Raw genomic sequence first — 57075 nt, forward strand, 5'->3', positions numbered from 1 at the left:
GCGCCCTCCGCGCCCTCCGCGCGTCGGGCCGCGCCCCCCCCCCCCCCCCCCCACCCCCACCCCCCCCCCCCCCGCCCCCGGGGGGGGGGGGGGGGGGGCCGCCCCCCCCCCCCCCCCACCGCATCTCTGGGATCAGGCGCCCACGCTCTGGCCGAAGGTGGTCTCTTCCATGTCGGTCTCCTTTCTCCTCGTCGTCGGGTACCGGCTTACGCCGGTTCCCTTACCGGCCCAGCCGCACCGTGGTGGGCATTGTCGGGCCGAGTCCCAGGCCGATGCGTTGCACGCGGACCAGCTCGTCCGGGCCGCGTTGGTACACATCGGAGTCGTGGTAGAGCCGGGTGCCGTCCCGCCTGTCGACGACGCTGGCGACCAGCAGCAGACCGCCCTCGACCAGTCCGCGCCCCAGGTTGGCGAGGGCGTGGGTGATGGCCTCGTCGGTGAAGTACGAGTCGGCGTCCACGTCCGGGCGTAGCCGCCGGTACAGCAGCCCGGCCACCCGGATCAGGTGCGCCGGCCGCGGGTCGGACGCGAAGACGTCGTGGCTGTCGAACCGCAGGTCGACCCTGGCGATCCCGGCGGGGGGCGGTGTCGGGTCGAGCCACCGGAAGCCCGCCTGGGCGCGCTGGTTCGGACCCCAGCCCGCGAAGCGGTTCCGAGCGGCCTCCCGCCTCGCCGCCGACTCCGGTGCGGCCGGATCCAGCTGCACGCCGTCAGCCCACAGCCACACGGTGGCACCGTTCGCGTCCACCACCGCGACCGTCTCCGGGTCGAGCCACACCTCGTAGAAGTCCATGTTGAGGTCCCGGCCGTGCACCTCGACGTCCCGGTCACCGACGGCCGCCGCGACCGCTGCCGCCAGCTCGACCGTGATCAGGCCGTCCGCGACCGCCTCGTCCACGATCCGCAGCCGGCCGGACGCGCAGGCCGACCGCCACGCCCCGAGGTCGACACCCCGGTACCGGGACAGCGCGGCGGTTGCCGGGTCCAGCAGCCGGAACCAGTCCGAGACAAGGGCATCGAGCTGGTGGTAGCGCCCCCGGTAGGAGCTGCGTCGCACCGGGTTGACCGCCCGCTCGCTGGTCGTCACCAACGTCGCCCGGCCCAGCACGTGGTGCGCCCGGGCGAGCCGTTCCACGACCACCGGATCCGTCGCCGACGCCACCGCTGCGGCCAGCGCGCGCAGCAGCAGCGGCGAACGCAGCGACACCCCGACCCGGCGCATCGTACGGTCCGCGACGGCCGGTTCCGGACTCCCCAGCCGCCAGACGACACTGTCATGCTCCGCTGCCAGCCGGTCTGCCGCCGCCAGTCCCGACAACTGCCCGAGCTGCCCCGCGACCTCCTCCACGTCGTCGCCGGCAGCGACGAGGGCCGCGCACAGCTGCCAACGCGGTGCCGGCGACGCCGACCGGAGCAGGGCCGCCGCGGCCCTGGCGACACACCACAGGCGCCGTACCCGGGTGACCGCCGTCCAGCCCCCGGCCGCGACCGCTTCCGGCACCGGAAGATCACCCGGACCGGCCGCACCCGACTGCTCCGCCACCAGCCGCAGCTGGTCGTGCGCCGACCCCGGGCCGACCGCCGCGGCGCAGCGGGCGACGTGCCGGGCGGCCCGGATCACGTCGACCCAGACCTCCAGGTCCTGCGGGCGCGGCGCGACCCCGTCGGTCGACACCGTGACGCCGGTGAGCCGACTGAGCAGCGTGAGCGTGGCTTCGGTGGTCACGAGTCGAGAGAGATCCCGTGGGCGGCGAGGTCCTCACGCAGCCGGGCTGCGGCGATCTGCGCCCGAGTCTTGACCTTGGTCTGCGCGACGAAGCCGAAGTCGGGCAGCTGCGAGGGATCCACACCCAGGTGTACGTCCAGCTCGCAGTAGTGCAGGCTCACGTACGGCACCCGTTCCTGGCGGGCCCGCTCGACGACGGCCGGGGTGAGGTTCCCCGCGATTCCCCACTCGCAGTCTGCCGGCACCCGGTCGCGGACGAACCCGACGGCCTGCCACAGGGCAGGATGCAGCTTCATGTCGTGCGTGGCCCGGCTGGCGCCGGTCAGCAGGGACGACAGGTCGTTGAACCCGAACATCACGTTGCTGGCACCGGCCGCGACGATCCGTTCCACGTCGAGCACCGCCGAGGGGATCTCCAGCATGCTGCCGATCCGGTTCGGCCAGCCGACCTTCTCCAGCAGGTCGACGCCCCGGCCGAACTCGTCCGCGTCGATGACGAAGGGGGTGATGATGTGCAGGTTGCCGCGCCGCTGGGCGACCTCGGCGACCACCTCCAGCTCCATCACGTAGGCCTCGGGGTGGGCCAGGCCACGACGCAGGCCGCGCAGACCCTTCATCGGGTCCGCCTCCTTGATGACCACGTCGACGCCGTGCAGCGTGTTGACCTCGTCGGTGGTCATCTCGGTCGTCCGGTACCAGACCGGGAGCGGGTCGAACAGCTGGCAGACCTCGTCCAGGTAGGCGGCCACGCGCTCCCGGCACGCCGCGACGGTGATGTACTCCTCGTGGCTACGCAGCAGGTACTCGCCCCGGATCAGCCCGACCCCGACGAACCGGTCCCGGATCAGCTCCGGCGGCAGCTCACCACTGAGACTCAACCGCAGTTGCACGTCGTGCTCCATTCTCGTCACCACCTGCTCAGCCAGACATCGTCGGAGCCGACCCACCCCATCGCACCGAACAGTCCGACGCCGTCCGTGGAGTCCGTGATCGCCGCGGCCCGGCCGGAGGCGTCCGCCAGCAGCCCGGTCACGCAACTGCTGGCCAGGCCACAACGCCGCGCCCGGGCCAGGACGGCGACACCGCAGACCAACGTGGTGATCCCCGCCCCCAGCAACCCGTCCGGCACCCGTTGGGCGCTCGCGGTCGCCACCACCGCGCGGGAGCACTCCTGCACGAACGAGTGCCGCCACGACGGGTGCTCGCGGGCGCTCGGTGGCAGCACCGTCACCCCGCAGGCCCGGTGAAGCGCGCTCATCTGCTCCCACTCCGAGGGCTGCGGGGTCCGCACCGCCGCGCCCCGGGGCGCCGGGGGAGCGGTCGAGGGTTGGCGCCACAGCCGAAGCCGTACGGCCTCGACCGTGGTCACCGACGGCGGCAACGGCCCACCGAACGACAGGACCCGCGCGCCGGTGTGCACGATCTTGCGCAGCAGGTCCACCGACTCCGGGGCGAGCCGGTGCGGGGCCACCAACAACGACCGGTGGTGGGACGCCACACCGGGGGCGAGCAGGTCCGGGAAGCTCATGTCATTCCCCGATCAGCGCGAAGATCTCCTCGCGCGACAGGGCGAGGAACTCCTCTTCTTTCATGATCCCGAGCTCGGCGATGCGTTCGGCGGCCCGGGCTCGAACGGTCTCGGCGACCCGCTCCAGCCCGCCCGCCGGGTGCAACCGGTCCAGCAGCTCCCGGGACTGCCGCAGATGCAACGTCTCGTCGGTGCAGATGAAGTCGAAGACGTCGGCGGTCCGCTGGTCACCGGCGGCGTGGGCGGCACGGGCCAGCGCGCGCATCGGTCCGATGATCCCCAGCTCACCGAAGAGGGTGATCTGGGCCCACGGGTCGTAGCCGTCCATCCCGGCCCTGACCTTGATCCCGATCAGGCTGCACGAGAACGCGTACGGGTCCAGGCCGCGCTCGCGCAGGACGAGGTCACCCGTGGCGGCGTGCCGGGCCTCGTCCCAGGCCAGTCGGGCCAGGTGGGTCAACGCCTCGATCGGCCCCTTCCGGATGAGGTCGAAGATGCTCAACGCGAACGTCTCGATCGCGTCGATCTCGTCCCGGTTGACCCGGAGCAACTCGATCAGGTCCGACTCGTACGGGCTGTCCCCCTCCACCCAGTCCGCGCTGCGCCGGTAGTCACGGGTGTGCGAGAAACTGTGGAACCGCTCGTCGCGGGCGCCGTCGCGGGGGCGCACCGGCCACGGTTCGGAGTCGTCGGCCACGGTCTCGTCGAGTGCGCGGGCCGCGTCGGCCCAGCTCCCGTCGGAGCAGGCCGCGGCGACCGCGGCGTCCCCCCACCGCCGGACGTGGCGCAGCTGCTCGTCGGCCCGCCGGACCAAGTCGGCGGTGGGCCCGTCGAGCAGCGTGTCCACCTCGCCGCGCAGCCCCTCGAACTCGCCGGCCAGCCGGGGCAGCCAGTACCCGTAGATCAGCCCGACGCGCAGGGTCGCCGCGTCCGCCGCCAGGGTCGAGGTGACCTGCCGGCGGTGCCGGGGGCTCAGCTGGCGGGTGTCCGGGGCGGAGCCCAGCTCGTGCAGCCGTTCCTCCAGGTCGGCGGCGATGCCGACGAGGATGTGCAGGTGCTCGCCGGCCGCGAGCTTGAACTCGAACTGCGGCACGTCCAGCACACTGGCGCTCAACGCGCTCACGGTCGACCAGGTGGTCGCCGCCAGCCCGGCCAGGCGTCGGCGCGACAGGTCCCGGCTCCAGCCGGGCGTCGTGGTCAGCGCGGCGGGCCAGGGCAGTCGTGGGATGGCGGTCATCTCGTCCTCTCCAGCACGTCGCGGCAGGCCCGTACGAAGGCCGTCGCCAGTTCCCGGACCACCGGGGCGGGCTCGATCCCCACACTGACCCGGACGAACGCCTGCCCCGCCGCGGTGTTGAGCGCGTCGCGGCCGTACGACCTGGCGGTCGTGGCGGTCCATCCGAACCCGGCCCGGATCCGCCGGCCGCCGACCAGTTCCTGCCAGCGGCTGACGCATTCGCGGTGGGCCTGGTCCGCGTCCCGCTCGGCCACCGGCAGCCGGACGTAGCACAGCGAACCGGGCGCGGACTTGCCGAGCTGTTCGCGCAGTGCGTCCCCCGCTGCCGGCACGCTGGCGGCCGAGGTGACCGTCAGGGCCGGCAACGAACCCAGGACCTCCACGAACTGCGCGGTACGTTCGGCGTGCAGCGAGATCCGCCGCGCCGACGTCAGGATCTCTCCCACCCGCAGCCGGTGCAGGGCCCGCCCGGTGAGCTGCTGGCCGGTCCGCCGCGCGGTCAGCCGGGCGGCGGTGATCGCCTCCGACCACCCGTAGAGGACTCCCGAGCTGGCCTGCCGGGTGAGGTACTTCGCCCCGGACTCGACCGCGATCAGCGGTGCCGTGGTGGACCCGCGCAGCCCTTCCGGGACCCCGTGTCCCACCGTGGAGATGTCCAGCACCAGGGGGATCCCGCAGCTGAGCGCCGTGCTGAGCGCGGGGATGTCGCAGGCCGGCCCGTTCAGCACCGTCTCCAGCAGGATGGCGTCGGGTTGGTGGGTCGCGACCGACGCCGTGATCGTGGCCGCGTCGGTCAGGTCGACCGGCACGGCGGCCACCCCGGTGGGCGCCAGCACCTCCTGGAGGTAGTCCGACGTCTCGAAGTACGCCCGCTCGTGCACGAGGAGCCGGCTGCCGGGCGGTAACCGCAGCGACCGCAGGGCCACGTCGATCGCCGACATCCCGGTGTTCACGAGCACCGCCTGCTCACAGCCGTAGGTGGCGGCCAGCGTCCCCTCCAGGCGGCGGCGCAGCCCGTGCTCGTAGCTGTCCCAGTAGGTGGCGAGGCTGTCGCCGGTCTCCTGACGGGCCGCGTCGGCCCAGAACTCGTCCATGTCGCGGTAGGCCGCGGCCAGCGCGTACCCGTCGTCGAGCATCGTGGCCAGCAGGTTCCGGGCCCGGCGGTAGGTGGCGAGCGCGGTGTCGAAGTCGGTGGCGGCGGGCACAGCTCCGGCCAGCCGCACCACCTCCTCGGCGCGTGCCGGGTCCAGGGCGAGATCCGTGGTCAGCGTGCGCACCTCGGCGCCCAGGTGTCCGGCCAACTGGTCCAGGTACGCCAGGCTGGGGTCGGCCCGGTCGGCCACCGCGCCGCTCACCGGGCCGTCCGTTCCACCAGGAACAGGTCGTACGGGAACGGGATCCCCGGCATCGCCGCCCGCTGCCCGACATGGGTGACCGTCCCGTACTCGCTCAGCGCGGCCATCCATCCCTCCCGGGTGCGGTGCTGCGGGACGCAGGGGACGTCGAACGTGTTCAGGCACCGGTTGAAGAACTCGTCGACGAGCAGGTGGAACTCCTCGTCGTTCTCGGCGTCCAGGCAGTTCTCCGCGACCAGCCAGCGCCGGCAGTCCAGGGCCGCCAACTGCTCCAGCAGGGGGCCGAAGTCCCGCTCGTGATGCAGCACGGTGCCCAGGAACGCGGTGTCGAACGCCTGACCCCGCAGTCCGCCGAGCTCGTCGAGGTCGATCACCGGAAAGTCCAGCCCGGCCCAGTCCGTCTGGTACGCCGAGCGGCGTTCCACGGCCACCGCCGGCTGCCCGCCGATGCGGGCGAGTCCCCGGGTGAGGGTGAAGTCACCGGCGAGCACGTCCAGCCACGGGGTCCCCAGGTGCGGGGCGATCCACTCGGCCGCGACCGCGGACCGCCCCTCGGCGAACACCTTGTTCCAGCGGTCCCGGATCCCGGTGTCGACCAGCAACTGCGCCGCCGCCGGCGAGTCCATGCCCTGCTGCCTCAACAGCAGGGTCAGCAGACGGGCGGTGCCGACCGCGTCCTCCACGTCGAACCCGTCCCGGTCCCACAACCGCACCAGCCGCGACCCGAAGCGGGTCAGCGCCTGTTCGGAGTAACCGAGAGGTTCTTCCATGAGTTCCCCCATGCCAGCGCCCTCACTACTTCGCCGGGGCCATCCTGCCCGGATCCGCGATGGCGGCGACCACGTCCGCGACGAGCCGGTCGGCCGCGCCCGGGTCCAGCCCTTTGCCCACGTCGTGCAGGAAGGTGAGGACGTAGTCGACGGTGGCCCGCTCGTAGGGCCAGTCGAACTTGGTGCAGAGGGTCAGCGCGGCGAAGTCCTCCGGGTGCCGGACCTCGTCGGCCCAGGCGCCGTACTCGCTCATGGTCCGCGAGAGCAGCTCCTCGCCCTCCCGGGTGTACCCGCCGGTCCGGTCGAAGACGTCGGCGACGAGCGTCTTGGCGTACGCCGGGTCGGCGAGCTTGGCGAGTTCCCGCTTGAGGTCGTCGTAGCGTGGGGTGTCCGCGACCTCCATGCCGATCCGCAGGTCCAGGGCGCACTCCGCCGCGGTGTGGCCGAAGTCCCGCTCGAGGTGTTCGCGGGTGTCGCTGAGCCGCGGGTCGTTCTCGGCGAGCCCCATGCTCAGCGCGTTGTCGATGAACGAGTCGAGCTGGGCGCCGATCCGCGGGGCCTCGTCGTACGCCCAGCCGATGCGGTGCCGCTGCGGGGTCAGGGTGTTGCCGTGGTGGATCACCCAGTCGGTGATGATGTGCCCCTGGATGAGTTTCTCCGTCGGGTTGACCTCCTGGTGGATGTCTTCGCGAAGGCGCTTGTAGGCCCACTCGTGGCAGTGCGCCAGGTTGGGGAACAGGGCCACCAGCGCGTCGGAGGACCAGACCCGCGAGTCCGACACGCCAGCGTGTTCGATGACCGCGAGGTGCCCCATGATGTCCATGCGATTCTCCCGTCAGACGTGCAGTGCAGGTTTGGTGCCGCTGTACTTCTCCCAGCTGGAGCGCAGCACCTCGCGATCTCGCAGCAGAGATTCCCGGCTGTACCGGTCGCCGTCCGTGCCGAACCGGACCTGCCGGTACCACTCGCTGACGGCGGGATCGATCAGGTCGAGGTACCGCAGGCGCCACTTCCACCGGCTGATCGAGTGCCCGGCGTGGAAGATCAGCCCGTCGACGAGGCTGTCCGCCGCCCAGCAGAGCTTCAGGTACGCCTCGTCCGGCCGGTCGTCCTTCAGGCTCTTGGCGATGCCCTTGACCGCGTCCCGCACATTGATCAGCTGCGTGTCGCGTTTCCACGCGAAGTACGTCGACCAGTTGACCTGCCCGCGCAGCCGCGCGAACGTGTCGGCACCGCGCAGCGGCCGGCCGTACCAGAGCGCGTGGAACAGGTCGGTGCCCACCTTGACCTCGAGTCCGCCGACCCGGGTGAAGTCCCGTTCCACCGCCTCGACGTCGTGGATCCCGTCGCCGACGGCCCCGATAGCGGCGGTGACCGTGTCGGTGGGCCACAGCTCCACGTCGAGCTCCGATCCGTCCCGGTGCGCCAGGTAGGCCATCACGAAGCCGTTGGCCAGCTGTTCGCTGAGCCGCTCGCTGTGCCGGCGGGCCACGTACGCGTCGTGCGTCGCGGGGTCGGTGCTGAACAGCATCAGGTCCAGGTCGTCGCCGGACACGGCGAAGGGCAGTACCCGGGAGCCGGTCAGCACCAGGCAGTCCCCGGGCCCCAACGGCAGGTCGCCGAACTCGGCAGCCAGATCGGTGGTCATGAGATCCCCTTCCCCCGGCGCCAGTCGGCGTCGTAGATGGTGGACAGGTAGCGGTCGCCACCGTCGGCGAGCAGCACGACGATGTCCCGCCCCGCCCCCGGCAGGGACCGGGCGAACCGCCGCGCGGCCACCAACGCGCAGCCCGACGAACCGCCCACCAGGACACCGTCGCGTTCGGCGACCGTCAGGCACATGCGCACCGCGTCGGCGTCGGACACCGTCACCGTGTCGGTGACCAGCTCCGAATCGAACAACGCCGGCACGAAGTCGCCACCGATGCCCTCGATGGAGTACGGCGCGGCCTGCTGTGGCCGCCCCGCCACAGCCGCGGCCAAGACGCTGCCGACCGGGTCGGCCAGCACGATCCGCGCCGGGCTGCCCGCGTCACGCAGCCGGCGGGCGACACCGGTCAACGTGCCGCCGGTGCCGACCCCCGCCACGAACGCCGCGAGGTTGCCGCCGGTCTGCTCCAGCACCTCGACCCCGGTCGAGTCGTAGTGGGCGGCGACGTTCCAGTCCCGGTTGAACTGGTCGACGAAGAACGCGTCCGGGTCCTGCTCTGCGAGCCGCTTGGCGGTGTTGATGAACGACGTCGGATCGTCGGGGCTCACCTCGTAGGGGCACCGAACGACCTCGGCGCCCCAGGCCCGCAGCAGGGCCTCCTTCTCCGGCCCCATCTTCGAGCTCATGGTGCAGGTCAGCCGGTACCGGCCGGCGGCGGCCACGGCGAGCCCGACACCGGTGTTGCCGGCGGTCGCCTCCACCAGCCTGGTCCGCCCCGGCGTGATCAGGCCGGCGCGTTCGGCCTCGGCGAGGATACGGTGCCCGATCCGGTCCTTGACCGATCCACCGGGATTGAGGAACTCGCACTTGCCGAGGATCCGGTGCGGCAGCCCGTCGGACACCGACCGCAACTCCAGGAGCGGGGTGTCACCGACCAGCCCGACGAGACCGCGGGCGGGAGCAGTGACCGCGTCGGTGCGTTCGGCCGCGACGCTCATGACTCCGCCTCGGGGATGTCGACGGACGCCCCGGACAGCAGCCGGGACGGGGCGGGCACCGGCGGCGGCACGGTGGCGATGCGTACCGGCTGGGCCACCTCGACCCACCGGGTGCTGGCCCAGTCCCGGGTGAGGTCGGTCCAGGAGGGCAGCACGCCGGCGCCGAAGCCATGCGGCAGGAGAACGGCCGGTTTCACCGGTTCGGCGCTGCTCTGGTAGCGGCAGTCGAGGGAGACGCGCAGCTGACCCGACTGGTTGGCGCCCGCCATGTGCACCGTGTAGCCGTGGAAGAGGATGACGTCGCCCGCCCGGTAGTCGCCCTCGACCCAGCGCGGGTCGTCCTCGTCGACGTCGACCCGCTCACCGCCGAGGCCGTCGGCGGGGAGGACCGGTAGCGCGCCGTCGCTGGCGCTGCCCCGCAGCACCCGCAGGTTGCCCATCGGCAGTGGGCAGTCGCCAAGCGGGATCCACACGGTCAGCACGTCGGTGGTCGTCTTGTTGAACAGCGCGTCCTGGTGGGGCGGGGTCGGGTAGACGATGCCCGGGAAGCTGATCCGGGCGATCTTGCGCGGGTGCACCACCGGCTCGCCGCCGAGCAGCGTCGACAGCACGCCGAGCAGTTCGGGACAGTGGGCGAGCGCGTGCAGGCACTCCAGGGACTGGACGCCGCGGTACCCGACCCGCCACTGGTCGTCCTCGCGGTACGCGCCGGCCATCCGGCCGCGGTCGTGGTGGGTCTGCTCACCGGGCAGTGCCAGCTTCGGGTCGCTGCCCTCTGCCAACCAGCCGACGTCCGCCAGGCGGTCGAGCACCGCCTGGCGTACCTGGGCGATCATCTCGACCGGGAGGAGACCCGGCAGGAACAGGAAGCTGTCCCGACGCAGCCGGTCGACCAGTGCCTGTCGATCCGCCCGGTCCGCCTCCCGGATGGCGAAGTCGGCCAGTCGCCCTGCCACGGTCACCTCTCCTCTCCGGCGCCGACGGCGAGTGCGTCGACGAACGGGGCCGCCTGGGCGTCGAACAACCGCCGGTAGGCACCGCCGGCCTTCATCAGGGTTTCGTGGTCCCCCTGTTCGACGACAGCACCGTCGGCCAGGACGACGATGTGGTCGGCGTGCACGACGTTGGCCAGCCGATGGGAGACCAGCAGCACCAACGAATCGGCGTACGCCTGCCGATAGGCGGAGGTGATCTTGTTGAAGAGCACCCCTTCCGTCTCGACGTCGATGCTGGCGGCCGGCTCGTCCAGCACCAGCACGGCGGGTGAGTTGCGCATCGCCGACCGGGCGATCGCCACCCCCTGCCACTGGCCGCCGGACAGGTCCACCCCCTGGTCGAAGGACCGGCCCAGTTGGGTGCTCAGGCCCGAGGGCAACTGCGCGACCATCTCGCCGACCCCCGCCCGGTCGATCGCGGCCCGGACCCGGTCGTCGTCGTCCAGGTGCGCGACATCACCGAGGCCGACCGCCACCTGCGCGGTGAACTCGAACCGCACGTGCTCCTGGTGCACGGCGCCGAGCTGGCTCCGCCACCAGACGGGGTCGAGTTCGCCCAGGTCGACCCCGTCGACGCGGACCGTGCCACGGGTCGGCCGGTAGTAGCCGAGCAACAGGTTGAGCAGGGTGCTCTTGCCCGCGCCGTTCTCGCCGACGAGGGCGACCACCGTTCCCGTGCGCAGCGTCAGGTCGATGTCCGTCAGGACGAACCGGTCGGTGCCCGGGTAGCGGAACGAGACGCCGTCGAGGGTGACCTCGGTGGGGGTGGCCTCCAACCGCCGCGTGCCGTGCTCCCGCTCCGCCTCCGTCACCATCGCCAGGAACTCCTGGTACGTGGTGACCGCGTTGCGCACCATCAGCAGGCCGGAGAACAACGCCAATGACAGGTTCACCTGTCGGTTGACCTGGGTGGCCAGGGTGGCGGCCATCATCAGGTCACCGACCGTGGCCTGGCCGTCGCTGACGCGCACCGCCATGAACGCGATGGAGCCCACGTAGCCGGCGGCGAACAGCCCGGTGCCGATCGACCCCAACAGGCTGTTGCGCAGCGCCGCCCGGGTCTGTACCCGGATCGTCCGGCGGTAGCGGTCGACGTACAGCTGACGCAGCTCGTCGACGGCGCCGAACATCCGCAGGTCGCTGGCCGAGGCGGGCGTGGTCACCGCCTGGAGCAGGTGCCCGGTCAGCCGACCGTCCGTGGCGGTGGCCGCCAGCGCCCGGGACACGACACCCCGGCCGTACCGGGCGAGGTAGACCGCCGGGAGCGCCGCCAGCGGCAGCAGCAACAACCACAGCGAGACGACCGCCAGCAACGCCACCGTGGTAGCGACCCGCACCGCCAGGCCGATGTTCATGAGCAGCACACCGTACGCCTGGGCCAGCCGGGGCAGTTCGCGCCGCAGCAGCGCGAGTTTGTCCAGGTACGCGGAGCTGTCGTACAACTCCAGCCCGCCGACCCGGGCCGAGGCGGCGATCAGTTCGTCGTCCAGTGCGGCCATCAGCCGCTCCTCGAGAACGGTACGCCGGCTGAACGCTCCGGCGGCGGCCCAGGAACCCACGGAGGAGGTCAGCGACAGCCCGGCCACGCCCAGTGCGAGCAGCCCGGAGTCCCCGGTGAGCCCACCGTCGACGATGAACTTGATGAAGAGTCCGGTCACCGTGGTGGAGAGGAAGTTGGCGACCGTCAGCACGAGCGCGAGCAGCGCGTTGGTCCGGTCGATCCGGAACGCCATCCGCAGCAGCAGTCCGAACGCTCCGATGTCCCGTGCCCAGCCGCTCATGCCCTCACCTCGACGGGGACGTCCGTGCCGGTCCGGCCGTACAGTGCCGCCTGTCCGACGAACAGTTCGTGGTAGTGGCCGCCGAGCGCCATCAGCTCGTCGTGGCTCCCGTTCTCCACCAGCCGGCCGTCACGCAGGACGAAGATCTCATCGACGTACCTGGCGATGCCGAGCCGGTGGGTGATGTAGATCTTGGTGACGCCGTCGGTCACCTCACCGACCCGCCGCAGGATCGCGCGCTCGGCGAGGGCGTCCAGGTGCGAGGACGGCTCGTCGAGCAGCAGCAGCCTGGCCCCCGCCCGGACCCGGTACAGCGCCCGCGCGATGGCTACCCGTTGCCACTGTCCACCGGAGAGTTCAATGCCGCCGTACTCACGGGACAGCACGGTACGTAGGCCGTCCGGCTCGTCCGTGAGCAACTGCCCCAGGCCGGCATCCCGCAGTGCCTCGCCGACCGCGTCGTCCCAGCTGTCCGGGTCAAGGCGTCCGGTGACGTTGGCGCCGAGGGAGAGCGGCATCCGGTACGGCTCCTGGAGCACCCCGGCGACCTCGGCGCGTCGTCGCGCACCGTCGACCCCCGACTCACCGTCCACACTGACCTCACCGGTGGTGGGCTCGTAGAGGCCGGCAACCAGCTTGACCAGGGTGCTCTTGCCCGCGCCGTTGAGCCCGAGCAGGGCGACCGTCGTACCGGGACGGATCGTGAGGGAGACCCCCGCCAGCGCGGCGGTGTCGCTGTGCGGGTACTGGAAGGTCACGTCACGCAGCTCGACCCGCGCTCCCCGGGCCGCGGCCGGCGACGGCGGCGACTGGTGACCGGGTGCCGGTCGGGCGACCGAGGCTGCGGAGGCGGTCAGCTGCTCCAACCGGTGGTAGGCCGGCAGCGCCGACAGGCCGTACGCCAGGGCGAGGTCGTCACTGGAGGCGTTGATCACGGCGGCGATCATCAGCCCGGCCTGGATCGCCACGGACACCTCACCGATGGTGAGGTCACCGGCGTAGTACGCCCGGCCCAGGTCGGCGAAGAAGAGCAACTCCGCGACACCGGCGGCGAGGAAACTCCAGCGGGTCCGCCGGGCCGACGGCGCCCTTCGGCGCAGCGTGTTGGCGATGCCGGTCAGTCGCTGTTCCGAGTGCCACCGCCGGATCAGGTCGAACAGGCCGAACAGCCGGACCTCACGACGGGCGTGCGGTTCGAGGGCCAGCCCACGCAGGTAGACCGCCCGTCGGGTGTGTTGGGTGCGCTGCGCCTCCGCCTCGGCGGACAGCAGCAGGCTGTGCTTCAACGCGCCCCGGGCCGCGTACGCGCCGACGAGGATGACCACGGCGAGCAGCGGCGAATACCAGGCGGCCAGCGCCGCCCCCGCAACGGTCTTGACATGGATGAAGGTGTTCATGACGACGGCCCGCAGCGCGCCGCCCGGGGTGCGGCCGGTGTTGCCGATCTGCTGGATCGCGGCGATGTCGTCCTGGACATCGGGCCGGTCGAGCTGGGCGATGCCGGAGCTCGCACTGACCAGCTCCATCGTCCGCTGCCGGAGATGCCCGTCGAACCGGCGGTGCAGCACTGTCGCCGCGGTCTCGAGCAGCGGGGTCAGGGCCTGCTGCACGACGCCCAGCACCGCCACCGTCACGAGGGGCCGCACAAGCCCGCTGGAGCCGCCCGCCGCCACGCTGCCCACCAGCCAGCCGATGGCGAGTGCCAGCAGGATGGGGAGGATGCCCAGCGTCACGGCGAGCAGGAGGGCCAGCGAGGTGACAGCCGGCGCGGTCTGGAACGCCTGGCGGAAACACCAGGCCAGAGACCGCAGACGACGCACCGACTCTGTCACGTTCCCCCCTGGTCCACCGTGGTCCCTGGCGGAGCAGCCGGGGCATAGACGAGCATGGTCAACTCCGGTAGCTTCACTCCGGCGTAACCCATCTGTCAATATCGAACTCCACATCGGATCAAGTTCGGTCAGCCATCGGGGAGTAGCGATGACAAGGTCGGAATCATCGACGACGTCGGACGGGCCAGCCCTCGAAGCCGTGCTGTCGCTGGGCGCGATACAGCCGTGGATGTCGATCGAAACGACCGTCGCCGCGGTGGAGGCCGTCGGCCCGGCAGCCGCCGCGGCCTTACTGAAAACACACAAGACGAGCCGTATCGCCCATGCTCGTGCCATCTCGTCGGAATTTGATATCCTTCGCCAGGTTGCTCGGGCACTCGAGCCACACATCGACACGATCACCGCTCGGGTGGACACCGGACCAGAAGTCATCCGGCGGTTCGCCGGATACGCCCGCGAGCACGACATCTCCTGGTGGTTCATGAAGGGCTTCGCGCTGCGCGACCGCTACCCCCAGGGGCTACCCCGCGATGTGGGCGACATGGACGTGCAGGTCAGCACCCTCGACGACGCCTGGCGTCTGGCGCGGCTGTTGCGCGAGGACGGCTACGGTTACCCCGACGGCGAGGTGCCCTGGTTCAAGCGGGACATCACGACCGGCGAACTGTACGGCCAGGTCCGTGTCGTCACGCCACGGCGCGACCGGGTCTCGGTCGACTTCCACGCCGGCCCCTACTCCGTGCGGCACTGCGGGCGAATGCACCTCGGCCAGGGCCCGTCGATGCCCTCCGAGGGGCCCCTCTCCTGGGTCGACAACATCTGCTGCGTTCTCGGCAACGCCGCCGGCGACTGCTTCATCGACCTGAAGACGGTCAACGACATCGTGCTCTGCCTGCCGGAGTTGCACGACGCCTCGGCCCTGCACGCCCGACTGGACGAGGCCGGACTGCTGCCGTTCCTGACGACCTGCCTCGATCGGGTCGCCCGCTGGTCCCGGCTCGACGCCCGCCAGCAGGACCAACTGGCCCGGTTGATGCCCGACTGCACCGCCGAGCCCGAGCCGCCGCTCCTGGACGACCAGCCCGGGTTCCGGTTGTCGGTCACGGTGGACCACGCCCGCGCCGTCGCGCGGCGTTGGTTTCCCGACGACCCGACCCGGGTCGAGCAGGTCGCGGCCACAGCCGCCGAGGCGTACGGGAACGAGCACCCCCTACGGCTGGCCACCAGCGACGAGACCCGGCCGGCCCGACTACCCGAACTCAACAACTGGACCTGTGTGCGGCTGGTCCCGGCGGCGTTGGCCCAGCGGGTCCTCGACCCGGCCGGGCACCTGGACGCACCGCGGGCACAACCGCGACTCTCCGCCCTCACCGAGGAGGTCACGGTGGCCGGGCACGACTGCGGCGACCTGGTCACCGCGATCGGTGACACCTTCGTCCCCACGGTCGACTTCGCCCTGACGCCGGGGCTGGTCGCAACCGCGTACGGGGCGACATGAACCGACCATCCCCGCCGCGGCCCTGGTCGTCACGCACCTACGACATGCTGGCCGACGCCTACGCCGCAGCCAACCCGGAGATGCGCCCTGGACTGGTGCCGTACGCCCAACGGGTCCTCGACCGGCTGCGCCCCGACGATCTCCTGCTCGACGTCGGCTGTGGCACGGGCCGGGACCTCGCCTGGTTCGCCCGCCGTCATCGGCGCGTGCTCGGGCTGGACGCGTCGATCGGGATGCTCTCCCACGCGGGCCGCGACCCGGCACTCGACCTCGCCGTCGCCGACGTGCGGCACCTGCCGCTGCCGGACGGGGTCGCCCGGGCGTGCTGGTGCGTGGCCACCCTCATCCACCTGCCCAAGGCACAGATGCCGACCGCGCTGGGCGAACTACGCCGGGTGCTCGCGGTCGGCGGCACCCTGCTGCTCGGCGTCCAGGAAGGGAACGGTTCGGTGCTGGAGGCCGATCCGTACACCGGCCGGTCGCTGCGCCTGATGACCCGCTACCAGAGCGACGAACTGGTCGGGTTGGTGGAGGCCGCCGGCTTCGCCAGCACCCCGTTGCCGGCCGACCCGGACACCGTGGGCCGTTGGGTCGTCCTGCTGTGCGCCGCACGCCCCTGACCCTCCGCCCTGGCCCCCGCCACCTCATCCTCCCCGCCCGCCGAGGGTGCGCGGGCGAGGCTGGACGAACTCGCGGCCGTAGGCGCGCAACTCGCGCATCAGCTCCTCGACCTGTTCCTTGACGCGCCGGGCGTCGGCGAGGGCGTCCGGTACTCCCTGACCTGGGCCACCAGCGCGGCTTGGTCGGCGATGTGACCGTGCCCGCCCGCGAGCTGGCCGACCATCCGTGTCCGTCGGCCAACGAGCAGATGCGTCAGCTCGAACGCTTGTCGTCGGGGTCGACGGTCAGTTCGCCGGGATGAGGTCAGCGAGCAGGTGCTCGATGCGGGCCTTGATCTCGTCGCGGATCGGGCGGACGGCCTCGACGCCCCTGCCCGCCGGGTCTTCGAGTTTCCAGTCCTCGTAGCGCTTGCCCGGAAAGACGGGGCAGACGTCGCCGCAGCCCATGGTGATGACGACGTCGGAGGCTTCGACGGTGTCGTACTCGAGCAGCTTGGGCTTCTGGTCGGTGATGTCGATGCCGACCTCGCGCATGGCCTCGACGGCGGCGGGGTTGATCGTCTCGGCGGGGGCGGAGCCGGCGGAGCGGACCTCGACGGCGTCGCCGGCGAGGTGGCGCAGCCAGCCGGCGGCCATCTGGGAGCGGCCGGCGTTGTGGACGCAGACGAACAGGACGCTGGGCTTGTCGGACACGGGTTTCCCTTATCGGTCGGTGAGGTCGGCGAGCAGGGCCCGCACGCGGGTGTCGATGTCGTCGCGCACGGCGCGCGCGAGGTCGGGGTCGTCGCCGGCGGGATCTGCCAGGTTCCAGTCCAGGTAGCGCTTGCCGCTGATGACGGGGCAGGCGTCGCCGCAGCCCATGGTGATGACGACGTCGGCGGCGCGCAGCACGTCGTCGGTCAGCGGCTTGGGGAACGCGTCGCCGAGGTCGATGCCGATCTCGGCGAGCACGGCCGCGGCGGAGGAGGACACCGCCGCGCCGGGCGCGGACCCGGCGGAGCGGACGTTGACCCGGCCCTGGGCGTGGTGGGTCATGAGCGCGGCGGCCATCTGGGAGCGGCCGGCGTTGTGCACGCAGAGGAACAGGACTTCGGGTACGGGCTTGGCGATGGCGCCCTTGGCCTGCGCGAGGGCGGTGAGTCGGTCGGTGGCGAAGCGTTCGGTCAGCGCGGGCAGGTGCTGGTCGAGTCGTGCCGTGCGGTAGAGCGCGACGTAGGACTCGTTGACGTAGCGGCTGATCGTCTCGGGGTTGAAGATGCCGGAGAACCTGTCAGCCAACGTGGCGGCCACCCTTTCCAGCACGGCGTCGACGGTGAGCAGTGTCGGCATCTGGCTCACGGCCGACCCCCCGAGGTCGTGGCGGCCCGGGCGACGGTCTCGGCCGGGAACAGGCGCCGTCGCAGGGCGAGGCTGACGTAGACCAGGGCGACCAGCACGGGCACCTCGATGAGGGGACCGACGACGCCGGCGAGGGCCTGGCCGCTGGTGACGCCGAACGTGCCGATGGCCACGGCGATGGCGAGCTCGAAGTTGTTGCCGGCGGCGGTGAACGCGAGGGTGGTGGTGCGCTCGTAGTTCAGGCCGATGGCCCGGCCGAGGGCGTAGGAGCCGGCCCACATGACCGCGAAGTACACCAGCAGCGGCACGGCGATCAGCACGACGTCCCACGGCTGCGAGGTGATGGCGTCGCCCTGCAGGGCGAACAGGATGACGATGGTGAACAGCAGCCCGTAGAGGGCGACCGGCCCGATCTTCGGCAGGAAGCGACTCTCGTACCAGGTGCGGCCCTTCGCACGCTCACCGAGGCGGCGGGTGAGGTAGCCGGCGAGCAGGGGGATGCCGAGGAAGATCAGCACGTTGACCGCGATGTCCCACCCGGACACCTCCAGCCGCGCGCCGGACAGGTTCAGCCAGTCCGGCAGCACGGACAGGTAGAACCAGCCGAGCAGACCGAACGCGAGGACCTGGAACACCGAGTTGAGCGCGACGAGGACGGCGGCGGCCTCGCGGTCGCCGCAGGCCAGGTCGTTCCAGATGATCACCATGGCGATGCAGCGGGCCAGGCCGACGATGATCAGGCCGGTGCGGTACTCGGCGTGGTCGGCGAGGAAGATCCAGGCGAGGGCGAACATGAGGGCCGGGCCGAGGATCCAGTTGAGCAGCAGCGAGGACAGCAGCAGCCGCCTGTCGCCGGTGACGGTGTCGAGCCGGTCGTAGCGGACCTTGGCCAGCACCGGATACATCATGATGAGCAGGCCGAGCGCGATCGGCAGGGAGATCCCGCCGATCTTGACCGCATCCAGGGCGGTGTTCAGGCCGGGGATGAGCCGGCCGAGCAGCAGGCCGGCGGCCATGGCCAGACCGATCCACAGCGGGAGGAACTGGTCGAGGCGCGACAGCCGCGCGACGACCGCCGGCGGCGCGTTGCCGGCGGTGGTGGTGTTCGTCATGTCAGCAGGTCCTGAAGTGCTCGGAGTGGGCCCGTGCCTGCGCGGCGAGGTCGGCCAGGTGCAGCGCCGCACCCTGCAGGGCGTCCGGGATGAGCCGGTAGTAGGTGAAGCGCCCGCGCGGCTCGGCGGTCACGACGCCGGCTTCGCGTAGCAGCTTGAGGTGTCCGGACACGTTGGGCTGCTTTGCTCCGGTGTCCGCGACCAGGTGCGACGTGGTCGCCGGCCCGTCGGCGAGGATCTGCACGATCCGGGCCCGGAGCGGGTCCGCCAACAACCGCACCACATCAGGATTGGCTGATATCACCGCGTCCTGATGCAAAGTGAGATGAGTGTTCGGTGCTGTGGGCACGGTGTCGACTGGCGTGTCGGTGTTGCTGGTCAGCAGGTTGCCAAGCAGGTTCAACGCCTCCTTGCGCACCCAGTAGTAGACCCAGGTGCCCCGGCGCTCGCAGTCGACGATGCCGGTTTCGCGTAGGACCCGCAGGTGGTGCGAGATCGTCGCCCCGGTCACGTCGAAGGCCTCGGTCAGGTCGCAGACGCAGACCTCCGTAGTGGAGGCGATAAGCGACAGCAGTCGCAGCCTGACCGGGTCGCCCAGCGCTTTGAACAGCGGCGCCAGCTCGCCGGCGACCTGTGGCGCGAGAGGCTGCACCGACAGGGGAGGGCAACAGCCCTGTGCCGCCGTGGTGTCCAGCACGGGAAGAACCGACATGCGTCTAGCTTGACAGCTGTCTAGCAACGATGCAAGGTAAGGCCATCGGTTCGACGAGAATCGAGATACCGATCAGTAGGGGCTGATGCGCCCTGGGTGTGCAACAGGGTCACGGCTGCCGACCGGGGTGCGTGACCGCCTGGGCGTGGGAGTCCGGCGGAACGCGTTTGCCCATGTCAGGAAGCAAGGAGAGTCGTCATCATGAGCGAGGACCAGACCGCCGCACCGTGCTGCGGCACCGCGCAGGCCGCCGAGCAGGCCAGCGCCTGCTGCGACCCGGGCGCCAAGACCGCAGCGGCCACTGCGGGCGCAAGCTGCTGCGGCCCCAGCAACGTATCAGCCACCGATGATGACACCGCGGCGGCGCAGACGGCCGAGGCGGCCAGGCGGGTCGACGGGCCGCACCCGATCGTGGTCATCGGCGCCGGCCCGGTGGGGCTCGCTGCGGCGGCGCACCTGCACGAGCGGGGACTGCCGTTCACCGTGCTCGAGGCCGGGCCCTCGGCGGGAGCGGCGGTGGCCGAGTGGGGCCACGTGCGGCTGTTCTCGCCGTGGCGGTACAACGTCGACCACGCCGCCCGCCGCCTGCTGGAGGCCGCCGGCTGGGCCGACCCCGACCCCGACGTGCTGCCCACCGGCGCCGACCTGGTCGAGGCGTACCTACAACCCCTGGCGAAGCTGCCGCAGCTCGCCCCGCACGTCCGCTACGACGCCCCCGTCTCGGCGATCGGCCGCGTCGGCGTGGACCGGGTCAAGACCGCCGGCCGCGAGAACGCGCCGTTCGTCGTGCGGCTCGCCACCGGCCAGGACGTACTCGCCGCAGCGGTGATCGACGCCTCCGGTACCTGGCGCACCCCGAACGTGCTCGGCGCCAACGGGCTTCCCGCGCACGGCGAGACCGACCCGCAGACCGCGACGCTGATCAACGGCGCGCTGCCCGACGTGCTCGGCGCCGACCGCGACCGGTTCGCCGGCCGGCACACCGTCGTCGTCGGCGCCGGACACTCCGCCGCGAACACACTGCTCGCGCTCGCCGAACTGGTCGAGCAGGAGCCAGGCACGACCATCACCTGGGCCACCCGCGGCGGCTCCATCGACCGGGCAATCGGCGGCGGGGACGCCGACGCGCTGCCCGGCCGCGGAGCCCTCGGAACCGGGATCAAGCTGCTCGTCGACACCGACCGCGTCCAGTTGGTCACCGGCTTCGCCGTGCACGCCGTCACCACCGTCAACGGGCACGCTGAACTGACCGCCGCTGACGGGCGGACCCTGACCGCCGACCGGATCGTCGCCGCCACCGGCTTCCGACCCGACCACACCATCGCCGCCGAACTGCGCCTCGATCTCGACCCCGCTCTTGGCTGCACCCGGACCCTTGCCCCGCTGATCGACCCGAACGAGCACTCCTGCGGCACCGTCCGCCCCCACGGCGTCGACGAACTCACCCAGCCCGAGCCCGGATACTTCGCCGTCGGCATGAAGTCCTACGGCCGTGCCCCGACCTTCCTCATGGCCACCGGCTACGAGCAAGTCCGCTCCATCACCGCAGCCCTGGCCGGAGACTGGACCGCCGCCCGCGACGTGCAGCTCGACCTGCCCGAAACCGGCGTCTGCTCCGCCACCCAGGGCTACAAGGCCCTGCTCGACGACGCCACCGCCCGCTACGGCCTCGCCCCGGACATCCCGAACCAGCTCATCTCCGCGGCCCTGCGCCACCTGCCCACCGCCGGCACCGTCGCCGCCGCCACCCGCGCCGCCGCCGACGAACTCGGCATCGACCCCGACATCGCACTGCAACTCGCCGCCCTCGCCGGTAACCAGTTCGACACCACCAGCCAAGACACCGCAGACGCCGGTCTGCCACGCGCCGAACTCGGCCTGGTCACCGTCTCCTCCGGTGGCGGCTGCTGCGGGTGACCACCAGCCCCACCACCGACGTCCCCGCCGGCGACACCAGCGCCGGCGGGGACCGCCGCGGACGGACCACTGTCGCCGCGCTCGCCATCACCCAGACCATCGGCTACGGCACCCTCTACTACGCCTTCGCCGTCCTGCTCACCCCACTCACCGCCGACCTGAACACCAGCACCACGGCGGTAACCGGGGCGTTCACCGTCAGCATCCTCGCCAGCGCGGCCCTGGCGGTGCCGATCGGTCGATGGCTCGACCACCACGGCGGCCGGGCCCTGATGACCGCAGGCTCCGCAGCCGGAGCGCTGCTCCTGCTGCTGTTCAGCCACATTGATCAGCTGTGGCAGCTGTACGCCGTGCAGGTGGGCATCGGCGTCGCCTGCGCCGCCAGCCTCTACGAAGCCGCGTTCGCCGTAGTCATCGCCCTCACCAGTCCCGAACGCCGCGCAAACTCCCTGCTCGCCGTCACCATCGTCGCCGGCTTCTCCAGCACCGTGTTCCTGCCGCTGACCGGATGGCTCGCCAACGCCCACGGCTGGCGCACCACCCTGCTCGTACTGGCCGCCCTTCAGGCGGTGACAGTGCCACTGCACGCCCTGCTGGTGCGCCGGCCCGTGCGCCGCACCCGGTCTCGGCGCACCACGGCGGCAGACAACGCGGCGGTGCAGGCGGCGCTGACCGACCCCGGATTCTGGCTGCTCGCGCTCGGGTTCACCGCCCACACCGCCGCGATCAGCGCCCTCACCGTCCACCTCATCGCGGCCCTCGTCTCGTGGGGGCATCAGCCAGCATTCGCCGCCACCGTCGCCGGGCTGCTCGGCGTGCTGTCCGTCGCCGGACGCCTCCTCGCCACCGGCCTGCAACGCCGCCACCGCACTACCACCGTCACCGCCGCCGTCTTCGCCGTCCAAGCAGCCGCCGCGTTGCTGCTGCCCGTCGTCGGCGCCACCACCGGCGGTGCAATCGGCGCCGTCATCGGCTTCGGCCTCGGCTTCGGCGTCGCCACCATCGCCAAGCCCGTGATCCTGGCCGAACGCTACGACGCCAACCGCTACGCCACCCTCGCCGGCATCCTCGTCGTTCCCATGACCCTCGCAAAAGCCGCCAGCCCTCTTGCGGCGGCCGCCCTTCAGGCCGCGACCGGCAGCTACATCCCGGTCCTGGCCGCTGCCGCGACCTGCTGCGCCGTCGCAGCCGCCGCCATCGCCGCAGTCATCTACCACCCGGCGGCGTCCGGAAACCGCACCCGCACGTCTCCGTAGAGGACGATCCGCGAATCGAGTTCCCCGTCTCGGTGCGCCGGACCGGTGCAGTGATCGACCAACTCGCGCACCGTGTCGAGCGAAGCGGCAGCTTCGGCCGCGAGTGCCAGGAGGCGAAAGCTCACGGCGGGACACGGTGGTGTCGTCGGCGGCCACCCGCCACGCCCTCAAGCGGCTCGGCAGCGCGCTGGACCGGTGGACGGCCTACCGCTGTACTTCGCTGCCGCGCCGGCCCTGATCGCGGCGTTCAGAAGCTCAGTCAGGGCCGCTGACCTGCGCAGGAGTGGGCCGCCAGGGAGTCGAACCCTGAGCCTGTGGAATCAAGGGCGTCGTGGTGTGTGCCGGTGGGCCGAGAGTTGATCGGCCAGCAGGCCGGCCAGGGGCTGCCGGTCGCGCAGCTCTTCGAAGGCGCCGTCGGCGACGACGCGGCCGGCGTCGAGCATCACGACGCGGTCGGCGCGCATGATCGTGGACAGGCGGTGGGCGATCACCAGGGTCGTCCGCCCGGCGCGGGCGGCGTCGAGGGCCTCAGCCAGGTCACGCTCGGTGCGAGCGTCGAGGTTCGCCACGGCCTCGTCGAGGACGAGGATCGGCGCCTCGGTGAGCAGTGCGCGGGCGACGGCGACCCGGGCCCGCTGGCCACCGGAGAGGGCGCCGCCCCGCTCCCCGACGGGGGTCTCCAACCGGCGTGGCAGTTCGTCGGCGAACGCGCTGACCTGTGCGGTGTCGGCGGCTCGTCGCAGGTCGGTGTCGGTGGCGTCGGGCCGGCCCAGGCGGATGTTGTCGGCGATCGACCCGGGGAAGAGATGCACGTCCTGGGGCACGACGGTGACCGTGCGCCGGAGGTCGGTGTCGGTGAGGTGCCGCAGGTCGACGCCGCCGACGGTGATCCGGCCAGCGGTGGGGTCGGCGTAGCGCAACAGCAGGTGGACGCAGGTGGACTTGCCGACGCCGGAGGCGCCGACCAGGGCGACGGTCTCGCCGGGACGGATCGTGAACGAGACGCCCGACAGCACCGGACGGCCGGGCAGGTAGCCGAAGTGCACGTCGTCGAAGGTCACCTCGCCACCGGCGGGCGCCGGCAGTGGGTCGGTCGGGGCGGTGACCGGTGCCGGGGCGCGCAGCAGGGTGTCGACGCGGTCAGCCGCGGCGCGGAGGACGCCGGCCTGCTTGAGCAGCAGCGCGACCTGGGCCGCCGGGCCGAGCACGGTTCCGGAGAGGACCACCGCGACCGGTGCGAGTGCGGGGTCCAGACGGCCCGTACCGACACCGTCGGCCACGACCAGCAGCCCGCCGACGCCGGCCACGGCCAGCAGCGCGTCGACGAGCGCCGTCTCCAGGCCCGCCCGGGCGGCGTTGGCCCGCTGCGCCCGGCCGAGCTGCCGGGTCCGCGCGGCCAGGTGGGCGCGCTGCCGGTCCATCGCCCCGAAGACGGTCAGCTCCCGCAGGCCCTGCACGGTGTCGACGATGTCGGCCGTCATGCTGGCGGTCGCCGCCCGCACCCGCGTGCCGTGCCGGTCGGCGTGGCGGCGCAGCAGCCACGGCACCACCGTGATCAGGCCGGCCAGCGGCAGCACCACGGCGGGCAGCCACGGGTCGATCGACGCGGCGAGCAGCGTGCCGGCGGTCAGGACGACGGTGGCGGTCAGCAGCTGCGCGATCGTGTGCGCGAAGAGCCATTCCAGGGTCTCCACGTCGGACAGCGCGACGGTGGTGAGGTCACCGGAGCGCCTGCCGGCCAGTCCGCCGGGCGCGATCCGGGTGATCGCGTCGTAGACCCGCAGTCGCAGGTCGGCCAGGACCCGGTAGGCCAGGTCGTGCGAGACGAGCATCTCCCACCAGGTGGCCGCGGCGATGACCGCCACCAGCCCGCCGAGCACCGCGGCGACCACGTCGACCGGTGTGGGAACCCCGCTCACCGCCCGTCCGAGCAGCCACGCGCCGAGGACCGCCGCGCCGGCGATGGCGAGCTGCCCGACGAGGTTCGCCGCCAGGGTCGCCCGGAAGGCCCCGGAGTGCCCCGCGATCGCGGGCAGCAGCCGCCGCAGCGCGCCGGGCTGCCGGCCGTCGGGCCCGGGCTCCGCGGCACGGCCGGTCGGCGGGGCGGCCGGGTCGGCTGCGAGGTCCGTCGTGACCATCAGGGCACCTCCTGCGCGGTGATGAGTTCTGCGTAGGCGCGGGTGGTGCGCAGCAGGTCGTCGTGGCTGCCGGTGGCGGTGATCCGGCCGTCGCGCATCAGCGCGATCCGGTCGGCGTGCAGGACGCTGGCGAGACGATGGGCGATGACCAGGCAGGTGCGCCCGCGCGTGGCGTCGGCCAGCGCCGTCACGATCTCGGCTTCCTGTCGTCTGTCCAGGTGGGAGGTGGCCTCGTCGAGGACGAGCACCGGGGTGTCGGCGAGCAGCGCGCGGGCGATGGCCAGTCGCTGCCGCTGCCCGCCGGAGAAGGTGGTGCCGCGCTCGCCCACGGCTGTCGCGTACCCGTCCGGCAGGGCCGTGATGAAGTCGTGTGCGCCGGCGGCGCGGGCCGCGGCCCGCAGGTCGGCGTCGGTGGCGTCCGGGCGGGCAAGGCGCAGGTTCTCCGCCACCGTGCCATGGAAGAGGTACGTCTCCTGCGCGACCACGGTCACCGTCCGGTGCAGCGCGTCGGGCGTCAGGTCGCGCAGGTCGACGCCGTCCACGGTGATCCGGCCGGTGTGTGGGTCGAGGTGCCGCAGCAGCAGGCTGGCCAGGGTCGACTTGCCCGCGCCGGACCGGCCGACCACCGCGACGGTCTCGCCGGGGGCCAGCCGCAGCGTCACGTCCCGCACCGCCGGCGACTCCCGGTCGGGGTAGCGGTAGCTGACCGCCTCGAGGGCGACCGCCGGGCCCTCGGTGAAACGGGGGGCGAGGCGGCCGGTGTGTGTCACCGGGGCCGGCGCGGTGAGCAGGTCGGTGAGGCCGTCGACGGCGGTGATGCCGAGGTAGCCGGCGTGCCAGTGCGCGCCCAGGTCGCGTACCGGCCGGAAGCACTCCACCGAGACCAGCAGCACCAGGAACGCGGTGGTCGCGTCGGCCCGGCCGCCGCTCGCGGCCACGGCCGCGGCGACGGTCGCCGCGGCGAGCCCGGCCTGGATGAGCAGGGCGCTGATCCCGCTCTCGATCAACGACAGCCGCAGCTGCGTCATGGTGGTGGCGTGCAGGTCGCGGTTGCGCGCCTCGATGCGGTCGCGCATTCGGCCGACCGCGCCGAAGGCCCGCAGGGCCGCGGCGCCCTGGAGGGTGTCGAGGAAGTCGGCGGCGAGCGCGGTGAAGGCCGCCCACCGTTCCCGGCCCCGCCGCAGGAGGGTGGCGTCCCACACCCGGGGGACGGTCAGCACCAGCAGCACGGCGGTGCCGAGCAGCGCCGCGGCGACGGGCGCGACGGTGGCCAGCCACCCCACCAGCGCCGTCGGGACGGCCACCGTGACGAGCACCTGCGGGACGTAGCGGCTGTAGTAGGCGTCGAGCCCTTCCACGCCGTCGACCAGCGTGGCCTGGGTGCGCCCGGTGCGCGCCCCGGTCAGCCAGGCCGGGCCCAGCTCGGCCAGCCGCGCCACCAACCGGTCGCGCAGCCGGGCCCGGATCCGGGCGCCCGCCGTGGCGGTCGCGACCTCCCGCCAGTACAGCAGCACGGCCCGGGTCACGATCACGGCGAGCACACCGGCCAGCAGCGGGGGAGTGGCGTCGAGGTCGCGGCGCGCCACCGCCGCCAGCGCCGCGGCGAGCAGCAGGGCCTGACCGACGTACGCGGCCGAGACCGCCACGCCGAGCGCCGCGCACCCGGCCACCGGGCCGGCGACGGCGCCGCCGAGCCGCACCAACTCCCGGTGGACGATCACGCCGCCTCCAGCGGGGTGTCCGCCAGCGCCCGGACGGCGCCGGTGTGCGCGTCGGTGACCACCCGGCCGCGTACGCCGAACACCGTGGCGAGCAGCTCCGGGGTGACCACCTCGACAGGCGGCCCGTCGGCGGCGACCCTGCCCTCGGCCAGCGCCACGACCCGGTCGGTGAACCGGGCGGCGTGGTCCAGTTCGTGCAGCACCGCCACCACGGTCAGGCCCCGCTCGGCGTGCAGGCGGCGCACCAGCGACAGCACCTCCAACTGGTGCCGTACGTCGAGGAAGGTGGTCGGCTCGTCCAGCAGCAGCACCGGGGTCCGCTGCGCGAGCGCGAGCGCGAGGCGGACCCGCTGGCGTTCGCCGCCGCTGAGCGTGTCCACCTCCCGCGCGGCGAGCCCCGCCACGTCCGCCGCGTCGAGTGCGGCGACCGCTTCGGCGTCCTCCGGGCGCCACAGCATCCCCAACGGCCCCCGGTGCGGGTAGCGGCCCTGCGCGACGAGTTGCCGCACGGTCATCCCCGGCATCGGCGGTAGCTGTTGGTGCAGCACGGCCACCTGCCGCGCCACGTCCCGCCGGCGCATCGCGTGTGCCGGGCAGCCGCGCAGCAGGACCCGCCCGCTCTCCGGCGAGTCGATGCCGGCGAGCAGCCGCAGCAGGGTCGACTTGCCGCAGCCGTTGCGGCCCACGAGCGCCACGCACTCGCCGGGACGGACGACCAGGGACACCCCGTCGAGCACCGGCCGGTCCCGGTACCGGTACCGGACCTCCTCCGCCGCGAACACCGGTTGCGTCATGACACCTCCACGTGAGACGACCTGCGCGCCACGACGACCAGGGCCACCGCCCCGAGCAGCGCGGTCACCGCGCCCGCCGGCACGCCCAGCCGCTGCGCGGCCGATCCGGACCGCACCATCACCGTCAACACCTGCGCGAGCGCGTCCGCACCCGCGACCGCACCCGCCCCGACCAGCGCGCCGGCCGGCAACGCCCGGCGCAGGTCCGCCCCGCACATCGCCCGGGCCACGTGGGGCACGACCAGCCCGACGAAGGCCAGCGCGCCGGCCAGCGCGACGGCCCCGGCAGCCAACGCCACCGCCAGCGCGAGGCCGACCGCGCGGGCCGGGCGGGGCGGCACACCGAGCGCGACGGCGTGCCCGTCACCGGCGGCCAGCACGCCCAGCGGGGCCGAGCACAGCCAGGCCAGCACCAGCGACACGACCAGCCACGGCCACGCGGTCTGCACGTGCGCCCAGACCCGGCCGTCGGTCGAGCCGACGAGCCAGCGCATCGCGTTGCCGAACCGACCCGGCTGGTACGCCAGCAACAGCGTGGTGACCCCGGCCAGCGCCGCCGACCCGAGCAGCCCGTACGCCGCCACCTGCGTCGTCGAGCCGTGCCGCGCCAGCAGCCACATCAGCGCGCCACCGAGGGCGCCGCCGGCCAGCGCGGCAAGGAGCGCGCCGGACGCCGAGTCCGCGGGCACCAGCCCGAGCTGGATGCCGGTGAGCACGCCGAGCACCGCGCCCGGACTCACCCCCGTCAGCTCCGGCGCGGCCAGCGGGTTGCGCAGCACGGCCTGCAACAGCAGTCCGGCCGCCCCCAGCCCGGCACCGGCGAGCAGCGCGGTGACCAGGCGAGGCAGCCGCAGCTCGACGAGTATCCGCTGCTCCAACGGGTCCAGCCGCGGCCAGTCCACGCCGTGGCCCACGGCCAGTTCCGCGACGGCCGCCGCGAGCAGCGCCCCGACCGCCCACCACCACCTCACGAGGTGCTCCGTCGCGCCAGCATGAGCAACCCGGCGACGATGCCGACGGCCGCCGTCCACGCGCCGAGCGGAGTCTCGGCCGGGGCGAAGACGTGTCGGGCGGCGAGGTCGGCGACCGTGGTGAACAGCGCGCCGATCGCCGCCGCCCAGGGCAGCAGGAGGCGCGCGTCGGCGGCCGGGCGCAGCCGGCGGGCAGCGTGGGGCGCGACGAAGCCGATCCACGCGATCGGTCCGCACGGTCCCACCACCACGGCGACCAGGACGGCGGCGAGCCCCAGCACGGCGATCCGGGCCCGGCCCACGTGCAGCCCGACGGCCGCCGCCGCCTCGTCACCGAGGCGCAGCACCCCGAGCGCGGGCAACGCCAGCACGACCAGCGGCACGCACGCCAGCAACCACGGCAGCGTCAGCCGGGCGTGGTCCCAGGTGATTCCCGTGAGGCTGCCGACCAGGTACCGGAACAGCGTGTCGTACTGCAGCCGGTCGGCAGCCGCCAGCACGGCCAACAGCACCGCCTGCAACGCGGTGGAGACCGCCGCGCCGATCAGCAGCACCGCGCCCGGGCCGCGACCCGTGCCGGCAGCAGCCAGGCACACCGCACCCCCAGACACCGCCCCGACCAGCGCCACCACCGGCTGGAGCGCCACCGGGACCGGCAACGCCCAGACCACCGTCACCGCCGCTGCCAGGGCGCCGCCGGTGGACACCCCCAACAGTTCCGGCACGGCCAGCGGATTGCGCAGTGCCGCCTGCATCAGCAGTCCCGCCGCCCCGACCGCCGCGCCGCCCAGGAGGGCGAGCAGCAGCCGTGGCATCCGCAGCTCCCACAGCACCACCCGCGCGACGTCCGCCTCTGCGGGCAGGCTCACGGCCAGGGTCGACCCGACCGCGACGGCGAGGGCGGCCACCAGCGTCAACGCCGCCGACCAGCGCGGCACCGGCCGGGGCACGGCGACGCCGAGCGCCGTCATGCGGTCGCCTTGGCGACCGCCTCGTCGAGAATCAACCCCAACGCGCGGGTGCCCCGGCCCGAGGCCCACAGCTCCGCCGGCACCTCGTACGCCCGGCCCTCCCGCACCGCCGTGATCCGCTTCCACACGGGGTTGGCGGCGTACTGGGCCGACACCGTCCTGGCGTCCGGGCCGAAGGTGAACGACTGGATGAACACGATGTCCGGGTCGCGCGTGAGGATCTCCTCCACGTTGTACGCCTGCGCGGTGTCGAAGCCGCCGCCCTTGCTCGGCCACGGGTAGTCGAACACCTGCGACAGCAGGTGGCCGAGCAGGTCGTCGGAGGTGTTGACCCCGATCGACGTGCCGCCGTACATCGCCAGCACGGTCGTCCCGTTCAGCCCACGCTCGGTCGAGGTGGCCCGGGCGGCGGCGAGCCGCTCGCGGAACGCGCGCTCGGCCAGCACCTGCTGGGCGCCGCGGTCGGTCAGCGTCGCCACGTCGCGTAGGTAGCGCACCGAGTCCTCGTACGTCTTCACCTCGACCAGCCACAGCGGCGCGAACTTCTCGATCGCCGGGCGAAGCTGATCGTGCGCTCCAGCGAGACCCATGACGAGGTCCGGCTTCGCGGCGGCGATGGCCGCCACGTCCTCGTTGCCGAACATGCCTGGCAGGGTGGGCACGGCCCTGCCGGCCTCCCCGAGGTAGTCGGGACGGGCGACGAGCTTCGGCGTGGTGGTCGCCGCCGGCGTCAGACCCAGTTCCACCAGCGCGTCGTCGCACAGCCCGGTGAGGCAGACGATCCGGTCCGGCTTCGACTTCAGGCTGACCGTCTGCCCTCGTACGTCGGTCAGGCTCAACGCGTGGGTCACCGCCTCCACCGGCGGCGCGGAGGGCGCGGGGGCGGCAGCGGGCTGTGCCGGTGCGGAGGGACCGGCGCAGCCGGTCAACGTGACACCGGCGGCGAGCAGGGAGGCCAGAGCGAGACGTAGTCGTGTCACAACCGAGAACTTTCGTCGGGAGGCAGGCAACGCGGTAACGATAACGGTTGTCATAAGCGTTTTCGCTTCGGGGTCGGGGCCGCCCGCGAGCCGGATGGCGGCGACCGCCGACGGCAGCCCCGCTGAGGGCGTCCGGCAGCGCACCGCCGTCAGCCGAACCGGTCAGACGGACAGTCGCCGGACGGCCGGTCGTGTCTGGTCCGACGTCCGGCCGCCCGGTCCACCACACCTGCCAGGTGTCACCGCCATGGCGGCGGGTAGCAGGCGAAGATGACACCGACCAGTGCAGTTCGCATCGCTGGCACGTCCGCTCCGAGCGCCGTCACCCACCTCGACATGGCGCTACCCGCCAGACCCACCAGCAGCGCCGGCGAGGGCAACGTCGCGCGCCCGGCCCCCGGGCCCACCGACCCCCGCTGCGGGTCGGCCGCCCGCTGGATCACCGGTCTCGTTCCGCACCCGGTCCGCGACACGGTCACGGCCGTCGCGCCCGAGGCGTCGCGATGACGGGCCCGGTGAGCGACGAGCCCGCCGGCGAGCTGGAGGTCGTGCACACCTTCACCGGGCCGATGCCGACCGGCGTGAGCGTCTCGCACACGGGACGAGTCTTCGTCAACTTCCCCAGGTGGGGCGACGAGGTGCCCGCCACGGTCGTCGAGCTGCGCGACGGCGCGGAGGTGCCGTTTCCCGACCAGCGGTTGAACAGCCCGTCGGCCGACGACGACGCCCAGGCGTTCGTGTCCGTGCAGAGCATCGTGGTCGACCCGGCCGACCGGCTCTGGGTGCTCGACACCGGCAGCCCCATCGTCTTCTCTCCCCAGGTGGCACCGGGCAGCACCACGTCGGCCAGCTCGGCGGTCTCGGTCAGGAACAGGTCTGCACCACCACGAACAGTTCCGGCTTCGCCAGGACGCGCCGGACGCGCGACAGGTCGGGCAGGGACACGGCCGGGTTGGTGGCGCTGATCCAGAGCAGCTTGATCGAGCCCTGCTCCGCGTACCGGAAGATCTGCATGGCGTGCGTCGGCGGCGCCCAGTGCGGGATGGTGTCGACCTCGACGTTCCAGAGCCGGGCCAGCTCCTCGATGTGCGCGGTGTTCTCCCAGTTGCGCAGGCCCGGCAGGTCCCCGTCGGCGCCGGTCTCCCGGGTGTTCTGCGCGGTGGGCTGGCCGTTCATCTGGTAGATCCCGGCGCCGGGCCAGCCGATCATGCCCCGGATCAGGTGCAGGTTGCCGCCGGCCAGGGCATCGAGTTCCTCACCGGTGATGACGCCGGTACCAGCCTCGGGCGCCATGACCGCACGCATCGCGGTGGTCGGTCAGGGCAGGATTTCGACGTACCCGTCGGTCGCGTGCACGCGGATCCGCTGCCCGTCCCGGATCAGCGTGGTCGCATGCTCCACGCCGACGAGGGCCGGCAGGCCGTACTCCCGGGCGATCACCGCCCCGTGGGTCATGAGGCCGCCCACCTCCGTCACCAGTCCCTGGATCGCGACGAACAGGGGTGACCAGCTCGGGTCGGTGTAGGCGGTGACCAGGATGTCGCCTGGTTCGAGAGCGGCGCTGGCCAGGTCCAGGACGACGCGGGCCCGCCCCTCGACGATCCCGCCGGAGACCGGGAGACCGACCAGCGCGCCGGGCGGCGCATCGTCGCGTCGGTACGCGCCGGCGATGCCCTCACCCTCCGACGTGAGCACCCGGGGCGGGGTGAGTGTCCGGTACGACCTGAAGGCGTCCTTCCGCCGGTGGATGAGCTGGTCATCCACCGTGTTCGTGCGCACGACGTCATGCAGTTCCTGGAACGTGAGGTAGAAGACGTCCTCCCTCTCCGCGAGCACGTTGGCCCGCACGAGACGCTCGGCCTCCTCCAGCAGGGCCCGCTTGTAGACGAGGTAGCGGCTGACGATGGCGTACTTCGGATACTCCCGGTACCCGATGAAGGTCCGGACCCGGTCGATCATCCGCTTCGTCTCCTCCGCCTTGCGCTCCCCGTCCGGCAGGGCACGCAGGCGCTCCAGAACCTCCCGTTCCTTCTGCTCCGCCTGCTGGCGCCCCTGCTCGAAGCGCCGCTTGCGGGCCCCCGGCCCGAAGTGCCTGACGTGGTCGAGGATGACGGGCACGAGCGTGGTGGGGCGTTCGCTCCAGCGCGGCCTCGTGATGTCGATCTCGCCGACGCAGCGCATGCCGTACCTGTCGAGATAGGCCCGGATGGCGTCTCGCGCTTCCTGGCCGCCCGGAAGCCCGGGCAGCTCGTCCAGGAAGCCCTCGTCCTCGACCTCCCGCAGAAAGGCCACCACCTCCGGATGCGGGCGGATGACGTCGGCGACGTCCAGGAGTGCCAGCCCCATCTCCGACGTGACGTTGTGCGGCGCGGACAACGTGAGCGTGTCGGCCACGTTCTTCTCGCCCAGCCACGCCTGCAGTTGCTCATTGAGCCACCACGAGGCCTCCATCCCCGCCGTGATCACCTGCATGCTCCGTGGATCGGCCAGGAGCCGCTTGTGCTCCTGGAAGGCCGCCAGGAGGAAGTCGAACCGCGCCGGCCCGGATGTCGTGGCGATGTCGTGCCGCAAGGCGGCGATGGAGGCCTGACTGCGTTCGATCAGGTCGGTGACGATCGCCGGGTCGGTCTCGACCGGGGCGGGCGCGTTGCCCGCTGGCGACCCTGTCGGGCCCTGATCGGGCAGCGACGGAACGAAGTCGCCGCGGTCGATGACGCTCTCCAGCGCGTCCCTGATCAGCGGATCGGACCTGCCCAGGAGCCTCAGCAGGCCGGCGCGGCTCGAAGGCGATGCCAGGGCCCGGGTGACGTCGACGAACAGCCTCCCACCGGCGGCGTGCATCGGCGCGAGGGCCGTCAGTTGCCACATGGAGAGCCCCAGGGGCTTCATGGCGTCCGTCATCATCTGCTGGTGGCCGACGGAGACGTAGACGTGGTTCTCTCCGTCGCCAGCCTCGGGGACGGGGAACAGCGTGGTGATCGGCCGGCTCTGCACGATCTGGAAGTCGTCGTCGACGAGGCACCATTCGATGTCCTGGGGCTGGCCGAAGTGGGCTTCGATCCGCCGGCCCAGCTCCACCAGCCGCACGACCTGCGCGTCCGTCAGTGCCGGCTGCTCCTGCCGCTCCGGCTCGATCGCCTGTTTCGTCGTTCCGCCGGCCGGCCGGGCGTGGACGGCGAGCCGCTTGGTGGCGATCGCCCTGTCGATGATCACGCCGTCCCGCACCCGGTAGGCGTCCGCGTTCACCAGCCCGGAGACCAGCGCCTCGCCGAGGCCGAAGCTGGCCTCCACGGAGGCGACCTTGCGGTTGGACGTGACGGGGTCGGCCGTGAAGAGGACGCCGGCCGCCTGCGGGAAGGCCATCTTCTGTACGACGACGGCCATGTGGACCGTGCGGTGGTCGATGCCGTTGCGTTGCCGGTAGGTCACGGCCCGCTCGGTAAAGAGCGAGGCCCAGCACCGGCTGACGTGCTGGAGGATCGCCGTCAGTCCGATGACGTTCAGATACGTGTCCTGTTGGCCTGCGAAGGAGGCCGTCGGCAGGTCCTCCGCCGTCGCGCTGGATCGGACGGCGTAGGCGGCTCGATCACCGAGCTGGGTGAGCGCCCGGGTGATCGCCCCCGCCACATCGTCGGGGAGAACGACCGCTTCGATGGCCCGGCGGATCTGCGCACTGAGTGTGCGGAGCGCCTCCTGGTCGTCCGGGTCCAGGTGCGACAGCTGATCGAGCCGATCGTCGATCGACGGCGCTTCGGCCAAGATCCGCCGGAAGGCCTCTGTCGTCACGCAGAAACCAGCTGGCACGCGGATGCCGTCGATCCGCGACATCGCCCCCAGGTGCGCGCCCTTGCCGCCAACGACCGCGACCTGCGTCTGGTCGACCTCCCGGAGACCCACCACGTACTGCTCGATCATCGCGACACCTCCGAGGTGGTCGTCCTGCGTCGTGTCCCACCGGCCGGGCGGATCACCGGCGTCTCGAGCGCGGTCGAACCTTCCGTGGCCGTTTGCAACTTTCCTTGCCGTCCCCTCTGACTGTCGGCCGGCCGCTCCGCCCACCCGGGCGGTCCGCACGCCCGCATCTGCGTGCCGAACGGCCGCGATCGCACTCCGAATGCCACCAGCGGTTCGACGTCACTGCGCCTTCGGTGGGTCGACAACGACACACGCATGGCGTGCCCCAATTCCTCGTCCGTTCTCGGGTCCGGCCGACGATTCTGCGGCAGGAACCGGGTCTTGCGGCAAGCCCCCCGTCGCGGTATATGTTGATGTGGGAGCCTTGCAATCTTGTTTTCTGCTGCGACCGGAATCGTTCTCGCGAAGCGCGGCTTTTCGCGAAGCGCGGCGCAGATCCTCGAACTCCGACAGCTGTGACCGACTCCGGTTCCATCGCCATGGTGACTCCCTCACCTGTGGCATATGGACTGTGATCTTTCGGTTCGGCGCTGTGCCGTCAGTTGCCCGGCAGGATGTACCACCAGCCGTCGCCGAGGTGCTGTCCGCCGGCGACCCGGACGGGCTGGCCGAAAAGGTCGACGACCAGGTCCGGCCGGGGTGCTGCGTCGAGGTAGACGTATCCGCCGGCGTCGTCCGGGATACCGGTCCACTGCGGCAGGAACACCACCGGCTTGTCGTCCTGGCGGCCGACGACCGCTGCGCGGCCGTTGGTGGACAGGTCCCGCAGGTGCAGCGGGAGGCGCTGGCCGTAGTACTCGCGGGAGGTCCCGATCCGCCCCTCCTGGACACCGTCGGCCACCGCGTCGAACGCCCAGCGGTGCGAGGCCCAGTACGACGCGGGGTGGAACAGCCCCCAGTTGGTGAACCACGCGCAGACACCGACGAGCAAGACGGCAGTGGCGAGCGCCGCCGAAGCGCCTGTGGGGACGGCACCGCGCGCCAGTCGCACCGTCAGCGTCAGGGCGATGAGCCACACCGCGAGCTCGAACGGGGGAATGACGAACAGCAGCAGTGAGGCGTTGGGCAGGTCTGCCATCTCGACCCACGCCACCCCGAGCCAGGCCGCCAGTAGGCCGATCCAGCCGTACCGCCGCACCGGCCGCACCGTCGCGGCCGTGACCGCCCCCGTGTCCGACATGGCGACATCATGCCCGACGGCGTGGCTCTCCGGCGCGAGAGCCGAGGTGTCCGCACGCTGGAACCCGACGACCCCGCGACCCTGATCTGGGAGCTTGGGACGGTTGACCCTCGGGCAGCGCCGGCGTCGCGGGCGAGGACCAGTGCGCCGTAGCCGGGGATCCGCGCGTGTCGGTCTGCCCGACAGCAGGCCCGTTCAGGCGATCCTTGACCGAGATTCCCTCGACGCTTCTCGCTTGACCGTCCTGACTGGACTTGTGAGAGTCGGCTGATGATCGTGGTCCAGCGGGTGCTGACGGCATGGACAAAGCGGTCGCGGGGCGCACCCGGCGCGGTACGACGTAACGCCGTAGCGGAGATGTTCCGGCTGCCCCATGGCGACCCGGCCGCCCCTGAGGAATGGGTGAAGCGGTCGCGAGGTGCGCGAAGGGTGGCGCGACGCGACGCGGCCGCCAAGGCACTCCAGCTGCCACCACCCGGGGGCCAGGCCGAGGTGCTTGTCCACCAGGTCGTTGCCCGTGAGGAGGACGACTTCGTGGTGCGACAGACGGCGGCCAGGCTCACCCTGCCGGAAGTCGGGCCGTTCAGCTCGGCTGGCGTGCAGTTGGAGATGGTGGCCGGGCAGCTCGTGGTGGCCGGCGACACCCGTGTCTGGTGTCAGTGCTTCACCGTCTTCCCGCCGCGCCCGAATGACACGGTGCTCCGTCTGCCGGTCGGCCAGTGGGGGCGTTGGCGCCTCAACTTCCGGCTCTGGGAGGACTGGGGCAACTGCGAGTGGCAGTACCAGAAATGGGTGGTCAACGTCGCCCATCTGGCCGGCCCGCCGCCGGCCGACCTGTTCCAGGTGACGGAGGCGGCCGACATCGTCGACGACATGGTCCGGCTCTCGCGCCCGACACGGTCGCAGGACCGACGGATCTTTCGGTCCGGGCGCCGTTGAAGGTGTCCGACCAGCGACACCAAGAGGCGTCGCGGGCCGGACGGCATCCGGATCGTCGACGAAGCGCGCTCACGCCGAGTAGAGGACGTCCTGTCGGGGCCAGCCGTCCTTCGCTTGACGTGAGCGCTAGATCTCCAGCCGCAGCCCGGCCCATCGGTCGAGCCATCCCTTGACCGTCACGCGGCGCTGTACCGTCGCGCGGCCCGCTGCGTTGTCGAAGGCTGGAGAGGGGCGGACAACCATGTTCACAAGGTCAGCCAGCCCATGGCAGGAGACCAGGCGAACAGAACCACCCCGAAGAGTAACCGCGACGCACGTTGCCGTTTCGGGCCAGCGCGACATCGCGTCCAGGGCGGACGTGTAGGGCTCATCGCCATTGCGCAGATGCATCCGTGCTTGATTACGGATCTCCCACGGCACCCCAGGCAGGGCCACCATGGCTTGGGCTTCGGCGCGTGCGTCCTCGCGTGGGTCCAGCTTCTCCGGGTCGAAGTAGGCGACATCCACGTCGCGCTCCGGCGAGAACGGGAGGTTGCTGATCGTGTCCCAGACGCGGTTGCGTACGAAGCCGGCACCGATCCACCAGTCCGGTAGTCCAAGGTCGGCCGTAGCCCAAAGGACTCTCATCGCTCCCGGGTCTGACTCGATCACGCCCACCACGTCCTGCGCGCTCATGACCACTCCAGGGACCCTAGACCAGCGGACGAACGCACCGCTCGAGAGGCGGGGTCGAGGGCGGAGCGAAGCCCGGCACCGACCCGCTTCGGTGCGATCATCACCGCAGACATCCGCTCATGCCGCGAAGCGGTGCAAGCCGTTCCATTGGTGATCGGCGGCTCCACCGTCCCGCGCCTGGCGGCAGAAAGGACGGGTCGCAGCCAGCGGTAACCACTATTTCAGACAGTTCGTCGCACTCCCGGAACGGTTGTGGCCAGGCGTTGGCCCGGCTGCTGGAACTCATCAGTGTGGTCTGGCAGATACGCCGCGCACCGGCTCTCGTCAGGCCTTGAGCCCGTAGCTTGCAAGGAACTCGAGGAAGTCTCGGGCGACGAGCTCGTCATCGCCGGCGTCGTGAAAGCGAAACCAGACCTGCTCGTGGCAGTGGCCGTCGATCACTGGGAAGCCCCAGTGGTCGCCGGTGCCGACCGGGGCGACTGCGACGAAGCTGCGGTCGGGAAACTCCCGGTCGTTGACGGTACGGAGGTCGTCCCGCGACGAGGGCACGGGCACAATCGGGAACAACTCGACGAAGCCGAACTCGCCCCCGCCGTAGCGCATCATGAACGCCTTGTACTTGTCCGGAAGAGCTACCGCCATCTCCCGCTCGACGCTCGTAATCTCCTTCTGGGTGGCGGTATGGCCTTCGATAAGCGCGAACCCATACTCGGCTTGTTCCGTAACCGACTTCCGGCGAAGTGGCTCCGCCAGCGCCTCGAACTGCGCAAGCTCCATGCGCGGATCCTACGCATCGCCTTATCAACCGCGACTCACTCAACTGCCGCCGATCGCGCGCGTTCGGCGCCGCCCAGTCGTGCCGATGGATGCCTAGCCACTACAGAAGCACCGGGTGCCTGGAACCCTGCCCGGACTACTCTCATGGCGTGCGCGCCGATGATCTTCCGTTGCCTCCCGCGTTCGAAGCGGTTACGGCCTGGGCTGGCACCGGGCGGGTGGTGCGTGCCACCGAGCTGGACGTGGCGACGTGGCGGCTTCCCGAGCCGCAGAAGGCCGCGCTGGTCTGCTGTGGCGTGCCGCTGATCGATGACCTCGTGAATGTGGTGTCGTTCCACGCAGAACCGACGACGTACCGGTTGGCGAACTCCGACGACCTGGACTGGGTGTACAGGGCCGCGCCGGGGACCGGGGAGGTGCAGGCATGCTCGTCGGACGGCAGCACCTGGTTCGTCAACTCGACCATCAACCACTGGCTGTGCTCACTGCACATGGTCGGGATCTGGCTGACCCGCTCGACCGCCATCGGCCGCTGGGACGAGGACGGACAGGCCGAAGAGGAAGCGCTCGCGGAGCTCGCCGACCTGTTGGAGCGGATCAGGGCCCATGACCCGCCCGCGTTCGGGGACGGCGACCATAGAACCCACTTCTGGCCCGCAGTGCTCGACCGGTGGCTCTACTGATCGACGTTGATATCCTCTTCTGGCTCGAACAGCGCGCTCGTCGGGCAACATGGCGGCGCCGTCTGTGTGGCCGCGCGAACCGCTTCGAGCAGTCACCGACCGCTGGTCCCTGGTCCCTTTCATGGCCGGCGTCCTGCCCGGCACCGCGCTAGCCTGCCGCGCATGGTCTACCGCGTCGGGGACGTGCTGCGTATCTCCTGCCCGTTCACGCCAACGGTCGTCGTCGGCGTCGACGAGGCGCACGTCAGCGTCCGCTGGCCCTGGTGGGAGATCGACCCGGACGCGGAGGGCTCGTGCTGGAACGGCGTGGTGGCCCTGGGCCGTGCCCATCCGGACGAGCTGTACGTGACCGACCCGCCTGCCCCGCGCCTCGCACCCGGTGATACCTGTCGGATCGGTATCCCGGCGCGGATCATCCACGTCATCGAGGTTCACGAGTACGATCCGCCGCAGGAGACGGGCTGGCTGCCCCGCCCGGGCCTGAGCCTGCTCGTCCTGCGCGCCGGCGAGGCTCCGGACGCGGCATCGGAGTTCCAGGGCACGAGCATCGAGCCCGGCGGCGGTGTTCCGTTCACGCTCGAACTGCTCTTCCGGCCGTACGCCTTCCTGATGGCCGGCGACGACGTCGCTGACGCCGATGGTCGTGCCTGGCGCTTCGACGGTCCATGGACCTGGGCCGCTTACGACGGCGCTGGCGGCGTGCCCGCCTGGCCCCTGACCCTACTGGCCGGCGGAGCGGATCCGGTGGCCGTGGCGACGGCGACCGCTACCGGATCCCACGAAGCCGAAGCCAGTCGCTGGCGTCGAGCGGCCGGCATTCAACACGAAACCTCGCCCCGCTGACGAGGCCACAGCTTTCCGTGGCCGTTCGCGTTACTCGGCAGTTGTATGGCGCGAACGAGCACCGTCCGGGATAGCCTTGGCGCATATGGCTACCTATCGCAGCGCCTCAGTGCTTCTTTCCTCCGACGGCACCAGGACCCCCGGCACCGCCGCGCTCTTCGCCGAGCCCGCCCGCAAGGGTGGGACCCCGCCGTGGGCAGGCGACTTCCGACCCGCCAACAGCGCCGGCAACGGCCCCAAGAACGCCGTCGGGAAGACCTTCACGTTGGAGCTGCCCGACGGCAGCACCGGCAAGGTCGTGGTCCAGGGCCTCAAGAGCGGAAAGGGAGGCGTCGTGCTGGCGTTGATGGGCGAGGACGCGCCCCCCTTCTGATCAGGAAACTGATCGCGTACCGGCCAAAGACGGCCGGTACGTGACCCCGCCGATGTCGATGCGTCCGGATGGCTGCCGGGCGCATCGCCTCACCCGTGGTTGGGCGTCGACGAAGGCCAGGTGCCTGATCCTCCGCTGAGAACGCTCGAGCCGCTGCCGTCGACGCACCGTGAGCGGCGGGGGAGATGTCGTGGGTGGTGCGGCAGCGCTGGTGATGGCTCGGGTCCGGGCTGCCCTGGGCCGGCGGCCCGCCGGCCCAGGGCGACCGGTCAGCGGCGGCCGGTGGCCAGGGCGACGAGGTACTGTCCGCCGCCGGCGTCGACGCTTGCGGTCACCGGCAGCCCGGGCACCAGCCGGGAGAACCGGTCGACCAGCCAGTCCGCCGCCTCCTGGGCGTCCTTCCTGCTCGGACAGCGGGTGACCAGCTCGCGGCCACCCTTGCGTTCGAGTCGCTCGGCGACGGTGATCAGTGGCGCGGGCTCCACCACGTGCAGATGATCCGGCCAGGCGATGACCACCTTGACCGCGCCCTTGCGGGTGTTGCAGGCACGGTGCGCGAGTCGCTCGGCGACCTTGGCCTTCCTGTCGGCGGTGCGGCTGTCGACGCTGGGGCCACGGGGGTCGTTCACCGACATGTCGGCGTCGACCGGCTCGTCGCACACCCAGCACCGCCAACCGTCACGCCTGGCGACGTCATCGAGGAGACTCATCCAAGCAACCTAACCGGTCAGCCTCCGGCCAACGGCAGCCCCGGTCGGGGCGAGCGCCGCCAGGGGTGTTGAACGTGCGAGGGACTCGCTCTCCTGCGCCCTCCGTCCTGACTCGCGGACGACGCACCGGCCGCCGAACCATGTTGGTCAGTCCATCGGCGGGCGGTCGATGACCTCGACGAACATGATCATGTTATCGACCACGTCAAGGATGAGCATGCCCGCCCGGTGCGGGCTGAGACCGACGTTCCGGTGGCCCGGACCGTAGGCGCCGGCCGGTGGTGGTTGCGTGTAGAAGCTCTGGCAGAAGCCGTCGCCGCAACCGCACTCCTGGAGCACTCGGAGACTGCCGACCTGGTCGACCAGGTCGCCCTCGTCCGCCTCGCGAAGCGCGGTCGCAAGCTCCGCCGCCAGACGCGGCCATCTGTCGACCACAAGTGGTGGTTGCCCAAGCGTCATCGTGCGACGGTAGCCGACGACGGAGGTTCGGACTGGCAAGCGCTGATCGGTGGCCAATCGGGCGCGTGGTTTGCCGACCCCGCATCCACAGCCGGCCAAGAGACGAAATCGATCCGCGCGCTATGTTGGCCGGTCGGTGGAGTTGGACGGGCAGTCCGCGGTGCGCTTCGTCCGGGATCCGGCGGGACGGCGCCGGCCGGTCGGCCGATCGACGAGTTCCGGGGGCGTGCGAGGTCACCGCCTGCCGACGCTGGCAGACTGACGCGCTCGTACCCGAAGGAGACGCATGGCGAAGCTCATCTACTCGATGGTCACCTCACTCGACGGCTACGCCGAGGCGGCGGAGGGCGGCCTCGGCGCCGGGGCCGACGACCAGGAGGTGCACACCTTCATCAACGACCTCTTCCGCCCCGTCGGGACGTACCTCTACGGCCGACGGATGTACGAGACGATGGTCTACTGGGAGACCGCGCACACCGAGCCCGACCAGCCGCCGCACATCCTGCAGTACGCCCGCGACTGGCAGGCCGCGGAGAAGATCGTGTACTCCACGACGCTGGAGTCGGTGTCGAGCGCGAAGACCAGGATCGAGCGGGCCTTCGACCCGGAGGCGGTGCGCAGGCTCAAGGCCGAGGCCGATCGCGACCTGACCGTCGACGGCCCGAACCTCGCCGCCCAGGCGATCGCGGCCGGCCTGGTGGACGAGTACCACCTGTTCATCACCACGAGCGTGGTCGGCGCCGGCAAGCGGTTCTTCCCCGACGGCGTGCGCCTCGATCTCGAACTGGTCGAGCAGCGTTCCTTCGACCACAGCGGAGTGATCTACGCGCGCTACCGGACCCGCTGAGTCGCACCGGTTGGTGACGCTTCCGGGGGCGGAGCTGGGGCGGGCGCTCCGTGGGTCCCGGCTGGTTGGGCCAGGGCGGCGGTCGCAGTTGGCGGCGGTCGATTCGATCGGCGGCTTGACGGGCGGGTCAGGATGTGACGTAGTGGATCGAGCGATTCGGATCGATGTCGGCCGGGCGTAACCGTCCGTGACGTCCAGGAGGCTTGTCCGTGTCTTTGTCTCGCCGTCAGTTCCTGTCCCGCTCGGCTGGAGCCGGTTTCGCCGTGGCCGTGGCCGGTTCGGTCGACGCCCTGTTCACCGCGGCACCCGCGCTGGGGGTGTCCGGCCCGAAGACCGGGTACGGTCCGCTCGTGCCTGACCCGGCCGGCATGCTCGACCTGCCGGTGGGCTTTCGCTACACGGTGCTGTCCCGCGAAGGCGCCGTCCGGCCCGACGGTGGCGTCGTGCCGAGCCGGTTCGACGGTATGGGTTCCTTCGCCGACAGGGCGCGCGGCACCCGCCTGGTCCGCAACCACGAGTGCTCCCCGACTGCGAGGATCAGGGTCGTGGCTCCGCCGGAGCGCACGTACGACCCGGCCGCCGGGGGCGGGACCAGCACCCTCGTAGTCGACGCGTCGAACCGCGCCGTCTCCGAGCACGTCAGCCTCGGCGGCACGGCCATCAACTGTTCCGGCGGCCGGACGCCGTGGCGCACCTGGCTGACCTGTGAGGAGACCGAGGACAAGGCGGGCGCCCGCGGGTACGCGAAGGACCACGGGTTCGTCTTCGAGGTCGACCCGTACGACGATGCGCGCAACACCGATCCGACACCGCTGACCGCGATGGGCCGGTTCCAGCACGAGGCGGTCGCGGTCGACCCGCACACCGGCATCGTCTACGAGACCGAGGACGCCTTCGTGGCGCCGCTGGGCAGCTTCTACCGTTTTCTGCCGAACCGGCCGCTCGGCGGTCACGGGAGCCTGCGGGCAGGCGGCGTGCTGCAGGCCCTGCACGTTCCGGACCTGCCGGACCTGTCGGTGGTGACGAGCGCGGGCACGTCCTTCTCCGGCGTCGAGTGGCTCGACGTGCCGGACCCGCTGGCGACCACGGAGTCGGTCCGCGCCCAGGACTACGGCAAGCCGATCACCGGTGGGTACAAGATCGAGGGCGCCTGGTGGGGGGAGAACGACGGCTGCGCCTACTTCGTCTCGTCGTTCGCCCGGCGTGAGCAGGGCTCGGCCCGCGACCACGACGGCCAGGTCTGGCGGTACGACCCGCGAGCCAACACGTTGCGCCTGGAGACCATCTTCACCCGTCCCACCCCGGCGCCGGAGAACCCGGAGTTCGACGCCCCGGACAACATCTGCATGTCGCCGTACGGGGGCCTGATGATGTGCGAGGACGGGATCGGGGACCAGCACATCCTCGGTACGACCGCCGCCGGCGAGGTGTTCGTCTTCGCACGTAACCGGGTCAACGTCGGCACCGCCGAGGAACCGGAGTTCGGCGAGTTGGCCGGCGCGACGTTCTCCGCCGACGGCCGGACCATGTTCTTCAACGTCTACAACCCGGGCATCACGTACGCCGTCACCGGCCCCTGGAACCGCCGCCAGCGCTGACCCCGCAGCCGCCGTCGGCGCTTCCGGTGTCCCAAACGTGCCGGTCACGGCCTGGCTCAGACCTGTCACAGCCCTCTGCGAGGATCGCTGCCGTGACTGGATGGATCTACAACGATCGCCCTGAGGGCGTGAGGTTCCTGGCCGAGCGGATCATGGAGCCGGGCCGCGGGGCGATCGAGGCCGAGGTCTGGGACTGGGTCGTGCGTGGCCAGGATGACGCCGACGAGTTCGTGGAATATTTCGACCAGGACGAGCTGCGTCACGGCGCCACCGACGAGGAACTCAGGGCGGCGTACGAGAAGGCTCTGGCCGTCCGGCGGGAGCAGCAGCGGGAGTGGGGTGCGGTGCGGAGCAACCTCACCCGTGCCTTCGTCGACCTCAACGAGCTCGGCGTGTTGGCCAGGGAGGACTTCAGCTGCTGTGGCACCTGCGCGTCCGCTGAGATCCACGATGAGCGGGACGACTCCCGGCACTGGCACGGATACCTCTGGTACCACCGCCAGGACACGGAGTCGTTGATCGCGAGCGAGGGCGGGGAGGTCTACCTCGGCTACGGCGCCTATCCGGCAGCGGACTTCGACGAGGTCGCCTATGCCGCCCTGCCGAAGGCCGAACAGCGGGCCCGCTACCAGGCCGACGTGGAACGGCTACTGGACGAGATCGTCTTTCCGGTGCTCCGCACGTACGGCATGCGGGTGGAGTGGAACCGCCAGCAGTCGAGCCGGATACGGGTCAGCGGCGCCCGGTGGTACGCGCCGTTGATCTGAAACGTGACGCAGCTCCGAGTCCCGGGCGGTCCGCGCCGTCCGCGGAGGGCCGCTGACCCTCGGGTCGGTCGACGGGCACCCCCTGCCGCGCACCGCCCAGCAGGCATCGGCTAGGAACGTGGCATGCCGCGCTACCTGCTCTTTCCTGGCCGCCACCACCTGCTGACCCGCTTCCAGGCCGGGTACCTTCGCCAGCTCGCGGCGCAGGGCGACGGCCCCCTCGCCGACGGTGACGGTGCGGCCGGGGGCGAGGACGCCGGCGGGACGACCGTGGTCTGGGCGGTCACCTCGGCCAACCACGAGAACACCCGGCGCAACCCGGTCCCGTACCACCGTCGGGAGGCGGCGATCGAACGGTTCAGCGTGCTCGCCGGGCTCCGGTCGGTGGTGGTGCCGATCTTCGACACCACACCCACCGACCGGTTCGCCGAGGTGACCCTCAAGACCGTCGCGGCGTTCACCGGGCTGGAGCTGACCCCGGCGGACACGGTGGTCGCCTGCTCCACCCCGGAGGTCGCCGTCATGTACGAACGGCTCGGGTTCCGTATCGCGGGGGTGGAGGCCGACGTCGAGCCGGCGCCGGTGCGGCCGTGGGACGTCCTGCTGCGGCTGGCGGACGACGATCCGTCGTGGCGTGAGCTCACCCACCCGGCGACCGTCGACGTGTACCGCCGCTACCGCCTCGACGACCTGGTCCGTTCGGTGGTGAACGACCCGGTGGTCGGCGACGAGGGCGGGCTGACCACCACCCGCGACTACCGGACGTACGCCGAGGCGTTCAGCGACGCCGCGCAGCGCAAGTGGGACGCGGTGCGCGAGCACGTGCGGCCGGGGCGGATCGTCGACGTCGGCTGCGGCGCGGGGGCCGTCCTGGAGTTGGCCGACCGGGAGCCGGCCCTGCGGGAGAGCGACCTGATCGGCGTCGAGGTGGCCCGGCACCTGTACGAGGAGTGCGTCCACAAGAAGGCGCAGGGGGTGTTCACCAACCCGAACGTCTTCTTCTACCGGCGTAACGTGCTCGGCGGGGCGGTGTTCGCGCCGCGCTCCGTGGACACCACGATGACCTTCGCGCTGACCCACGAGATCTGGTCGTACGGCGAGCGGATGGCCTCGCTGCGCCGGTTCGTGCAGGCCCTCTACGACCACACCGTGCCCGACGGGGTGTGGATCAACAGTGACGTGTGCGGGCCGGACGGCAAGGACCGGACGGTACACCTGCGTCTGGCGACGACCGACGGCGTCAACCCGCCCCGGCCGCGTACCGACCTGGCGGCCGCGCCGCCCGGTGAGGTGGCGTCGTACGTCCGCGCGCTGTCGACCCGGGCCCGGCTGGACCAGTTCGCGGTCGACTACCGGTTCCCGTTCGCGTACCGCCCGGTCGACGGGGCGGACGGCACGGTCGAGCTGACCCTCGGCGCGGCGATGGACTTCCTCACCCGCAAGGACTACACCGACAACTGGCTGTCGGAGACCCAGGAACAGTTCTGCGGCATGGAGTACGCCGACTGGAAGTCGTTGCTCACCGACGTCGGCTTCGAGATCGACGCCGCGAGCGGCACGTCCCGCAACGACTGGATCATCACCAACCGTCTCGCCCCGGTGGCCGCCCTCAGCACCCCGGCGGGCGAGCCGCTGGACTGGCCGGTCACCCACGTGCGCCTGGTCGCCCGTCGCCCGGTCAACACCTGACGCCCCGGCGGCCCATCGTCGAAGCTCACAGGTGGGTTCCGCCGGTGGCGTCGATGGTCTGGCCCGTGATCCATCTGCCGGCGTCGCTGGCGAGGAAGCGAACCACGTCGGCGATGTCGTCAGCGGTTCCGAGGCGGCCGAAGGCGGACAACGCCGCGGCCTGCTCACGCGCGCCGGGCGCGTCGATCCAGTCGGCATTGATGTCGGTGTCCACGACGCCGGGTGCGACCGCGTTGACGGTGATGCCGCGGGTCGCCAGCTCGGGCGCGATGGCTCGTAGCGCCCCCTCCAAGCCGGTCTTCGAGGCGGTGTAGGCGACGTGGGTGGGCGCGGCGATCCGCGTGTACCCGGTCGAGATCGCGATCACGCGCCCCTGATCGTTGAGGTGGTCGCCGAGGGCGTGCAAGAGGAAGAGGGGCGCGGTCAGGTTCACGGCCAGCACGCGGGCGTAGGTTCCGGAATCCAGCTGCGAGAGTGTCTGGGCGCCGTTGATCCCGGCGTTGCTGACCAGAACGTCCGTGCCCGAGTGCCCATGTGCGGCGACGGCGGCCTGCCACTCGTCGGCGACGGTCTGCGCGGCCCGCTCACCCTCGGAGAGGTCCGCTCCGATGATCACGGGAGTGGCGCCGTGTGCGCGGATGCGGTCGGCGGTCGCCTCCGCGGCGCCACGGTCGTGGCCGTAGTGGATGCCGATCAGTGTGGCCCCGTCGCGGGCGAGGCCTTCGGCGACGGCAGCGCCGATGCCGCGCGAGGCGCCGGTGACGAGAGCGGTCGGTCGGGTCACGAGTTCCTCCGTAGTGGTCGTTACGAAAAGGTCCGTGCGATACCGTAGCACTCGCTATGGAACCTGTGACGCGTCGCGCGGGACGCCCGCGCTCCTTCGATCCCGATGTCGCGTTGGACACGGCGCTGGCCCAGTTCTGGGAGCACGGGTACGAGGGCGCGAGCCTGGCCAGGTTGCAGGAGGCCACGGGGCTGACCGCGCCCGCCCTGTACCGGGCGTTCGGATCGAAGGAGCAGCTGTTCGAACGGGCCGTGAAGCGATACCAGGACAGACAGGGGTTCGCCCTGAACGATCGACTCCCGTTCCGCCGAGCCGTTGCCGAGTACCTGGCCCGGGCCGCCCGCGAGTTCACCACCGGTCCCGGGCGCGGGTGCATGATCTCGACGGGCATGCTGGCCACGAGCCCGGACGCACGCGTCGCGGCCGAGGCCGTCCGCATCGAGCGCGAACGCGCGCTGGACATGATCCGCAACCGTTGCGACGGCGCCCTGGAGCAGGGGGAGCTACCCGAGGGTACCGACACCGAGAGCCTGGCCAGGGCGCTGGCCGCGGTGATTCAGGGCATGTCCGTCCAAGCGCGCGACGGTGCCGACACCCGGCAACTCGAAGGCCTCGCCGAGGCCGCCCTGGCAGTCATCCCGGGTCGCGGCTAGCGGCGGGCCGTGCGCGATCCACGGTTCGCTGTGCGGCACCCCGTCGACCCGGTCGGCGCGGGGCGGGTCATTCGCAGCGGTCTTCGGCGCCTCGGCCGTACGGCTCGCAGCAGTCGGGGCGGTGCCGGTAGACCCGGAGGTCCCGGCCGCGCCGGTGGCCGTACTCGGTCGTGATCTCGTACAGGCAGGCCTGCCACACGACGACCTCCCCGGCGCCGGGCACCACCCGTCCGTCACCCGGCCCGCCGCGCAGCAGCACGTCCACCCCTCGACGGTACGTCCCCCGCGAGCGCGCGACGCGGCGTACGGAGCTCTGCCCCCGAGCGGGCTGCGGGCCATGGCCGGTCTCCGAGCTGAACGCAGCACCCGAGGGCCGCGCCCGGGCCGCCTTCGCTCAGCCCGGCGCGTCCATTAGGGCGGTGACATAGGCGTCCAGCCGCTCCTCCACGGCCCGCGTCGTCAACTCCGTCCTCCCCGCCTCCCGCCATGGCTGCGCCACCACCTGCACCTCCTCCGAGCACGCCAGCGCGTCCCGCACCTGCCAGTACCGCCGCTCGCTCGATACTGCGGCCAGCACCCCGCCCGCCTCCTCGTACGCCTGCGCGAACCGCAGACCCCACGCCGGGCCGTGAAGCAGCGCGAGGTTGGTGCCGCAGTGCGCCACATCGAGATCCGCCGGGCCCCAGGAGGTCGCCGCCCAGTCGACGACGCCGGTGATCCGGACACCTGCCGCCCCCGCGGGCGGCGCGTCGAACAGCACGTTGCCCGGTTGGAAGTCCCGGTGCAGGAATCGCCCTTCATAGGGCGGCGCGGGCCTGCGGATCACGTCGATCGCCGCGGCCCATGCCGCCGCGTCGGCGCCCTCCGGCGTCACGACGGTGTCGGCGGTCGTCAACGCCACGTACTCACGGGGCCGCTCGGCGGGCCGCACCGCGTGAATCGCCACGAGTTGACGGGCCAGCAGAGGAACGCGCGTCTCCAGTCCCTCGTCCTCGAGGACCGTCCGGCCGGCCAGATGTGTCATCAGCAGCGACGGATACTCGCAGTGCACGGCGGTCGGATCGACCGCGACCAGCTCAGGAGCCGGCACGCCGGTCCCCGTGAGCAGGGACAGGGCGTCGGCCTCCCGATGCAGCCAGTCCTCGGCGTGTCTGACGTAGAAAGGGTCGACGAAGCTCCGCAGCACCAGCTCACGGGTGCTTCCGTCCCGCGTGCCGATGGTCAGCCTCCGCATCTCGGCGGTGATGCCGCCGCGCAGCGCCTCGGTCCTGACAACCCGTTCACCGACCTCCAGGTGCCGACTGACCCAAGCCAGCGTCGACGGCAGGACAGCCGCCGCCTCATCGTCGTTGATCACCCTGCCACCTCATCATCCGCAGGGCGGCACGCGGAGTGGTTATGCGGGGAAGCGCCGACAGCCGCTGCACCGCAGGGTCGTCCACCAGCGGCACCGAGCATCCGAACGGTGCCACCCCTCCCGGCGTCCGCCCGAGCAGGCCGAATGACCGCACCCCAGGGTCGATGTAAAGATTTCTAGACATGAAGTCAAAGATTCGGTACCTTCATGATGTCAAAGATTCCAGACATCCGGAGGGCTTGTCGTGTCGCACGAAGAGAAACGCGCCTGGATCAGGCTGGTCGTCGCCGTGCTCGGCTACTCCGCCTACGTGGCGCTCATCGCCAGCCGCGCCGACGGTCGCTCGCTGCCCGACGTGCCGTACGCGAACGCCCTGTTGTGGACGGTCGGCGCGGCCATCGCCGCGTCGATCGTGGCGGAGACCGGCATGGCCGTCGTGAATCCGCGCGCGTCGCGCGCCAGGGACGTGCGCGACCGCGAGATCGGGCGGCTCGGCGACCACGTCGGCCAGTCGTTCGTCGTCATCGGCGCGGTCGCTGCGATGTTGATGGCCATGGTGGACTGGGACCGGTTCTGGATCGCCAACGTCATCTACCTGTGCTTCGTGCTGTCGGCCATCGTCGGCGGCATCACCAAGGTCGTCGTGTACCGCAGGAGCTTCCCGCAGTGGTGAAGCCGACGCAGGTCACCAACCGCATCCGCGCGCTGCGCTTCGCGCACGGCGAGATGACCCAGGCCGAGCTCGCCGAGCGCATCGGCGTGACCCGGCAGACCCTCATCGCCATCGAGCAGGGCCGCTATTCGCCGTCCCTGGAAATGGCCTTCCGGATCGCCCGGGTGTTCGGCGTTCCGCTCGACGACGTGTTCCAGTACCCCGACTCCCCCGAGGAGAAGGCATGAAAGCGATCGTCCGAGACGTGTACGGCCCGGCCGACGTGCTCGAGCTCCGCGAGGTCGACAGACCCTCGGTCGGAGACGACGAGGTGCTCATCGAGGTACGCGCCGCCGGCCTGGACCCGGGCGTGTGGATCTTCATGACCGGCCGGCCCATGGCGGTGCGGCTCGCGGCCGGGCTGCGCCGGCCCAGGGTCGCGGTGCTCGGTCGGGCCGTCGCCGGTGTGGTGGTGGCCCTCGGCGCCAACGTGACCCGCCTGCGCGCCGGCGACGAGGTGTACGGCACCTGTCAGAGCGGCTCGTTCGCCCAGTACGCGACGGCGCGGCAGCACCGGGTCGCACCCAAGCCGGCCAACCTCACCTTCGCGCAGGCGGCGGCGGTGCCCATCTCCGCGGTGACCGCGCTGCAGAGCATCCGCGACGCACGCGTGCAGCCCGGACAGCGGGTGCTGATCACCGGCGCCGCCGGAGGCGTCGGGTCGTTCGCCGTCCAACTGGTCACGGTGTACGGGGCGAGCGTGACCGGCGTCTGCGGCACCTCGAAGACCGAGCTGGTGCGTTCCCTCGGCGCCGAGGACGTCATCGACTACACCCGGCACGAGATCGACCGTGGCGGCGCGCGATACGACATCGTCGTCGACACCGCCGGCAACCGGCCGTTGTCGCTGCTGCGTCGCGCGACCACGCCGCGCGGCACGATCGCCCTCGTCGGTGGCGGCCACGCCACGGGCCGGCTGCTCGGCGGCTTCCAACGCCAGCTGGCCGCGCCGTTGCTCTCCCTGTCCGGCAGCCAGCGGGTGCTCGGCGTGACCGCTCGGGAGCGCTACGAGGACCTCGAGGAACTGACCACCCTCATCGAGGCGGGCTCGGTCACCCCGGTCATCGACCGCAGCTACGCTCTCGCCGACGCGCCCGCCGCGATGCGCTACCTCGCCCAGGGCCATCCCGCGGGGAAGATCGTCGTCACGGTGTAGCCCCGCCGGCCGCCGCACCGCACGACCCCCGCGACCGCGAACCACCAGCCCACCCGATGGTGGCGACCACGACCCACCACCGGGTCGGCCGTGGCGGACCGGGCCACCACCGGGTGTACCGGACCGGACGGATGCCAGCACCGGGTCGTCGCCATCGCGCCGGGGGGCATTATGGCCGGTCGTCGATCAGTCCACACTGGTCGGACGGTCGGGAGTTCGGAGGCGTTCGTGGTCGGATCTCCGGCCGCCCAGACCTGGTCCGCGCCGGACAACGTCGATATCGTTACCGGCCAATCGGACGGCCGATGACCGTTCGTCGTCAGCCGACCTCCCCAAGCTTCCAGATCAGGAGGACGCGCTCGTGGCCTCACCCGCCGATTCGACAGTCACCGGCGACGACGTCGAGCCGCAGCGGCCCATTCCGCGGTTCCTCACCGAGTTCACGCCCACTCGGTGGCGCCGTCGGCTGAGCCCTTTCTCGCGCGTGCCCAAGCACTCCAAGATGGGCGAGACCTGGCACGTGGCGGCGAAGACCGCCCCGGACGAGCTGGTCATCGTCGATCGCCCGCCGGACATCGACCCCGGCGGAGCCGAAGCCCGCACCTACACCCAGTGGGCGGAACTCGTCGACCGCGCCGCGGCCTGGCTGCACAAGGCGGGCGTGCGCCCGTGGGACCGGGTGGCGATCCTCAAGCAGAACCACCTGGACATCGTCGTTCTCGGCTGCGCCATCGCCCGGATCGGCGCCATCCCCTGCATGTTCTCCGGCTCCTACGGGCCGGAGGCGATGATCCCGATGCTGAAGCGGCTGGAACGGCCGTTCCTGCTGACCGACCAGAAGCACCTCGACAAGTGCGGCATCACCCCCGAGGTGGTGGCCGAGCTCACCGTACGGACGATCAGCGTCGACGCGGTCGCGGACCGGCCGGACGTGCTGCGCCTGGACGACTTCAAGGACGCGCCGCCGGTCCAGCCGAACATGCGCGAGTTCAAGGAGCCGGTGGTCATCACGCACACCTCCGGCACCACCGGCATTCCCAAGCTGGTCATGCACTCCGCCGAGTCCATCTACGCGATGGCGATCGTCGAGACCGAGCGGTGGCCCCGGTTCGGGCTGCGGCGCAGCGACACGGTGGCGTTCTGCGACCCCTACACGCACGAGCGGCTCACCACCATGCAGCTGGCGATGGCGGCGGTCGGTCCGCGGGTGATCTACCTGTCCGACCCGCTCTCGCCCCGGGTCCGGGAGCTGCTGGCCGAGCACAAGCCGACGCTGGTGGAGGCGCTGCCGAACATCTACCTCGCCTGGGAGCCGCTGGCCCGCGACCCCGCCGGCCTGTTCAGCAACGTGCGGGAGTACGTCAACTCGTTCGACGCCATCCACACCCGCACGATCCGCACCTTCATGGCCGCCACCAAGCGGCGGTTCCCGATCTGGGTCCAGTCGTGGAGCCAGAGCGAGAACGGCGCGCTGTGCATCCGGCCGTTCTTCCGCTTCGTCGTGCGCCGCAGGGGGCACCGGCCGCCGCCGACGCAGCTGATCGGCTGGCCCATCCCGTTCCACGCCAAGATGCGGGCGGTGGACCCGGAGACCGGCAAGGAGGTCCCGCGCGGCCAGGTCGGCCTGATCGAGATCGACCAGCCGGGACGGTGCCTCGCGTACGTGGGCGAGCAGGACCGGCACGACCTGAAGTGCAACGGCAGGTGGTGGAACACCGGCGACCTCGCGGTCATCAACAAGTGGGGCGCCGTGCGGATCGTGGACCGGGAGATCGACCGGATCCCCGGCGGCAGCGCGATCGAGTTCGAGGACCTCATCCTCGACCGGATCGAGTACACCACCGAGGTCGTCATCCTTCCGGTCGCCGGTGACCTGCCGGTACCCGTGGTCAGCACCACGGACGACGTACCGCTGGACAGAGCCGACTGGGAGCGGGCGGTCGCCGACCTGAGCCCGATGGCCGCGCCGATCCAGATAAAGTGGGACGAATTCCCGCGCACCGGCACCTGGAAGATCCGCCGGGTCGCGCTCCGGGAGAAGCTGCTCTCCGGTGCCCAGCCGATCGGCATCGGGCGTTGGAACTGAGCGTCCTCGTCCCCTGATCACCCCGACGCGGCGCCGGTCCCGACTGTGCCGGCGCCGCGTCGTTCCGCACCACCGCGGTCGAGCGAAGGGTAACTGCGATGTTGGATCTCCTCGGCCGGCTCGCGCACCGGGCGCGCCGGTGGGTGATCGCCGCCGCCGCGGTGTTCCTGGTCGCCGCAGGCGGCTGGGGAGCCGGCGCCTTCGACGACCTGGCCGTCGGCGGGTTCACCTACGCGGCCAGTGAGAGCTCCCGCGCCGACGAGGTCGAACGCAAGGCGCTCGGACGCAACGACGCGGACGTCGTCGTGTTGTTCGGCAGCGACCGCTGGACGGTGGAGGACCCCGCGTACGCCGACGCCGCCCGCCGCGTGCTGGACGGGCTGCCGGCGGACCGGGTCGAGGGCGTGACCGACTACTGGCGGGCCAGAGTTCCCGCCCTGGTCAGCACCGACCGGCACGAGACCTTCGCGGCGGTGCAGGTCGCCGGCGCCACCGAGAACGACCGCCTCACCAACTACCTGGCCATCAAGGACAGCCTGACCAGCCCGGACCTCGACGTCACCGTCGGGGGGCCGCTGGCGCTGATCGACGACGTCAACAGCCAGAGCAAGGCCGACCTGACCCGCGCCGAGGCGCTGGCGCTGCCGATCCTGTTCCTGCTGCTGGTGCTCATCTTCCGCAACCTGCTGGCGGCGCTGCTGCCGGTCGTGGTCGGGGTGCTGGCGATCGTGGGCTCGATGGCCGGCCTGCGGCTGCTGGCGCAGTTCACCGACATCTCGATCTTCGCGGTCAACGTGGTCACGCTGCTCGGTCTCGGGCTGGCCGTGGACTACAGCCTGTTCATGGTCAGCCGGTTCCGGGAGGAACTCGGCGCCGGCCACCCCGTCCCGGAGGCGTTGCGGCGGACCATGGTCACCGCGGGCCGGACCATCGTCGTGTCCGCGGTGACCGTCGCGCTCGCGCTGGCCAGCCTGGCCGTCTTCCCGCAGGTGTTCCTCCGCTCCATCGCCGTCGGAGGGGTCGCCGCGGTGCTGCTGGCGGGGTTCTTCGCGATGACCGTGATGGCGGCGATGCTGTCCCTGTTCGGGCTGCGGCTGCGGGAACGTCGCCGCAGGCCGGTCGAGACCGACCCGGACTCCGGCGCGTGGGCGCGGATCGCGCGGACGGTGATGCGCCGACCCGTACTCATCGGGGGCGCGGTGATCGCCGTGCTGGTGGTTCTCGGCCTGCCGTTCCTGCGCATCTCCTACGGCTGGCTCGACACCCGGGTGCTGCCTGCCTCGGCGGAGAGCCGGCAGGTCCAGGACACCATCGAACGGTCGTTCCCGGACAGCGTCACCCGGCCCATCGAAGCCATCGTCACGCTGGACGGCCCGGTGACCGGTTCTCCCGGCCGGGAGGAGATCGCCGCGTACGTGCAGCGGGTGGCCGCCCTGCCGGACGTACGGCAGGCGGACCTCAGCGGTCTGGCCGGCGACACCGCGCGGGTCACCGTCCGCTTCGACGCGGAACCGATCTCCGAGCAGGGCCGGGACCTCGTCGACGCCGTCCGCGACGTCGCACCGCCGCCGTCCGGCACGGTGCTGGTCGGCGGCGACGCCGCCGGGTTCGCCGACCTGATGGACATGCTCGCGCAGCGGCTGCCGTGGATGGCGCTGCTCGTCGTGGTCACCACGTTCGTGCTGTTGTTCCTGTCCTTCGGCTCGCTGGTGCTGCCGGTCAAGGCGATCCTGATGAACGTGCTGAGCCTGACCGCGGCGTTCGGCGCGGTGGTGTGGGTCTTCCAGGACGGCAACCTCTCCGGGCTGCTGCGGTTCACCTCCACCGGCAACATCGACGTGGTGCAACCCATCCTGATCTTCGCCGTCGCCTTCGGACTGTCGATGGACTACGAGGTGTTCCTGCTCTCGCGCATCCGCGAGCACTACGACCTCAGCGGTGACAACACCGAGGCGGTGGCGGTCGGGTTGCAGCGGTCCGGCCGGATCATCACCAGCGCGGCCCTGCTGCTGGTGGTGGTGATCGGGTCGTTCGCGACCGCGAGCGTGCTGGTCGTGAAGATCATCGGTATCGGGCTCGCCCTCGCCGTCGTCGTCGACGCCACCGTCGTCCGCGCGCTGCTGATGCCGGCCACGATGCGGCTGCTCGGCCGGCTCAACTGGTGGGTGCCCGGGCCGCTGCGACCGCTCTACAGCCGGTGGGGGATCCGCGGCGAGAACGCCCACCTGGACGCGGAGCGTACGACCGTGTAGAGCCACCCCGCCGCGGTGCCCGCGGCGGGGAAGTCACCGCCCGGCGTGGGGCGCGCCCGTGGCCTGGGGGACCGCCCCCCAGGCCACGGGATGGAAGGTCAGTAGATCAACGCCCGGCCGAGGCCCATGTCGGTGAGGCGGGTGGAGTGCACGATGCTCGTGACCTCGACGGCCTTCTGGAGGCGTTCCTCGGGCGTGGTGTCGACCAGCCGCCGCCCGTCCCACACCTCGTAGTCACCGATTGCGGCCAGGTGCGGGGCGATGCCTTCCTGGAACCAGTTCTCCCAGCGGGTGAGCTGGTCGGACACCGGCAGCTGCTCCCACAGCCGCATGCCGTCGCGGATGAGCGCGACGAGGCGTTCCTTGTCGTCGGGGTGCCGCTGCACGTGCTCGCGGATGATCGACGTGCCGACGGCCAGGTGGCGCACCTCGTCGATGGCGGCGCCCTTCTCCATGTCCGCCATGCGCGGGTCGAGCGGCCGCCACTTGCGTTCGCTGAGTTCGAACGACGGGGCGAGGAACCCTTCGACCAGGATCGTCAGCAGCACCACGCCGCCGAGGAAGTCCTGTCGGTCGCGCACGATCGGCATGCCGTACTCCTCCAACGGATCGAGGATGGCCGCCCTGTCGTGCGCGGTCTCCCGGGCGATGACGGCGGCGACGTCCCGCTCGTCGACGCCGAGGTTCCGCAGGTGGTTACGGAAGATCATCGCGTGCCGGGTCTCGTCCATCAGCTGGGTGGCGTAGAACTCGGCGGTCGTGGAGTCCGGCGCGCACGCCACGATGTAGCCGATCGCGCGGGCCGCCCGCTCCTCGGCGAGCGCCCGGAACGCGACCTCCTGGATCAGTGCGTCGCGCAGCGGACCCGGCTCGTGCAGGAAGTCCGGGGTCACCAGCTCCGGCGAGTAGCCGACGATGTTTCCGCGCAGCGTGCGCTGCGGGACGTTGGCGAACCAGTACCGCAGGTCGCAGTCGCGCGCGGTCAGCCGGATGCCCTCCGCGCCGTCGAACAGGGCGGACGCCTGGTCCCAGTCGGCGGCGTCGTCCGCCGTCATCCCCGACCGCTCGCCGGAGCGGGGGGCGGCGGGCTGGGGACTGTAGGTGACCGCCGGCTGCGGGCGCGGGGCGGGCACGGTGACCGGCGCCGCGTCGGCGGCTCGAACAGGGGCCGGCTCGATCGTGGGGCCGGGCGCGGGTGCGCCGGCCGGCGCGACCACGGACGGCGGCACTGGCGCCGCCGGCGCCTGCGGCGCAACCGGCACCTGTGGCGCGACTGGTGACTGTGGGGCAACCGGCACCTGCGGCGCGTCTGGTGGCTGCGGGGCAACCGGTGCCTGAGGTGCCGCCACCGGTGGTTGCGCGGCCGGCGCCGGGGCGCTGTCGTTCATCATGAACGGGCCGGTGCCGTCGAGGAAGTCGACAAGCGGCGCCGCGACGCTGGCGCGCGACGGCGGGTGGAACGCGACGCACTGGCAGGCCGCGACCAGGTAGGCCACCTCGGGGGAGCGGATGAACGACATCCCCCCGAGCATCTCGACCGCCTGGCGGGCGGCGTCGGTGATGGCGTCCTGCGCGCCGTAGCGGGCCATCAGGACACGGGCCAGCGCGTCGTTGTCCGTGTCACCGGCCTGCATGGCGCGGGCCGCGCCCTCCAGCAGCTGCGTCGCCGTCTCCAGGCGGGTGCCCAGGGCGGCGCGGTCGGTGACCGCGCCGCGCCGGTCGGCCAACGCGCGTTCGACGAGCGCGCTGGCCATGCCCAGGTACGACGCGGTGATGAGCAGCTCGAACCAGATGAACCCGACGGTCTGCAGGTCGTCGAGCATCCCGTCCGGGCCGTTCTCGGTCGGGATGACCAGTTCCTCCTCGATGAACACGTCGGTCAGCCGGACCTCGTCGCTCTCCGCGCCGGCGAGCACGCTGCTGCCCCAGAACGGGTGCCGGGTGATGCCGCGCAGCGTGGCCGGCATGAGCAGGAAGGCCGTCTGCTGGCCGCCGCCCGGTGCGGGCACCGCCACGCTGGCCGTCAGCAGGTCCATCGAGTGGCTCAGGCTGCACGGTTTCTTCGACCCGTTGATCCGGTAGCCGCCGTCCACCGGCGTCGCCGTCATCGCGGGGGAGAGGATCCCCTGGGCCGGGCGACCCTCGGCGAAGCCCGAGGAGACCAGCAGGTTGCGGCTGGTGATCGCCTCCAGCAGCGCCCACTCCATGCCCGAGTTCTTGATGCTCTCGGCGAAGGTGAACAGCGTCGCCACGGAGAAGTGGTGCATCGTGGTCGCGACCGCCAGCGACGGCGCGTGGGCACCGATCGCGCGGGTGACCCGTACCGCGTCCAGGGGGGACGCGCCGAGTCCCCCGTAGTCCTTCGGGATCACCAGGCTCGGGCCGCCGCTGGCCCGGAACACCGGCAGCGTGGCGCCGCCGGCGGCTTCCCGCTGCTCGAACGGGATCTTCGACAGCCCGTCGAGCAGCCCCGGCAGGTACGATTCGCAGAGGGCGCGGGCCTGATCGAGGGAGCGCACAGATGTCCTCCGGGGGCGACGGTCAACGAGGGATGAGGGAGTGGGCGGCCGCGCGGCGCAGCTTGCCCGACGGCGTCTTCGGAAGGGTGCCCGGCGGCAGCACCACGATCTGCGCCGGACGGGCGTCGACGTCGGCGAGGACCCGGTTGGCGATGGCGTCGGACAGCGCCTTCTCGGCGGCCGGGTCCCCGGCCAGGCGT

At 71.7% G+C, this 57075-nt stretch carries 53 protein-coding genes and 1 pseudogene (1 of these 54 only partly in view); 18 read left to right on the top strand and 36 right to left on the bottom strand.

The features are described 5' to 3' along the window. Positions 1–220: 220 nt before the first annotated feature. The 12 genes from AB0G08_RS05680 to AB0G08_RS05735 are packed head-to-tail and all read right to left on the bottom strand — an operon-like array spanning position 221 to position 13873. Positions 221–1726 (bottom strand): hypothetical protein, encoded by a 1506-nt coding sequence (locus AB0G08_RS05680; RefSeq protein WP_358083602.1) that lies wholly within the window; start codon positions 1724–1726, stop codon positions 221–223. Next, the gene (locus tag AB0G08_RS05685; RefSeq protein ID WP_358083605.1) at positions 1723–2628 is read right to left on the bottom strand and encodes a putative PEP-binding protein; all 906 of its coding nucleotides are present in this window, start codon (positions 2626–2628) and stop codon (positions 1723–1725) included. Before AB0G08_RS05685 ends, AB0G08_RS05680 begins: the two co-directional genes overlap by 4 nt. Positions 2629–2633: 5 nt before the next feature. Then, positions 2634–3254 carry a hypothetical protein gene (locus AB0G08_RS05690; protein WP_358083608.1) on the bottom strand — a complete coding sequence of 207 codons (621 nt, stop codon included), beginning with the start codon at positions 3252–3254 and terminating at the stop codon, positions 2634–2636. Between the two features lies 1 nt (position 3255). Then, complete coding sequence (locus AB0G08_RS05695; RefSeq protein ID WP_358083611.1) at positions 3256–4491, bottom strand: hypothetical protein; 1236 nt, start codon at positions 4489–4491, stop codon at positions 3256–3258. Further along, positions 4488–5846: a PLP-dependent transferase gene (locus AB0G08_RS05700; RefSeq protein ID WP_358083614.1), complete on the bottom strand. Its 1359-nt coding sequence runs from the start codon at positions 5844–5846 to the stop codon at positions 4488–4490. The genes AB0G08_RS05695 and AB0G08_RS05700 overlap by 4 nt, the downstream gene beginning before the upstream one ends. Next, a complete protein-coding gene (locus AB0G08_RS05705) occupies positions 5843–6616 on the bottom strand; it encodes a hypothetical protein (RefSeq protein ID WP_358083616.1) in 774 nt (257 codons plus the stop codon). The genes AB0G08_RS05700 and AB0G08_RS05705 overlap by 4 nt, the downstream gene beginning before the upstream one ends. Positions 6617–6641: 25 nt before the next feature. Then, positions 6642–7439, bottom strand: a complete 798-nt coding sequence (locus tag AB0G08_RS05710) for a hypothetical protein (RefSeq protein ID WP_358083619.1) — start codon at positions 7437–7439, stop codon at positions 6642–6644. Between the two features lie 12 nt (positions 7440–7451). Next, positions 7452–8264, bottom strand: coding sequence for a hypothetical protein (locus tag AB0G08_RS05715; RefSeq protein WP_358083622.1), 813 nt, complete (start codon positions 8262–8264; stop codon positions 7452–7454). After that, on the bottom strand, positions 8261–9265 hold the full coding sequence (locus AB0G08_RS05720) for a cysteine synthase family protein (protein WP_358083625.1): 1005 nt from the start codon (positions 9263–9265) through the stop codon (positions 8261–8263). The genes AB0G08_RS05715 and AB0G08_RS05720 overlap by 4 nt, the downstream gene beginning before the upstream one ends. Further along, a complete protein-coding gene (locus AB0G08_RS05725; protein WP_358083628.1) occupies positions 9262–10221 on the bottom strand; it encodes a phytanoyl-CoA dioxygenase family protein in 960 nt (319 codons plus the stop codon). The genes AB0G08_RS05720 and AB0G08_RS05725 overlap by 4 nt, the downstream gene beginning before the upstream one ends. Positions 10222–10223: 2 nt before the next feature. Then, positions 10224–12041 carry an ABC transporter ATP-binding protein gene (locus tag AB0G08_RS05730; RefSeq protein WP_358083631.1) on the bottom strand — a complete coding sequence of 606 codons (1818 nt, stop codon included), beginning with the start codon at positions 12039–12041 and terminating at the stop codon, positions 10224–10226. Next, on the bottom strand, positions 12038–13873 hold the full coding sequence (locus AB0G08_RS05735) for an ABC transporter ATP-binding protein (RefSeq protein ID WP_358083634.1): 1836 nt from the start codon (positions 13871–13873) through the stop codon (positions 12038–12040). The genes AB0G08_RS05730 and AB0G08_RS05735 overlap by 4 nt, the downstream gene beginning before the upstream one ends. 229 nt (positions 13874–14102) lie before the next feature. Between AB0G08_RS05735 and AB0G08_RS05740 the strand changes: the two genes are divergently transcribed. Next, the gene (locus AB0G08_RS05740) at positions 14103–15371 is read left to right on the top strand and encodes a nucleotidyltransferase family protein (RefSeq protein WP_358083637.1); all 1269 of its coding nucleotides are present in this window, start codon (positions 14103–14105) and stop codon (positions 15369–15371) included. After that, positions 15368–15991 carry a class I SAM-dependent methyltransferase gene (locus tag AB0G08_RS05745; RefSeq protein WP_358083641.1) on the top strand — a complete coding sequence of 208 codons (624 nt, stop codon included), beginning with the start codon at positions 15368–15370 and terminating at the stop codon, positions 15989–15991. The genes AB0G08_RS05740 and AB0G08_RS05745 overlap by 4 nt, the downstream gene beginning before the upstream one ends. A 285-nt stretch (positions 15992–16276) precedes the next feature. On the opposite strand, the gene AB0G08_RS05750 is transcribed toward AB0G08_RS05745, so the two are convergent. The 5 genes and pseudogenes from AB0G08_RS05750 to AB0G08_RS05770 form a co-directional block, all read right to left on the bottom strand. Beyond that, a complete protein-coding gene (locus AB0G08_RS05750) occupies positions 16277–16684 on the bottom strand; it encodes an arsenate reductase ArsC (protein WP_358083644.1) in 408 nt (135 codons plus the stop codon). 9 nt (positions 16685–16693) lie between these two features. Then, positions 16694–17320, bottom strand: coding sequence for a three-helix bundle dimerization domain-containing protein (locus AB0G08_RS05755; RefSeq protein WP_358084175.1), 627 nt, complete (start codon positions 17318–17320; stop codon positions 16694–16696). Between the two features lie 5 nt (positions 17321–17325). Then, positions 17326–18441 (bottom strand): ACR3 family arsenite efflux transporter, encoded by a 1116-nt coding sequence (gene arsB, locus AB0G08_RS05760; RefSeq protein WP_358083647.1) that lies wholly within the window; start codon positions 18439–18441, stop codon positions 17326–17328. A gap of 1 nt (position 18442) precedes the next feature. Beyond that, positions 18443–18859, bottom strand: a complete 417-nt coding sequence (locus AB0G08_RS05765) for a metalloregulator ArsR/SmtB family transcription factor (RefSeq protein WP_358084178.1) — start codon at positions 18857–18859, stop codon at positions 18443–18445. Then, positions 18851–19153: pseudogene (locus tag AB0G08_RS05770) on the bottom strand (metalloregulator ArsR/SmtB family transcription factor); the annotation flags it as partial. The gene AB0G08_RS05765 and the pseudogene AB0G08_RS05770, both read right to left, overlap by 9 nt. A 201-nt stretch (positions 19154–19354) precedes the next feature. Here AB0G08_RS05770 and AB0G08_RS05775 point away from each other — a divergent pair. Together AB0G08_RS05775 and AB0G08_RS05780 are read left to right on the top strand one after the other, a co-directional pair. Next, the gene (locus AB0G08_RS05775) at positions 19355–21070 is read left to right on the top strand and encodes an FAD-dependent oxidoreductase (RefSeq protein WP_358083650.1); all 1716 of its coding nucleotides are present in this window, start codon (positions 19355–19357) and stop codon (positions 21068–21070) included. Further along, the gene (locus AB0G08_RS05780; RefSeq protein ID WP_358083653.1) at positions 21067–22326 is read left to right on the top strand and encodes an MFS transporter; all 1260 of its coding nucleotides are present in this window, start codon (positions 21067–21069) and stop codon (positions 22324–22326) included. The genes AB0G08_RS05775 and AB0G08_RS05780 overlap by 4 nt, the downstream gene beginning before the upstream one ends. Before the next feature lie 320 nt (positions 22327–22646). Here the strand turns inward: AB0G08_RS05780 and cydC are convergent, their stop codons facing one another. The 10 genes from cydC to AB0G08_RS05830 form a co-directional block, all read right to left on the bottom strand. Beyond that, positions 22647–24464, bottom strand: a complete 1818-nt coding sequence (cydC, locus tag AB0G08_RS05785) for a thiol reductant ABC exporter subunit CydC (protein ID WP_358083656.1) — start codon at positions 24462–24464, stop codon at positions 22647–22649. Next, positions 24464–26185 (bottom strand): ATP-binding cassette domain-containing protein, encoded by a 1722-nt coding sequence (locus AB0G08_RS05790; RefSeq protein ID WP_358083659.1) that lies wholly within the window; start codon positions 26183–26185, stop codon positions 24464–24466. The genes cydC and AB0G08_RS05790 overlap by 1 nt, the downstream gene beginning before the upstream one ends. Next, a complete protein-coding gene (locus AB0G08_RS05795; protein ID WP_358083663.1) occupies positions 26182–26979 on the bottom strand; it encodes an ABC transporter ATP-binding protein in 798 nt (265 codons plus the stop codon). The genes AB0G08_RS05790 and AB0G08_RS05795 overlap by 4 nt, the downstream gene beginning before the upstream one ends. Next, positions 26976–27950, bottom strand: a complete 975-nt coding sequence (locus AB0G08_RS05800) for an iron chelate uptake ABC transporter family permease subunit (protein WP_358083666.1) — start codon at positions 27948–27950, stop codon at positions 26976–26978. Before AB0G08_RS05800 ends, AB0G08_RS05795 begins: the two co-directional genes overlap by 4 nt. Continuing rightward, positions 27947–28921, bottom strand: coding sequence for an iron ABC transporter permease (locus AB0G08_RS05805; RefSeq protein ID WP_358083669.1), 975 nt, complete (start codon positions 28919–28921; stop codon positions 27947–27949). Before AB0G08_RS05805 ends, AB0G08_RS05800 begins: the two co-directional genes overlap by 4 nt. Then, positions 28918–29901 carry an ABC transporter substrate-binding protein gene (locus AB0G08_RS05810; RefSeq protein WP_358083672.1) on the bottom strand — a complete coding sequence of 328 codons (984 nt, stop codon included), beginning with the start codon at positions 29899–29901 and terminating at the stop codon, positions 28918–28920. Before AB0G08_RS05810 ends, AB0G08_RS05805 begins: the two co-directional genes overlap by 4 nt. 475 nt (positions 29902–30376) lie before the next feature. Further along, positions 30377–30742 carry a hypothetical protein gene (locus AB0G08_RS05815; RefSeq protein WP_358083674.1) on the bottom strand — a complete coding sequence of 122 codons (366 nt, stop codon included), beginning with the start codon at positions 30740–30742 and terminating at the stop codon, positions 30377–30379. A gap of 23 nt (positions 30743–30765) precedes the next feature. Next, a complete protein-coding gene (locus AB0G08_RS05820; RefSeq protein ID WP_358083677.1) occupies positions 30766–31194 on the bottom strand; it encodes a hypothetical protein in 429 nt (142 codons plus the stop codon). Between the two features lie 24 nt (positions 31195–31218). Continuing rightward, entirely contained in the window at positions 31219–33816 is a 2598-nt protein-coding gene (gene rph, locus AB0G08_RS05825; RefSeq protein ID WP_358083679.1) for a rifamycin-inactivating phosphotransferase, read from the bottom strand. A gap of 538 nt (positions 33817–34354) precedes the next feature. Continuing rightward, the gene (locus AB0G08_RS05830; RefSeq protein WP_358083682.1) at positions 34355–34996 is read right to left on the bottom strand and encodes a hypothetical protein; all 642 of its coding nucleotides are present in this window, start codon (positions 34994–34996) and stop codon (positions 34355–34357) included. A 270-nt stretch (positions 34997–35266) separates the two neighbouring features. Here AB0G08_RS05830 and AB0G08_RS05835 point away from each other — a divergent pair, with 270 nt between their 5' ends. Further along, positions 35267–35935 carry a hypothetical protein gene (locus AB0G08_RS05835; RefSeq protein WP_358083685.1) on the top strand — a complete coding sequence of 223 codons (669 nt, stop codon included), beginning with the start codon at positions 35267–35269 and terminating at the stop codon, positions 35933–35935. Between the two features lie 126 nt (positions 35936–36061). On the opposite strand, the gene AB0G08_RS05840 is transcribed toward AB0G08_RS05835, so the two are convergent. Both AB0G08_RS05840 and AB0G08_RS05845 read right to left on the bottom strand, forming a co-directional pair. Further along, complete coding sequence (locus AB0G08_RS05840; protein WP_358083688.1) at positions 36062–36610, bottom strand: nucleotidyltransferase family protein; 549 nt, start codon at positions 36608–36610, stop codon at positions 36062–36064. A gap of 324 nt (positions 36611–36934) precedes the next feature. Beyond that, a complete protein-coding gene (locus AB0G08_RS05845) occupies positions 36935–37387 on the bottom strand; it encodes an SMI1/KNR4 family protein (RefSeq protein WP_358083690.1) in 453 nt (150 codons plus the stop codon). 149 nt (positions 37388–37536) lie between these two features. On the opposite strand from AB0G08_RS05845, the gene AB0G08_RS05850 reads away from it, so the two are divergent. The 3 genes from AB0G08_RS05850 to AB0G08_RS05860 all read left to right on the top strand — a co-directional run bounded on the left by AB0G08_RS05850 (position 37537) and on the right by AB0G08_RS05860 (position 39286). Continuing rightward, positions 37537–38070 (top strand): SUKH-4 family immunity protein, encoded by a 534-nt coding sequence (locus tag AB0G08_RS05850; RefSeq protein WP_358083693.1) that lies wholly within the window; start codon positions 37537–37539, stop codon positions 38068–38070. A 162-nt stretch (positions 38071–38232) separates the two neighbouring features. Continuing rightward, positions 38233–38913, top strand: a complete 681-nt coding sequence (locus tag AB0G08_RS05855; RefSeq protein WP_358083696.1) for a hypothetical protein — start codon at positions 38233–38235, stop codon at positions 38911–38913. Positions 38914–38998: 85 nt separating this feature from the next. Continuing rightward, positions 38999–39286: a hypothetical protein gene (locus tag AB0G08_RS05860; protein ID WP_225851988.1), complete on the top strand. Its 288-nt coding sequence runs from the start codon at positions 38999–39001 to the stop codon at positions 39284–39286. Between the two features lie 269 nt (positions 39287–39555). Here AB0G08_RS05860 and AB0G08_RS05865 read toward each other — a convergent pair whose 3' ends face one another. After that, entirely contained in the window at positions 39556–39996 is a 441-nt protein-coding gene (locus AB0G08_RS05865) for a hypothetical protein (RefSeq protein ID WP_358083699.1), read from the bottom strand. Between the two features lie 147 nt (positions 39997–40143). Then, the gene (locus AB0G08_RS05870) at positions 40144–40455 is read right to left on the bottom strand and encodes a hypothetical protein (RefSeq protein ID WP_358083702.1); all 312 of its coding nucleotides are present in this window, start codon (positions 40453–40455) and stop codon (positions 40144–40146) included. Between the two features lie 286 nt (positions 40456–40741). On the opposite strand from AB0G08_RS05870, the gene AB0G08_RS05875 reads away from it, so the two are divergent. The 4 genes from AB0G08_RS05875 to AB0G08_RS05890 all read left to right on the top strand — a co-directional run bounded on the left by AB0G08_RS05875 (position 40742) and on the right by AB0G08_RS05890 (position 45356). Continuing rightward, a complete protein-coding gene (locus AB0G08_RS05875) occupies positions 40742–41302 on the top strand; it encodes a dihydrofolate reductase family protein (protein ID WP_358083705.1) in 561 nt (186 codons plus the stop codon). A gap of 209 nt (positions 41303–41511) precedes the next feature. Continuing rightward, positions 41512–42900, top strand: coding sequence for an alkaline phosphatase PhoX (locus AB0G08_RS05880; protein WP_358083709.1), 1389 nt, complete (start codon positions 41512–41514; stop codon positions 42898–42900). Positions 42901–42992: 92 nt separating this feature from the next. Next, complete coding sequence (locus AB0G08_RS05885; RefSeq protein ID WP_358083712.1) at positions 42993–43667, top strand: hypothetical protein; 675 nt, start codon at positions 42993–42995, stop codon at positions 43665–43667. A 123-nt stretch (positions 43668–43790) separates the two neighbouring features. Beyond that, on the top strand, positions 43791–45356 hold the full coding sequence (locus AB0G08_RS05890; protein WP_358083715.1) for a class I SAM-dependent methyltransferase: 1566 nt from the start codon (positions 43791–43793) through the stop codon (positions 45354–45356). Between the two features lie 25 nt (positions 45357–45381). Here the strand turns inward: AB0G08_RS05890 and AB0G08_RS05895 are convergent, their stop codons facing one another. Then, positions 45382–46140, bottom strand: coding sequence for an SDR family oxidoreductase (locus tag AB0G08_RS05895; RefSeq protein WP_358083718.1), 759 nt, complete (start codon positions 46138–46140; stop codon positions 45382–45384). 56 nt (positions 46141–46196) lie between these two features. Here AB0G08_RS05895 and AB0G08_RS05900 point away from each other — a divergent pair, with 56 nt between their 5' ends. Then, complete coding sequence (locus AB0G08_RS05900) at positions 46197–46793, top strand: helix-turn-helix domain-containing protein (RefSeq protein ID WP_358083721.1); 597 nt, start codon at positions 46197–46199, stop codon at positions 46791–46793. 67 nt (positions 46794–46860) lie between these two features. On the opposite strand, the gene AB0G08_RS05905 is transcribed toward AB0G08_RS05900, so the two are convergent. Together AB0G08_RS05905 and AB0G08_RS05910 are read right to left on the bottom strand one after the other, a co-directional pair. Continuing rightward, positions 46861–47058 carry a hypothetical protein gene (locus AB0G08_RS05905; protein ID WP_358083724.1) on the bottom strand — a complete coding sequence of 66 codons (198 nt, stop codon included), beginning with the start codon at positions 47056–47058 and terminating at the stop codon, positions 46861–46863. 129 nt (positions 47059–47187) lie between these two features. Beyond that, positions 47188–48150 (bottom strand): aminoglycoside phosphotransferase family protein, encoded by a 963-nt coding sequence (locus AB0G08_RS05910; protein ID WP_358083726.1) that lies wholly within the window; start codon positions 48148–48150, stop codon positions 47188–47190. Positions 48151–48394: 244 nt separating this feature from the next. Here AB0G08_RS05910 and AB0G08_RS05915 point away from each other — a divergent pair, with 244 nt between their 5' ends. The 5 genes from AB0G08_RS05915 to AB0G08_RS05935 all read left to right on the top strand — a co-directional run bounded on the left by AB0G08_RS05915 (position 48395) and on the right by AB0G08_RS05935 (position 54356). After that, complete coding sequence (locus AB0G08_RS05915) at positions 48395–48823, top strand: hypothetical protein (RefSeq protein ID WP_358083729.1); 429 nt, start codon at positions 48395–48397, stop codon at positions 48821–48823. Continuing rightward, positions 48817–49050 carry a helix-turn-helix transcriptional regulator gene (locus AB0G08_RS05920; RefSeq protein WP_358083732.1) on the top strand — a complete coding sequence of 78 codons (234 nt, stop codon included), beginning with the start codon at positions 48817–48819 and terminating at the stop codon, positions 49048–49050. The genes AB0G08_RS05915 and AB0G08_RS05920 overlap by 7 nt, the downstream gene beginning before the upstream one ends. Further along, the gene (locus tag AB0G08_RS05925; protein WP_358083735.1) at positions 49047–50018 is read left to right on the top strand and encodes an NAD(P)-dependent alcohol dehydrogenase; all 972 of its coding nucleotides are present in this window, start codon (positions 49047–49049) and stop codon (positions 50016–50018) included. The genes AB0G08_RS05920 and AB0G08_RS05925 overlap by 4 nt, the downstream gene beginning before the upstream one ends. Before the next feature lie 484 nt (positions 50019–50502). After that, positions 50503–52104: a class I adenylate-forming enzyme family protein gene (locus tag AB0G08_RS05930; RefSeq protein ID WP_358083738.1), complete on the top strand. Its 1602-nt coding sequence runs from the start codon at positions 50503–50505 to the stop codon at positions 52102–52104. Positions 52105–52202: 98 nt separating this feature from the next. After that, positions 52203–54356 carry an MMPL family transporter gene (locus AB0G08_RS05935; RefSeq protein ID WP_358083741.1) on the top strand — a complete coding sequence of 718 codons (2154 nt, stop codon included), beginning with the start codon at positions 52203–52205 and terminating at the stop codon, positions 54354–54356. 98 nt (positions 54357–54454) lie between these two features. Here the strand turns inward: AB0G08_RS05935 and AB0G08_RS05940 are convergent, their stop codons facing one another. Both AB0G08_RS05940 and AB0G08_RS05945 read right to left on the bottom strand, forming a co-directional pair. Further along, positions 54455–56875: an acyl-CoA dehydrogenase family protein gene (locus tag AB0G08_RS05940; protein WP_358083744.1), complete on the bottom strand. Its 2421-nt coding sequence runs from the start codon at positions 56873–56875 to the stop codon at positions 54455–54457. A gap of 22 nt (positions 56876–56897) precedes the next feature. Next, positions 56898–57075, bottom strand: partial view of a fatty acyl-AMP ligase gene (locus AB0G08_RS05945; protein WP_358083747.1) — the final stretch only. 1466 nt of this gene lie beyond the right edge of the window; 178 of the gene's 1644 nt are visible here — the last part of the coding sequence; its start codon lies off the right edge, out of view — the gene reads right to left on this strand; its stop codon occupies positions 56898–56900.

The organism is Micromonospora sp. NPDC023644, from assembly GCF_040640115.1.
In the GTDB taxonomy this organism is placed as follows: Bacteria; Actinomycetota; Actinomycetes; order Mycobacteriales; family Micromonosporaceae; genus Micromonospora.

Bases quoted from the DNA above. Each gene is read 5' to 3' on its own strand.
- AB0G08_RS05685 (WP_358083605.1), bottom strand. From the start codon at position 2,628: ATGGAGCACGACGTGCAACTGCGGTTGAGTCTCAGTGGTGAGCTGCCG.
- AB0G08_RS05690 (WP_358083608.1), bottom strand. From the start codon at position 3,254: ATGAGCTTCCCGGACCTGCTCGCCCCCGGTGTGGCGTCCCACCACCGG.
- AB0G08_RS05695 (WP_358083611.1), bottom strand. From the start codon at position 4,491: ATGACCGCCATCCCACGACTGCCCTGGCCCGCCGCGCTGACCACGACG.
- AB0G08_RS05705 (WP_358083616.1), bottom strand. From the start codon at position 6,616: ATGGAAGAACCTCTCGGTTACTCCGAACAGGCGCTGACCCGCTTCGGG.
- AB0G08_RS05710 (WP_358083619.1), bottom strand. From the start codon at position 7,439: ATGGACATCATGGGGCACCTCGCGGTCATCGAACACGCTGGCGTGTCG.
- AB0G08_RS05715 (WP_358083622.1), bottom strand. From the start codon at position 8,264: ATGACCACCGATCTGGCTGCCGAGTTCGGCGACCTGCCGTTGGGGCCC.
- AB0G08_RS05720 (WP_358083625.1), bottom strand. From the start codon at position 9,265: ATGAGCGTCGCGGCCGAACGCACCGACGCGGTCACTGCTCCCGCCCGC.
- AB0G08_RS05730 (WP_358083631.1), bottom strand. From the start codon at position 12,041: ATGAGCGGCTGGGCACGGGACATCGGAGCGTTCGGACTGCTGCTGCGG.
- AB0G08_RS05740 (WP_358083637.1), top strand. From the start codon at position 14,103: ATGTCGATCGAAACGACCGTCGCCGCGGTGGAGGCCGTCGGCCCGGCA.
- AB0G08_RS05745 (WP_358083641.1), top strand. From the start codon at position 15,368: ATGAACCGACCATCCCCGCCGCGGCCCTGGTCGTCACGCACCTACGAC.
- AB0G08_RS05755 (WP_358084175.1), bottom strand. From the start codon at position 17,320: ATGCCGACACTGCTCACCGTCGACGCCGTGCTGGAAAGGGTGGCCGCC.
- arsB (WP_358083647.1), bottom strand. From the start codon at position 18,441: ATGACGAACACCACCACCGCCGGCAACGCGCCGCCGGCGGTCGTCGCG.
- AB0G08_RS05775 (WP_358083650.1), top strand. From the start codon at position 19,355: ATGAGCGAGGACCAGACCGCCGCACCGTGCTGCGGCACCGCGCAGGCC.
- cydC (WP_358083656.1), bottom strand. From the start codon at position 24,464: ATGGTCACGACGGACCTCGCAGCCGACCCGGCCGCCCCGCCGACCGGC.
- AB0G08_RS05795 (WP_358083663.1), bottom strand. From the start codon at position 26,979: ATGACGCAACCGGTGTTCGCGGCGGAGGAGGTCCGGTACCGGTACCGG.
- AB0G08_RS05805 (WP_358083669.1), bottom strand. From the start codon at position 28,921: ATGACGGCGCTCGGCGTCGCCGTGCCCCGGCCGGTGCCGCGCTGGTCG.
- AB0G08_RS05820 (WP_358083677.1), bottom strand. From the start codon at position 31,194: ATGGCGCCCGAGGCTGGTACCGGCGTCATCACCGGTGAGGAACTCGAT.
- rph (WP_358083679.1), bottom strand. From the start codon at position 33,816: ATGATCGAGCAGTACGTGGTGGGTCTCCGGGAGGTCGACCAGACGCAG.
- AB0G08_RS05830 (WP_358083682.1), bottom strand. From the start codon at position 34,996: ATGTCGGACACGGGGGCGGTCACGGCCGCGACGGTGCGGCCGGTGCGG.
- AB0G08_RS05835 (WP_358083685.1), top strand. From the start codon at position 35,267: ATGATCGTGGTCCAGCGGGTGCTGACGGCATGGACAAAGCGGTCGCGG.
- AB0G08_RS05840 (WP_358083688.1), bottom strand. From the start codon at position 36,610: ATGAGCGCGCAGGACGTGGTGGGCGTGATCGAGTCAGACCCGGGAGCG.
- AB0G08_RS05845 (WP_358083690.1), bottom strand. From the start codon at position 37,387: ATGGAGCTTGCGCAGTTCGAGGCGCTGGCGGAGCCACTTCGCCGGAAG.
- AB0G08_RS05855 (WP_358083696.1), top strand. From the start codon at position 38,233: ATGGTCTACCGCGTCGGGGACGTGCTGCGTATCTCCTGCCCGTTCACG.
- AB0G08_RS05860 (WP_225851988.1), top strand. From the start codon at position 38,999: ATGGCTACCTATCGCAGCGCCTCAGTGCTTCTTTCCTCCGACGGCACC.
- AB0G08_RS05865 (WP_358083699.1), bottom strand. From the start codon at position 39,996: ATGAGTCTCCTCGATGACGTCGCCAGGCGTGACGGTTGGCGGTGCTGG.
- AB0G08_RS05870 (WP_358083702.1), bottom strand. From the start codon at position 40,455: ATGACGCTTGGGCAACCACCACTTGTGGTCGACAGATGGCCGCGTCTG.
- AB0G08_RS05875 (WP_358083705.1), top strand. From the start codon at position 40,742: ATGGCGAAGCTCATCTACTCGATGGTCACCTCACTCGACGGCTACGCC.
- AB0G08_RS05890 (WP_358083715.1), top strand. From the start codon at position 43,791: ATGCCGCGCTACCTGCTCTTTCCTGGCCGCCACCACCTGCTGACCCGC.
- AB0G08_RS05900 (WP_358083721.1), top strand. From the start codon at position 46,197: ATGGAACCTGTGACGCGTCGCGCGGGACGCCCGCGCTCCTTCGATCCC.
- AB0G08_RS05925 (WP_358083735.1), top strand. From the start codon at position 49,047: ATGAAAGCGATCGTCCGAGACGTGTACGGCCCGGCCGACGTGCTCGAG.
- AB0G08_RS05935 (WP_358083741.1), top strand. From the start codon at position 52,203: ATGTTGGATCTCCTCGGCCGGCTCGCGCACCGGGCGCGCCGGTGGGTG.